The 57,671-nt window shown below is 71.9% G+C and carries 38 protein-coding genes and 3 pseudogenes (1 of these 41 only partly in view); 17 read left to right on the forward strand and 24 right to left on the reverse strand.

Annotation, left to right across the window (positions count from 1 at the left end):
* Positions 1-410 precede the first annotated feature (410 nt).
* A complete protein-coding gene (locus VKA29_RS06490) occupies positions 411-1,289 on the reverse strand; it encodes a sirohydrochlorin chelatase (RefSeq protein ID WP_324784233.1) in 879 nt (292 codons plus the stop codon).
* 246 nt (positions 1,290-1,535) lie between these two features.
* Between VKA29_RS06490 and VKA29_RS06495 the strand changes: the two genes are divergently transcribed.
* Entirely contained in the window at positions 1,536-2,222 is a 687-nt protein-coding gene (locus VKA29_RS06495) for a SanA/YdcF family protein (protein ID WP_324784234.1), read from the forward strand.
* Between the two features lie 123 nt (positions 2,223-2,345).
* Positions 2,346-4,481 (forward strand): molybdopterin oxidoreductase family protein, encoded by a 2,136-nt coding sequence (locus tag VKA29_RS06500; protein WP_324784235.1) that lies wholly within the window; start codon positions 2,346-2,348, stop codon positions 4,479-4,481.
* A gap of 9 nt (positions 4,482-4,490) precedes the next feature.
* Here the strand turns inward: VKA29_RS06500 and VKA29_RS06505 are convergent, their stop codons facing one another.
* On the reverse strand, positions 4,491-4,901 hold the full coding sequence (locus tag VKA29_RS06505; protein WP_324784236.1) for a gamma-glutamylcyclotransferase family protein: 411 nt from the start codon (positions 4,899-4,901) through the stop codon (positions 4,491-4,493).
* 190 nt (positions 4,902-5,091) lie between these two features.
* On the opposite strand from VKA29_RS06505, the gene VKA29_RS06510 reads away from it, so the two are divergent.
* Positions 5,092-6,741: a M4 family metallopeptidase gene (locus VKA29_RS06510; RefSeq protein ID WP_324784237.1), complete on the forward strand. Its 1,650-nt coding sequence runs from the start codon at positions 5,092-5,094 to the stop codon at positions 6,739-6,741.
* Between the two features lie 217 nt (positions 6,742-6,958).
* Here VKA29_RS06510 and VKA29_RS06515 read toward each other — a convergent pair whose 3' ends face one another.
* The 3 genes and pseudogenes from VKA29_RS06515 to VKA29_RS06525 all read right to left on the reverse strand — a co-directional run bounded on the left by VKA29_RS06515 (position 6,959) and on the right by VKA29_RS06525 (position 7,928).
* Positions 6,959-7,177, reverse strand: a complete 219-nt coding sequence (locus VKA29_RS06515) for a helix-turn-helix domain-containing protein (RefSeq protein ID WP_420718448.1) — start codon at positions 7,175-7,177, stop codon at positions 6,959-6,961.
* 32 nt (positions 7,178-7,209) lie between these two features.
* On the reverse strand, positions 7,210-7,548 hold the full coding sequence (locus tag VKA29_RS06520; RefSeq protein WP_324784239.1) for a helix-turn-helix transcriptional regulator: 339 nt from the start codon (positions 7,546-7,548) through the stop codon (positions 7,210-7,212).
* A pseudogene (locus tag VKA29_RS06525) lies at positions 7,545-7,928 on the reverse strand (type II toxin-antitoxin system RelE/ParE family toxin). Before VKA29_RS06525 ends, VKA29_RS06520 begins: the two are co-directional and overlap by 4 nt.
* A gap of 347 nt (positions 7,929-8,275) precedes the next feature.
* On the opposite strand from VKA29_RS06525, the gene VKA29_RS36925 reads away from it, so the two are divergent.
* On the forward strand, positions 8,276-9,184 hold the full coding sequence (locus VKA29_RS36925; protein ID WP_420718449.1) for a helix-turn-helix domain-containing protein: 909 nt from the start codon (positions 8,276-8,278) through the stop codon (positions 9,182-9,184).
* Positions 9,124-9,387 (forward strand): annotated as a pseudogene (locus VKA29_RS36930) (hypothetical protein); the annotation flags it as partial. The gene VKA29_RS36925 and the pseudogene VKA29_RS36930, both read left to right, overlap by 61 nt.
* Here the strand turns inward: VKA29_RS36930 and VKA29_RS06540 are convergent.
* Positions 9,384-9,806 carry a hypothetical protein gene (locus VKA29_RS06540; protein ID WP_324784240.1) on the reverse strand — a complete coding sequence of 141 codons (423 nt, stop codon included), beginning with the start codon at positions 9,804-9,806 and terminating at the stop codon, positions 9,384-9,386. The pseudogene VKA29_RS36930 and the gene VKA29_RS06540 overlap by 4 nt on opposite strands.
* A gap of 11 nt (positions 9,807-9,817) precedes the next feature.
* Positions 9,818-16,984, reverse strand: a complete 7,167-nt coding sequence (locus VKA29_RS06545; RefSeq protein WP_324784241.1) for a polymorphic toxin-type HINT domain-containing protein — start codon at positions 16,982-16,984, stop codon at positions 9,818-9,820.
* Positions 16,985-17,529: 545 nt separating this feature from the next.
* On the opposite strand from VKA29_RS06545, the gene VKA29_RS06550 reads away from it, so the two are divergent.
* Together VKA29_RS06550 and VKA29_RS06555 are read left to right on the forward strand one after the other, a co-directional pair.
* Positions 17,530-21,012: a DNRLRE domain-containing protein gene (locus VKA29_RS06550; protein WP_324784242.1), complete on the forward strand. Its 3,483-nt coding sequence runs from the start codon at positions 17,530-17,532 to the stop codon at positions 21,010-21,012.
* A gap of 309 nt (positions 21,013-21,321) precedes the next feature.
* Entirely contained in the window at positions 21,322-21,822 is a 501-nt protein-coding gene (locus VKA29_RS06555) for a hypothetical protein (protein ID WP_324784243.1), read from the forward strand.
* Here the strand turns inward: VKA29_RS06555 and VKA29_RS06560 are convergent.
* The 4 genes from VKA29_RS06560 to VKA29_RS06575 are packed head-to-tail and all read right to left on the reverse strand — an operon-like array spanning position 21,805 to position 24,591.
* On the reverse strand, positions 21,805-22,392 hold the full coding sequence (locus tag VKA29_RS06560; protein ID WP_324784244.1) for a hypothetical protein: 588 nt from the start codon (positions 22,390-22,392) through the stop codon (positions 21,805-21,807). The two genes, VKA29_RS06555 and VKA29_RS06560, sit on opposite strands and share 18 nt — an antisense overlap.
* An 8-nt stretch (positions 22,393-22,400) precedes the next feature.
* A complete protein-coding gene (locus VKA29_RS06565) occupies positions 22,401-23,792 on the reverse strand; it encodes a hypothetical protein (RefSeq protein ID WP_324784245.1) in 1,392 nt (463 codons plus the stop codon).
* Positions 23,789-24,088 carry a hypothetical protein gene (locus VKA29_RS06570; protein WP_324784246.1) on the reverse strand — a complete coding sequence of 100 codons (300 nt, stop codon included), beginning with the start codon at positions 24,086-24,088 and terminating at the stop codon, positions 23,789-23,791. Before VKA29_RS06570 ends, VKA29_RS06565 begins: the two co-directional genes overlap by 4 nt.
* Positions 24,085-24,591: a hypothetical protein gene (locus VKA29_RS06575; protein WP_324784247.1), complete on the reverse strand. Its 507-nt coding sequence runs from the start codon at positions 24,589-24,591 to the stop codon at positions 24,085-24,087. The genes VKA29_RS06570 and VKA29_RS06575 overlap by 4 nt, the downstream gene beginning before the upstream one ends.
* Positions 24,592-24,879: 288 nt before the next feature.
* Between VKA29_RS06575 and VKA29_RS06580 the strand changes: the two genes are divergently transcribed.
* The 4 genes and pseudogenes from VKA29_RS06580 to VKA29_RS06595 all read left to right on the forward strand — a co-directional run bounded on the left by VKA29_RS06580 (position 24,880) and on the right by VKA29_RS06595 (position 27,230).
* Entirely contained in the window at positions 24,880-25,071 is a 192-nt protein-coding gene (locus tag VKA29_RS06580; protein WP_324784248.1) for a hypothetical protein, read from the forward strand.
* A gap of 247 nt (positions 25,072-25,318) precedes the next feature.
* Positions 25,319-25,520: pseudogene (locus VKA29_RS06585) on the forward strand (MBL fold metallo-hydrolase); the annotation flags it as partial.
* Positions 25,521-25,836: 316 nt separating this feature from the next.
* Positions 25,837-26,361 (forward strand): hypothetical protein, encoded by a 525-nt coding sequence (locus VKA29_RS06590; RefSeq protein WP_324784250.1) that lies wholly within the window; start codon positions 25,837-25,839, stop codon positions 26,359-26,361.
* A gap of 116 nt (positions 26,362-26,477) precedes the next feature.
* Complete coding sequence (locus VKA29_RS06595; protein ID WP_324784252.1) at positions 26,478-27,230, forward strand: class F sortase; 753 nt, start codon at positions 26,478-26,480, stop codon at positions 27,228-27,230.
* A 105-nt stretch (positions 27,231-27,335) separates the two neighbouring features.
* Here VKA29_RS06595 and VKA29_RS06600 read toward each other — a convergent pair whose 3' ends face one another.
* Complete coding sequence (locus tag VKA29_RS06600; protein ID WP_324784253.1) at positions 27,336-28,076, reverse strand: hypothetical protein; 741 nt, start codon at positions 28,074-28,076, stop codon at positions 27,336-27,338.
* A gap of 225 nt (positions 28,077-28,301) precedes the next feature.
* Here VKA29_RS06600 and VKA29_RS06605 point away from each other — a divergent pair, with 225 nt between their 5' ends.
* From VKA29_RS06605 to nirD, 3 genes are read left to right on the forward strand one after another with little or no spacing between them, the layout of a single operon-like run.
* Positions 28,302-29,549 (forward strand): NAD(P)/FAD-dependent oxidoreductase, encoded by a 1,248-nt coding sequence (locus VKA29_RS06605; RefSeq protein ID WP_324784254.1) that lies wholly within the window; start codon positions 28,302-28,304, stop codon positions 29,547-29,549.
* Entirely contained in the window at positions 29,550-32,228 is a 2,679-nt protein-coding gene (gene nirB, locus VKA29_RS06610) for a nitrite reductase large subunit NirB (protein WP_324784255.1), read from the forward strand.
* Positions 32,225-32,575: a nitrite reductase small subunit NirD gene (gene nirD / locus VKA29_RS06615; RefSeq protein ID WP_324784256.1), complete on the forward strand. Its 351-nt coding sequence runs from the start codon at positions 32,225-32,227 to the stop codon at positions 32,573-32,575. The genes nirB and nirD overlap by 4 nt, the downstream gene beginning before the upstream one ends.
* A gap of 31 nt (positions 32,576-32,606) precedes the next feature.
* Here nirD and VKA29_RS06620 read toward each other — a convergent pair whose 3' ends face one another.
* The 12 genes from VKA29_RS06620 to VKA29_RS06675 all read right to left on the reverse strand — a co-directional run bounded on the left by VKA29_RS06620 (position 32,607) and on the right by VKA29_RS06675 (position 51,752).
* On the reverse strand, positions 32,607-33,569 hold the full coding sequence (locus VKA29_RS06620; protein WP_324784257.1) for a TauD/TfdA dioxygenase family protein: 963 nt from the start codon (positions 33,567-33,569) through the stop codon (positions 32,607-32,609).
* Positions 33,570-33,652: 83 nt separating this feature from the next.
* Positions 33,653-34,603, reverse strand: a complete 951-nt coding sequence (locus tag VKA29_RS06625; RefSeq protein ID WP_324784258.1) for an AEC family transporter — start codon at positions 34,601-34,603, stop codon at positions 33,653-33,655.
* Between the two features lie 20 nt (positions 34,604-34,623).
* Positions 34,624-35,523, reverse strand: a complete 900-nt coding sequence (locus VKA29_RS06630; RefSeq protein ID WP_324784259.1) for an aminotransferase class IV — start codon at positions 35,521-35,523, stop codon at positions 34,624-34,626.
* Between the two features lie 10 nt (positions 35,524-35,533).
* Positions 35,534-36,364 carry a hypothetical protein gene (locus VKA29_RS06635; protein WP_324784260.1) on the reverse strand — a complete coding sequence of 277 codons (831 nt, stop codon included), beginning with the start codon at positions 36,362-36,364 and terminating at the stop codon, positions 35,534-35,536.
* Complete coding sequence (gene asnB, locus VKA29_RS06640; RefSeq protein ID WP_324784261.1) at positions 36,361-38,187, reverse strand: asparagine synthase (glutamine-hydrolyzing); 1,827 nt, start codon at positions 38,185-38,187, stop codon at positions 36,361-36,363. Before asnB ends, VKA29_RS06635 begins: the two co-directional genes overlap by 4 nt.
* Positions 38,188-38,190: 3 nt before the next feature.
* Complete coding sequence (locus VKA29_RS06645) at positions 38,191-39,195, reverse strand: peptidase (RefSeq protein WP_324784262.1); 1,005 nt, start codon at positions 39,193-39,195, stop codon at positions 38,191-38,193.
* Entirely contained in the window at positions 39,192-40,484 is a 1,293-nt protein-coding gene (locus VKA29_RS06650) for an ATP-grasp domain-containing protein (RefSeq protein WP_324784263.1), read from the reverse strand. Before VKA29_RS06650 ends, VKA29_RS06645 begins: the two co-directional genes overlap by 4 nt.
* Positions 40,481-44,332 (reverse strand): amino acid adenylation domain-containing protein, encoded by a 3,852-nt coding sequence (locus VKA29_RS06655; RefSeq protein WP_324784264.1) that lies wholly within the window; start codon positions 44,330-44,332, stop codon positions 40,481-40,483. The genes VKA29_RS06650 and VKA29_RS06655 overlap by 4 nt, the downstream gene beginning before the upstream one ends.
* Before the next feature lie 228 nt (positions 44,333-44,560).
* On the reverse strand, positions 44,561-45,781 hold the full coding sequence (locus VKA29_RS06660; protein WP_324784265.1) for an MFS transporter: 1,221 nt from the start codon (positions 45,779-45,781) through the stop codon (positions 44,561-44,563).
* A 384-nt stretch (positions 45,782-46,165) separates the two neighbouring features.
* A complete protein-coding gene (locus VKA29_RS06665; RefSeq protein ID WP_324784266.1) occupies positions 46,166-47,080 on the reverse strand; it encodes an oxidoreductase in 915 nt (304 codons plus the stop codon).
* Positions 47,081-47,350: 270 nt separating this feature from the next.
* On the reverse strand, positions 47,351-50,098 hold the full coding sequence (gene ppdK, locus VKA29_RS06670) for a pyruvate, phosphate dikinase (RefSeq protein WP_324784267.1): 2,748 nt from the start codon (positions 50,096-50,098) through the stop codon (positions 47,351-47,353).
* A 448-nt stretch (positions 50,099-50,546) separates the two neighbouring features.
* Entirely contained in the window at positions 50,547-51,752 is a 1,206-nt protein-coding gene (locus VKA29_RS06675) for an ROK family protein (protein ID WP_324784268.1), read from the reverse strand.
* A gap of 120 nt (positions 51,753-51,872) precedes the next feature.
* On the opposite strand from VKA29_RS06675, the gene VKA29_RS06680 reads away from it, so the two are divergent.
* The 3 genes from VKA29_RS06680 to VKA29_RS06690 all read left to right on the forward strand — a co-directional run.
* Entirely contained in the window at positions 51,873-53,441 is a 1,569-nt protein-coding gene (locus VKA29_RS06680) for an MGH1-like glycoside hydrolase domain-containing protein (RefSeq protein WP_324784269.1), read from the forward strand.
* Complete coding sequence (locus VKA29_RS06685; protein ID WP_324784270.1) at positions 53,438-55,378, forward strand: glycogen debranching N-terminal domain-containing protein; 1,941 nt, start codon at positions 53,438-53,440, stop codon at positions 55,376-55,378. The genes VKA29_RS06680 and VKA29_RS06685 overlap by 4 nt, the downstream gene beginning before the upstream one ends.
* A gap of 1,246 nt (positions 55,379-56,624) precedes the next feature.
* A protein-coding gene (locus VKA29_RS06690) for a CDP-alcohol phosphatidyltransferase (protein WP_420718450.1) crosses the window boundary here: on the forward strand, positions 56,625-57,671 show its 5' portion. Its footprint extends 750 nt past the window's final position; the window shows 1,047 of its 1,797 coding nt (coding positions 1-1,047); it begins with the start codon at positions 56,625-56,627; its stop codon lies beyond the right edge, outside the window.

Raw genomic sequence — 57,671 nt, forward strand, 5'->3', positions numbered from 1 at the left:
CGCCGCCGCTTCAGGCCGGGGCGAGTTCCCGTTCCGCCGCCGCTTCAGGCCGGGGCGAGTTCCCGTTCCGCCGCCGCTTCGGGCCGGGGCGAGTTCCCGTTCCGCCGCCGCTTCAGGCCGGGGCGAGTACTGCTTCGCCGCCGCTTCAGGCCGGGGCGAGTACTGCTTCGCCGCCGCTTCAGGCCGGGGCGAGTATTGCTTCGCCACCGCTTCGGGCCGGGACGAGTTCCGTTCCGCCGCCGCTCCGGGCGGGGGCGAGTTCTGCTTCGTCGCCGCTCCGGGCGGGGGCGAGTTCTGCTTCGTCGCCGCTCCGGGCCGGGGCGAGTTCTGCTTCGTCGCCGCTTTCGGGCGGGGCGAGTTCTGCTTCGTCGCCGCTTTCGGGCGGGGCGACTTCCCATTTCGCCACCGCGTCAGGCCGGGGCGGGTTCCGGTGCCGTCTGCGTGTCCGGTGCGGTGAGTTCCGGTGCCGGCTGGGGGGCCGGCGTGGCGAGGGCCTGGTCGTAGCGGTGCAGGACGAGGCGGGCCATCGCCGGGTGCGTGCCCAGGGGCGCCGAGACGATCCACGGCGCCGCCCCGGCGCACTCCGTGGCGAAGCGGCCGGGAGCGGTGAAGTACGAGGCGACGGCGACGCGGTGGCGGCCCCGGGCGGCCAGGGCGCGCACGGCGTCGGCGACGGTGGGGGCGGCCGCGGAGGCGTAGGCGGGGACCACCGGCACGCCGAGGCGTGCGGCGAGGAGCCCCGCGGTGCGGGCCGTGTCGGCCGCGGACTCGGGGTCGCGCGAGCCGGCCGCGGCGAGCACGACCGCGCGGGAGCGGCGGTCCGCCGCGTCGGCGGGGGCGCGCCAGCCGGCCTCGGCCAGCCGGTCGTGCAGGACCTCCGCGAGGAGGGGGTGCGGCCCGAGCGGCGCGGCCACCCGCGTGGGTGCCGGTGCGGCGGCGGCCATCTCGGGGATGTCCCGCTTGACGTGGTGGCCGCGGCCGAGCAGCAGCGGCACGCAGACCGCCGCCGCGCCACCGCGCACGCCGAACGCGTCGAGCGCGGCCAGCGTGTCGGGCAGCAGGGGTTCGTTCAGTTCGATGTGGCCCAGGTGCACGGGCAGGCCGGGGCGCAGCTCGCGGACGCGGTCCAGGAGCGCGCGGACGGTGCGCAGCGCGCGCGGGTCGCGGCTGCCGTGCGCCACGACGACCAGGGCGGGGGCCGCGGAAGGCGGGCCGGGCCGCCGGCTGCCGTCGAGGTCGAGGGGGACGAGGCCGGGCCGGCTCGCGTGCGGGCTGCTGATCCGGTTCATGCGCCGATGGTGTCGGCGCGACATTGCCGAGCCGTTGCACGGGCATCACGGGTCTTTTCCGGGGGTTCACCATGGCTGCCCCGGGCGGGTGAGCTTGCCCGACCTGCGTTTTCCGGTCCCGGAAGTGAGGTCCGCAGTGAACTCGATCACGTGTCGCAGACCGAACCGTACGGCCCCGCGGGACGTCTTCGTCTGTCGGGAGCGACGTCCGGAAGGGATCGTCGGCATCCGGGAGAGGACCGCACGATGCGCCGACCGAAACCGCGCCTGCCGCGCCTGCCCCGCACGCGTGCCGGGCAGCGGCGGCTGGTGCAGGCCGTGATGGCCGCGTGCGTGCTGGCGCTGGCCCCGGCGGCGTGGCTGTACGTCTCGACGACCGACGGTCTGCGCACGACCGCCGACGTGCCGCGCACCGAGGTCGCCGTCGTCTTCGGGGCGGGCCTGTGGGACGGCGAGCCGTCCCCGTACCTCGCCCACCGGCTGGACGCGGCGGCGACCCTCTACCGCGCGGGCCGCGTCGAGGTCGTCCTGGTCACCGGCGACAACAGCCGCGAGGACTACGACGAGCCCGACGCGATGCGCGCCTACCTGACCGAGCACGGCGTGCCGGACCGCCGGATCGTCAGCGACTACGCCGGCTTCGACACCTGGGACTCCTGCGTCCGCGCCAGGAAGATCTTCGGCGTCGACCGGGCGGTGCTGATCAGCCAGGACTTCCACATCCGGCGCGCGGTCGCGCTGTGCCGGGCGGCGGGCGTGCGCTCGTACGGCATCGGCGTCGGCGCCAGGCACGACACCACCTGGTACTACGGCAACACCCGCGAGGTCTTCGCGGCGGGCAAGGCGGCCCTGGACGCGCTGTTCCGGCCGGACCCCCGCTTCCTCGGCCCGAAGGAACCGGGCGTGGCGAAGGCGCTGGCCGCGGCCCGGTGACGGGCGGCGTTTCCGCGCCTCCGCGCACCTCACGACGGCGGCGGAACGGCGGGGAGGTCACCGTGCCGCCCGCGTAACCGGGGCCCGCACGGCGCGTAACACGGCCCGCGCACGCTGAACGGCATGCAGAACTCCGCGACGCCCACCGCGACGCCCACCCACTGCCCGTACTGCGCCCTGCAGTGCGGGATGAACCTGACGCCCACGCTGGAGGGCACGGTCGAGGTGAGCGAGCGCGCGGACTTCCCGGTGAACCGGGGCGCGCTGTGCGGCAAGGGCCGTACCGCGCCGGCGGTGCTGGCCTCGAACGTCCGCCTGGCCTCCCCGCTGGTGCGCTCCGGCGGCGCGCTGGTGCCCGCCACCTGGGAGGAGGCGCTGGACCGGGTCGCCGGGGAGCTGCGCCGCACGCGTGCCGAGCACGGCCCGGACGCGGTCGGCGTGTTCGGCGGGGGCGGCCTGACGAACGAGAAGGCGTACGCGCTCGGCAAGTTCGCGCGGGTGGTGCTGGGCACCTCGCAGATCGACTACAACGGCCGCTTCTGCATGTCGTCGGCGGCGGCCGCGGGCACGAAGGCGTTCGGCCTGGACCGCGGGCTGCCGTTCCCGCTGGCGGACATCCCGAGGACCGGCTGCGTGATCCTGGTCGGCTCGAACCTCGCCGAGACGATGCCGCCGGCGCTGCGGTTCTTCACCGAACTGCGCGCAGGCGGCGGCACGTTGATCGTGGTGGACCCGCGCCGCACGAGGACCGCCGAGCAGGCCGACCTGCACCTCGCGCCCCGGCCCGGCACCGACCTCGCCCTCGCGCTCGGCCTGCTGCACCTGGTGGTGGCGGAGGGCCGGGTGGACGAGGCGTACGTGCGGGAGCGGACCGCCGGCTGGGAGGAGGCGCGGGCCGCGGCGATGGCGCACTGGCCGGAGTACGTGGAGCGGATCACCGGCGTGTCCGTGCCGCAACTGTGGGAGGCGGTACGGCTCTTCTGCGAACCGGAGGCCGCGATGGTGCTCACCGCGCGCGGGCCCGAGCAGCAGTCCAAGGGCACCGACACGGTGGGCGCGTGGATCAACCTGTGCCTGGCGACCGGCCGGCCGGGCCGCCCGCTGTCCGGGTACGGCTGCCTGACCGGTCAGGGCAACGGGCAGGGCGGACGCGAACACGGCCAGAAGGCCGACCAGTTGCCCGGCTACCGCACGCTGGACGACCCGGCGGCGCGGCGGCACGTGGCCGAGGTGTGGGGCGTGGACCCGGACAGCCTGCCGGGGCCGGGACGCAGCGCCTACGAGCTGCTGGACGCGCTGGGCACGGACATCCGGTCGCTGCTGCTGATGGGCTCCAACCCGGTGGTGTCGGCGCCGCGCGCGGCGCACGTCGAGGAGCGGATCAGGTCGCTGGACTTCCTCGCCGTCTGCGACGTCGTCCTGTCGGAGACGGCGGCGCTGGCGGACGTGGTCCTGCCCGTCACCCAGTGGGCCGAGGAGACCGGCACCACCACCAGCCTGGAGGGCAGGGTGCTGCTGCGGCGGCGCGCGATCAGCCCTCCCGGCGGCGTCCGCAGCGACCTGGAGGTCATGCACGAGCTGGCCGCCCGGCTCGGCGTGGAGAAGGGCTTCCCGGCCGACCCCGAGGAGGTCTTCGAGGAACTGCGCCGGGCGAGCGCGGGCGGCCTCGCGGACTACTCCGGGATCACCTACCGCAGGCTGGCCGAGGAGAACGGGGTGTTCTGGCCGTGCCCGGCCGGCCCGGACTCCGCCCCGGACCCGTTCGGGGAAGACGGTGCGGCGGACGCCCACCCCGGCACGCCCCGCCTGTTCCTGGACCGCTTCGCGCACGCCGACGGCCGGGCGAGGTTCGTGCCCGTGACGCACCGGCCGGCCGCCGAGGAGCCGGACGACGAGTACCCCGTGCTGCTGACCACCGGCCGGGTCGTCGCCCAGTACCAGTCGGGCGCCCAGACCCGCCGCGTGGAGGAGCTGAACGCCGCCGCGCCGGGCCCGTTCGTCGAGCTGCACCCGCGGCTGGCGGCGCGGCTCGGGGCGGCGGAGGGCGACCCGGTGGCGGTGGTGTCGCGGCGTGGCCGCGCGGTGGCGCCGGCCCGCATCACGACCGGGATCCGCCCGGACACCGTCTTCATGCCGTTCCACTGGCCGGGCGAGGGCCGCGCCAACACCCTCACCAACCCGGCGCTGGACCCGACGTCGCGGATGCCGGAGTTCAAGGTGTGCGCGGTGCGGGTGGAGGCGGTGCGGCCGGTCACCTGATCCGGCCGGTCACCGGGCCCGCCAGTCCCCGCCCTCGATCAGCTTGCCGCTGACCCGCAGGCGGGCGGCGACGGCGGGCGCGGCGACGTACACCCAGGCGCGCACGGGCGTGCCGTCGGCGTCGCGGACGATCTCGCGGGCGAGGCGCTCGTAGAGGTTGCTCGGGTCGCCGGGGGCGTACTCCTCCAGCTCGTCGAGGGCGCCGAGCAGGTCGCCGTACTCCTCCGGCAGCGCGGTCACCAGCTCGCCGTAGACCGTGGAACCGGGTTCCTCGACGGCGTAGGGATAGCCGGGGCCGTCGTAGAGGACGGCCCCGTTCAGACGGGCCGGTTCCTCGGAGCGGGTGCGGCCGCGCAGGAACAGGTCGTGGTTGGGCTCGCCGGGGCGGAGGGTGCCGTAGACGAAGAACGGGAGAGTCACGGAAACGATTCTCCACCCTCCCCCTCCCCCGCACACACGCCCCCGTACGCACTATGGACATGACATGTCATGGCCATTTAAATCTGAGGGACCATCAGCGCCGCCCCCACGCACGTGCACGCACTCGCACGGGCTTCCGCGTACGTGCCTGCGCCCGCACGCGCTCAGAGGCGCCTTCCCGAGGAGACAGATGAGTCGGACACGGCACCACATCCGAGGTTCCCGACGTCTCGCCGCCACCGGCGTGGCGGCCACCGCCGCCACCCTGCTGGCAGCCACGCTCTCCCCCGCCGCCCACGCGGCCGACAGACCGACCAGGGCCACCGCCCTCCAGCACGCGGCCTCGGCCCTGGCCGCGCACGCCACGAGTCTCGGCCTCACCTCCGCCCAGGACACCACCGTCCGGGACGTGATCGTCGACAAGGACGGCACACAGCACGTCCGCTACGACCGCACGTACCGCGACCTGCCCGTCCTGGGCGGCGACTTCGTCGTCCACCTGGCGTCCGACGGCGCCTACCGCGGCGCGAGCCGCGCGACGCGCAGCGGCGTCTCGCTCGCGTCGGTCACCCCGTCCGTCCCGGCCCCGAAGGCCGCCGACATCGCGGCGCACGCCCTGCGCGCCGCCAACCTGGGCGACACACTGCGCAAGCTGAAGGCGAAGCCCGAGCTGGTCGTCGACGCCCTGCACGGCACCCCGAAGCTGGCCTGGCGCACGAACGCGGTCGCGCTGGACCCGGCCGGCAACCCGGTCGCCCGCACGGTACTGACGAACGCCCGCACCGGCGCGCAGATCGACGCCTGGGACACGCTGGAGACGGCGACCGGCGACGGGCAGTCGCTGTACGGCGGGACGGTGCCGCTGGAGACGACCCTGTCGGGATCGACGTACCAGCTCACCGACCCCACCCGCGGCAACACGTACACCGGCGACGCGGCCAACAAGACCGACCTGTGCATCTTCGGCATCTGCTTCAGCCGCGCCCCCGCGACCGTCTTCACCGACGCCGACAACCACTGGGGCTCGGGGACCACCGCCGACCGCTCCTCCGCTGCCGTGGACGCCCAGTACGGCACGAACGAGACGTGGGACTACTACAAGAACGTCCACGGCCGCAACGGCATCGCGGGCGACGGCAAGGGCTCGTACAACCGCGTCCACTACGGCAGCAACTACAACAACGCCTTCTGGGACGACAGTTGCTTCTGCATGACGTACGGCGACGGTGACGGGACGACGTTCGGGCCGCTGGTGGCGCTGGACGTGGCTGGCCACGAGATGACGCACGGCGTCACGTCCAAGACGGCCGGTCTGACGTACTCCGGCGAGTCCGGCGGCCTGAACGAGGCGACGTCCGACATCTTCGGCTCGCTGGTGGAGTGGTACGCGGGCAACGCGTCGGACCCGGGCGACTACCTCATCGGCGAGGAGATCGTCCGCTCGGGCTTCGGCCGGGACGCCCTGCGCTACATGGACAAGCCGTCCAAGGACGGCAACTCGGCCGACTGCTGGAGCGGTTCGGTCGGCAACCTGGACGTCCACTACTCCTCGGGCGTCGCCAACCACTTCGCGTACCTCCTGGCGGAGGGCAGCGGCGCGAAGACCGTCAACGGCGTCAGCTACAACTCGCCCACCTGCAACGGCTCCGCCGTCACCGGAATCGGCCGGGACAAGCTGGGCAAGATCTGGTACCGCGCCCTGACGGTCTACATGACGTCCTCGACCAACTACGCGGGCGCGCGGACGGCCACCCTCAACGCGGCGAAGGACCTGTACGGGTCCGGAAGCGCGGAGTACAACGCGGTGGCGGCGGCCTGGAGCGCGGTGAGCGTGGGCTGACCCCTGCTCGGCTCCGAGGACCGGTCGGGCGCGGCGGAGGGACACCTGCCGAGCCCGGCCGGGCTCTGGCGCCCGCGACGACGGGCCGCCAACTGCGTGATCTTCGCAGGGCAAGAGGGTCAGAGCGGAAACGTGTTTCGGTTTGACAGCCCGGAAATGCCGGTGCCGCCAGTGGTGGTCTACACCGCCTGAGGAATTCCAGGAATCCGAATGCGCGTCAAGCGGCTTTGTCGTGCGGAGTGAGGCTGATGGTCAGGTCGGCGCCGAGAGCGTGGGCCAGGCGGCGCAGGAGGGGGAGCGTGGGCACGGTCCCGCCGCCTTCGAAGCGGGAGATCTGCGGCTGTTTCATCCCGCATCGCTCAGCCAGCTCGGCTTGGGACAGCCCGAGCTCGATGCGCCGGTCGTGGACGAGTTGCCCGAGCTCACGGGCAAGCACGGAAGGCGGGTCCTGCATGGTCCCTCCCCGCCTCAGGCCGCTGGGGCGACGATGGTGACGGTGGGCTCGCCTCCGCCGGCGAGGTGCACGTCCACCGTGAGGTCCAGTGCGCGGGCCAGGCGCATGATGACTGCGATGGGCGGCAGCTCGGTGGCCGTCTCGATGCCTTCGATGTCATCGACGTCGACGTGCATGCGCTCGGCGAGGTCGGCCTCGCTCAGACCCAGCTGCTTACGCCGGTCGTATACGGCCTTGCCCAACGTCATGGCGAGGCCGGCCTCCTCGTAGACCCGGTCGTACTCGGGGTCAGCGTCCAGGCGTTCGCCCAGCAGCCGACGGTGGCGACGGGTCCTCCATTCGCTGTGGTTCATCGGTTCTCCTTGAGGCTGCGGCTGTAGAGGTCGTGCTCGGCGGCGGCTTCATGCTCTGCCTCGCACAATCGCTGTGCGGCGTGGGCGCGGTCCACTTCGGCCTGCTCGCGCATCTTGGTCTAGCGGAACACGGTGAGCAGCACGACACGTCGGCCGGGCGCCAGCCAGTAGGTGATCCGCTGATGGGCATCGCCCAGGCGGAAGCGCAGCTCGCGGAGCTTGCCACCCAGGTGGCGGGAGTGCGGTTCGTCGAGCGTGGTGGGCTGCTCGGCGAGCAGGTCGGCGACGCGTTCGGCCTGCTTGTAGTGATGGGCGGGAATGTTCTCCAGCCACAGCCGCACCTCCGGCTCGATCTCGATCGAGTACCGCCCGCCGTCCATAGCGCCGATGATATATGGCACGGGGTGCGAGAGCGCGACTTCATAGTTCAGGTCGTGTGCCGTCGCCGCGACCGCAGCCACTCCAGCGTCGTACACCCCCGGCACTCCCCTTCGTCCTGATGCCACGGCGCCGCCGCAAACCAGCGGCAACCTGCCGAGGCGGCGCAGGGTCGGCTTCTTTCGGCACGACCGGGCCCGATCGGGAGAGGCAGCGTACGGCCGGGCTGGCGCGTCGCCCAGTCTGGCGGCGCGGGGCCGGGGCGGAGGAGTCGGCCCCCGACGGACGGCCGGGAGCTTCGCCCCCGCCGGCTGCAACGCCCATAAGCGCGGGTCCGTCGCTACCAACCATGCTCGCCGTGCCCGGCGACGGTGCGCTGGAGGGTACCGTCTGGGTGTTGCCGCTGAACGGAGTTCGCCGTGTCGCGGAGCATCGAGGAGCACGCCGGCGCTCGCGGATCGCCCGTATCCGGAAGCAGCGCGGTCTGACGCAGCAGGGGCTGGCGATACGGGCTCACGTGTCGAAGTCGCTGTTGTCGAAGGTGGAATGCGGGCAGAAGCCTGCCTCCCCGGCTCTGGTCGCGGCCTGTGCCCGCGCGTTGGGTGTTTCCGTGTCCGAGTTGCTGGGGCAGCCGTACGCCGAGGAACTGCGCCGCGATCGGATGGACGCGCTGATCCAGCCGATCCGCGAAGCGCTGGAGAACTGGGACATCCCGCTGGACTGGCAGACGGCTCCGCGTCCGGCCGCATTGATCTGGACGAATGTCCGGCGGGCTCGGGAGCAGCGTCGCCAGGCGCAGTACACGGACATGGTGCGCGACCTGCCCGTGCTGATCGACGAATCGGTGCAGGCCGTGCACACCAGCACCGGCGAAGATCAGCGGCTGGCCTACGAGTGCCTGGCGGAGACGTTCCGGTGCGTGTTCACCGTGGCGTGGAAGCTCGGTTTCCTGGATCTCGCGACCGTCGCGTTGGACCGGCTGGCGTGGACCGCGCCGCACGCCGACGAGCCCGGCCTGGCTGCCATGTACGCCTACCTTCGCACGCAGACCACCATGTCGTCCGGCCGGTACGACGTGGGGCTGCGGGTGGTCGACCGGGCTCTGCGGGACCTCGACGGCCAGGAGTCACGCCGCCCGGCAGGCATCGAGGCAATGCGCGGCATGCTCCACCTGCGCGCCGCGACCATCGCGGGCCGCATGACCCCCGACACACGGCCGCAACACTGCTCCTGGAGCAGGGCGTCGAACTCATTGTGATCAAGGAACTGCTCGGCCACGTCCACATTGACGTCACCGCCACCGTCTTCAGAACGTCCGCGGGCCCCACGAGGTGCTTCGTGGGGCCCGCGGACGTCCGACTGCGTTGCCGTCAGGGTTGCCGTCGAATGCCTCATGACCCCCACGGAATTTCAAACTCCATCAGACCACTCAATGTGACGAGATCCCTGCAATCCGGTTAACCGAGCGCCGCCTCCGTCACATCGAATCCAGACGCATCATCGTATGGGATCGCATTCCACAGCGAAGTCGCGAATTCCCATACAGCTCGTACCATCGACAAATCAATTGCACTCCCCGAAAGTGTAACGATCAACAAAGAGTCCGTTTCGTTGATACGCCCAGAAGTGTCCTCAGCGGCTACCTGGGAAATCGAATCCCGCACGATGGAGGGGCTGGAGTGAAACTCAATTCGCATATCCCCGGCGGCAGCCGCTGATTCGGTTGACCCCAGAGACATCGAAGCCCACCCCTTCCCAGAAGATCTCTCATTCGTGAACACAGGGCGGCTCTCGGCATTGAAGCTGTCCACCAGATGATCAAAAGCTTCATCAGGGCTAAGCCCGCCAGAGACGCAGTAGAAGTTAATGTTGTACGTCACGACACTCCTCGCTATCCCGCGCTGCGAATTACGGCGATGTTGAATCCATACTGCTGCCGCAGCCAGGCGTCCTTCGCTTGCTGAGCGGCATTGTACGGAGACCTTCCTGTCTTCGCCTCCACGTAGCCCAGGAGTTTGCCGTCCCTGTCCCAAACTCCTAGATCGAAGGTTCGCGGGCCGTCAGGAGTCGCAAAGGTGAGGGCACCCTTATCCTCTCCATCAGTAACGACCGCCCTCCCCCGCCCTCTCAGGAAAGCTGCCACGTCGTCTCGGAACCCATCACCTGCGGCCTTGTTTATGAGGATTTGAGCCTGCGGCCCCTCAAGGTCGTTAATCGAGCCCTTGGAATCGACCACAAATCTCGGACAAGACGAATTGTGGACGAGCACCGGCGTCTCGCCCGCCAGCACATAGTACGTGTGCAGGTCCTCGACGGTCAGGTTGTACGTTCGGGCGTGCCGCTTGTACGGGCGGTTTGCGGCGACGACGACCGTGTCGCCGTCCTCCGTCCGCAGGGTCATCCCCGGCTTGAGCTGTCCTGCTTGGATCCAGTCATGCTGTGACGGGGACCAGAACGGGTGCCCTTCCGTCGCAGTGAGCTTCTCGATTCCTTGCTCGGTCGCGATGGACAGTTCGTTGAAGTACTTGTCGCCTTCGGTCCGGAGGAGGCGGGTGACCTTCTTGGGAACCGTCCTGCCGGTTTCCGGGTCGGTTGCCAGGACCTTGTCGCCGAGTTTGACGTCCTCAATGTCCTTGGTGGAGCCGTCCGCCAAGAGCACGTCCGTGCCGGCCAGGAAGCACTTGCAGTCGAACCGCCTGGATACCTTGGCGGCGTCGTTTACCCCTCTCCGCAGCATCCCAAGCTTGGACAGCTTGCCCCCGGGCAGCTCCATGGCCAGTGGGACGCAATTCTCCACGTTCGGATTGCTCGCGCACGCACCCACCCGCTCGGTGTCGAAGACGAAGAAGTTGAACAGGTCCATGACCTGCCGCTTCCTCCGGTTCTCACCCAGAGGCGCAATACCGGGGTACTGCCCGTAACTGCCGACCGTGACATAGCTCTTGAACTTGAGCGCCCCGGCCGTATAGGTGTACGTGAACAGTGTGGAACCGTCGGACCGGGACGTGATCTCGGTCTGGAGCATGTGCTGGACCCAGTGGCCCTTGTTGTCCTGGGTGAAGTGCTCCTTGGTGCCCGGTGAGCAAGTGTCCCTCTCGCACACACCCATGGGCTTCAGGCCATCCGGGTCGGAGGTGGAGACGGGGCTGTTGCGGGAGTACGCGTATCCGTTGATTTGCAGCGGGTCTGCGATGTCGATGATCGGGTCGGCGGAGAGGAAGCGGCCGGAGGACTGGTCGTATTCGCGGGCGCCTATGTGGGTCAGGCCGGTTGCCGTGTCGTCGATGCCGGTGCCGAGGTAGCCGCGTTTGTTGGGCCAGGTCGTGGGCTTCGGGCCGCGGGATTCGCCGTAGGGCTTGAAGGCGCGGCGGGTGACCGGCTGGGTGGCGGAGAGTTCGACGGTGGTGTTGGCCGTGCCGAGGTGGTCGGCGATCAGGACGTTGAGCTTGTGGCCGGTCGTCGCGCCGTTGGTCGTGGTGCGGACCACCGTGGGGGCGCCGGCCTGGGCGTAGGAGCGTGCGGCGCGGGTGATCGTGCCCGTGGCGTCCGTGGTGAGTTCGGTCTCGCCCAGGTACAGCGTCGAGCCGGTAGCGGAGTTCTCCAGCAGGCGGTTGCCGTCGGCGTCGTAGACGTACGTCGTCTTCTTGCCGTCGTCGGTGATGGAGTCGAGCTTGTTCTCCGGTGACCAGACCAGGTTCTGCGTGGTGGTGGCCAGATCGCGGACCGTGGTGTTGCCGGTGGCGTCGTAGGTGTAGACGCTGCCCTTGCCCGAGGGGGTGGAGCTGATCCAGGTGACCGTGTGCGGCTGGGTCTTGTACGCCGGCGTCGTCGGGGTGGCAGCGATCGTCTTGCCGTAGCCGTGGGTGTACGTGACGTTCTTCGTCGCGTCGGCCGTGTCGTGCTCGGTCAGCGTGGCGCGGTTGCCGAGCCAGTCGAAGGTGAACGCCTGGCGGTAGGCGGTCGCGCCGGTGGAGACGGTCGCCGTGTCCGGGGCCGCCGCCGCGAGGGAGTCGGTCAGCGCGGTGCCCGGGGCGGCCGCGTTCGGGGCGTCGGCGACCGGGCCCGACGAGGGGCCGTAGTCGGTGCGGTAGCCCCACGTCTTGCCGTTCGCGGCCTTGCAGCCGGTGCCGTAGCGGTTAGGCGTGACGTTCGACGTCCAGGCGTGCACCAGCTCGCCCATCGCGTCGTACGTGAAGCACTGGGTGTCCCAGGTGTCACCCGTCGCCTCGCTGAGCTGGCGGGCGTTGGACGTGATCGTGCCGGAGACGTCGTAGCTGTAGAAGCTGTCCGTGATGCGGTGGGGGCCGTCCGTCTCGCGGTCGGCGACCGTGCGCGCGAGTCGGCCCGTGTGCGGGTCGACGAAGTTGGTCGTCCAGACGCGGTAGGGCTGGGAGCCGGAGACCGTGCGCAGTACCTCGCCGTACGGCGAGTACGTCGCGTCGGAGGTGTACCAGGTCAGGCCGGACGTGGACTCCGGCAGGCCGTCGGCGTTGTAGCGGGTGACTACCTTCTCCCGGGCCAGTCCGCCCACCTCGGGCAGCGTGACCGACTGGGGCTTGCCCGTCGGCGTGTAGGTGTAGGAGTAGGTGTACTTGCCCGCCAGTCCTGTCGTCATGGAGTTGGCCGGGATGACCGTCTCGCTGCCGGTGGGGTGGTAGTCGGCGTCATAGCCGGTGACACGGTTGGTGTAGTCGCCGTTGTCGGTGTGCCGCTTGCTGCCCGACGGCCGGCCGATGCCGCCCGGCGCGTCGTCGTAGGTGTACTCCTTGACGGGGGTGGCGGTGGCGGAGCCCTGGCGGACGTACTTGACGCGCCCGAGGAGGTCGTACTCGGTGTACGTCTCCTGCCCGCGCGCGTTCTTGACGTGGTCGGGGCGGTCCGCGGCGTCGTACCAGGTCTCGGTGGTGCCGGTGTCCGGGTCGGTGGCGGACGTCACCCGGCCGCGGGCGTCGTAGGTGTACGACCAGACGTTGCCGGCCGGGTCGGTGACGCTGCGGCGGTTGCCGCGGGCGTCGTACGCGTAGGCGGTCGTGCGCCCGGTTTCCGAGTTCCCGGCTTCCTGGGTGTAGTGCTTGACCGACGTCACGCGTCCGAGGGCGTCGTAGTACGTCCGCGTTCTCGGGGTCGTCGAACCCGCCGGGTTCACATGCGTGCTGCTCAGGCTGTACCAGGTGGAGGTCGCGTACTGGTAGTCGCCGTCGTGGTAGGTGGACGCGCGGACCTCGCGTTCCAGGCCGTCGTAGCGGTGCTTGACCGAACTCGGGATCAGGGACTTGGACCTCGGGGCAAAGAGCTTCGGCTCCGGGGCGCCCTTCGCCAGGTAGGCGCCGGTCTGCTCGAAGACCAGGCCGTGGTCGTCGTAGGTGGTGTCCGCGATGATCCGTCCGGGGCCGTGGGCCTCGGTCTGCTTCTGGACCTCGCGCATCAGGCCGTCGTAGAGGGTGATCCCGGTGGCGTAGGAGCCGTCGTCCTTGAGGGTCTTCACGATCACGGCGGCGGGACGGTTCTCACTGCTCGTGGCGATCGCGGGCTGGTAGTCGACGACGACGTCCGGCGACTTGCCGCCGGAGGAACGCGACGCGGACCAGCCCTTGACGAGCCGGCCGAGAGCGTCGTACTCGTTGCGCGTCACGCGGCCGTTGGGGTCGGTGACCGTCAGCGGGAGGCTGCGCCCCGGGTCGAACGTGGTCGTGGTGGTGTGCTCCAAGGCGTCGATCGTCTTGGTCGCGGTCACCGGACCGCCCTCGTCCCCCGGGGTGTACTCGGTCCTCGTGGTGCCCGCACCCGGCGCCTTGACGGTGCGCACCCGGCCCAGCGGGTCGTATGTCGTGTCGGTGACGACCGAGTACGCGGTGCCCGTGCCGTTGATCTCGGCCATCGAGGTGACCAGGCCCTTGGTGGGCGTCGCCTCGTAGGCCAGGTTGTCGTAGCTCGTCTGGACGGCCGCCTTGAGTTCGGTGGCCGGGTCGGCGCTGTCGTAGCCGGCGCAGGAGGTGGCGGTGGTGCGCTGTTCCTCGGGCAGGCCGATCAGCCATGCGGTGGTGTTGTGCACGTAGAACGTCTTGGTGCACGTCTGGTTGGAGAGGGTCTCGCCGGTGCCGTTGGGCTTGACCACGGCTGTCTCGACCTGCTTGGGCAGCCCGTAGGTGTCGTCGACGGTGGTGAGGGTGCGGACGGCCCGCCAGCCGCCGTCGCCCTCGTCGTCCACCGTCTGTATCTCGTCCGTCCGCTTTACACCGATGCGGTGGGCGAGCAGCGGGTCCGCCGCGGTGCCGTCCTCGTTCTCGCGTGCGCGGGACGCGGTCTGCTTGGACCACGGGAAGTTCAGCGTGCGCTTGAGCACCTGGCCGTCGGAGTCGCGGTAGGTGATGCTCTCCGCGGTCATGCCGGCGTACTGGGGAGCGTCGTCCGCCAGCAGGGTGTACGTGCCCGTGGAGTCCTTCACCTCGCCGCCCGCGCCCTGGAAGTAGCGGGTCGTGGTGAGCGACTGGGCGTTCACGTCGCCCAGCTCGGAAACGGACTTGCGGCCCTTGACGGCCTTGACCTGGCGGTATCCGCGCCAGTCACTGTAGGTGCGCAGCGCGGGCCGGGTGAACTCGTCGTCGCTCCTGGCCCAGGCCGGACCCGAGTAGGTGTACTTCGTGACGACCGGCGGGCCGTGTGAGGTGACCTTGTCCGTCTCGGTGACGGAGTGGACGACGTACTTGTTGAACCACGCCTTCGCCGGGGTCTTCTCGTCCCCGTCCGGCGACCAGCGCACCGGGTAGCAGGTGCCGTTCGCCTTGCCCTTGTCCTCGGCCGGTTCGGCGGCACAGCCGCCCTTGTACTCCACCTCGATGTCGCCGCCGTACTCGGTGGACACGGTGCCGATGCGGGGCCGGGTGAAGCCGGGCCGCTGGTCGCTCTTTCCGGTGAGCACCAGGTTGGGCAGCTGGTGGTCCCTGAGCCGGGCCTGCAGGGGCGAGGTGGAGCCGACGGTGTACGCGGCGAAACTGACCCCGTCCTTGGACTGCGCCGTGCCGGTGGTGTCGCCGGGCGCGTAGCCGGTGCGGGTGATGGAGTTCAGCCACAGGCCGGGGGCGGAGTCGTACCAGTCCGCGGGGAAGGACTGGTGGAGCGTGTACTTGTCGACCGGGCCCAGGCCGGTCTGCCCCGCGCGCGCGGCCTCCGTCGTCACCGTGTCCAGGCGCATTTGCGTCCAGAAGGACGGGAAAGGCGGGCAGAGCTTGGATGTCGACTTGCAGTTGAGGTTGCCGGGAGTGTCCCACCAGGGACGGTAGGCGCCGGGGTCGTCGGTCTTGTCGAAGTTGGCCGCCGTGCAGACCGTTTCGGACTTCAGGCAGCGCTGCTTGACGCCGAACGAGACCGTCGCGGACGGCTTGGTGAGGCTGTCCGGGCGCATGCCGTACTCGATGACGGTCGGGTAGGCGTAACGGTCGTACTGCTCGGGCGATTTGAACTTCTTGCGGACGGCGTAGTAGTTCGTCTCCTGCGTCCAGTCGACGATCATCGTGTTGCCGTGGACGTCGACGACCTTGTCCAGGCCCCAGCGCCACGCCTGCTGCTTGCCGGAGCCGCAGCGCGAGTCGGCGAAGGCGTCGGCGTGGCAGGGCTCACCCGGATGGTTGCCGAAGACCGGGACGGTGGAGACGGAGTCGGTGCCGGCGTGGCCGCCGCCGACGCTGTTGAGGCCGTAGAAGTACTGGGTGCCGTCGGTCGTCGTGACGACCCAGTATTCGCCGTTGTTGTCGTCGTTGCTGCCGCCGACCCTGTGCTCGATGCGGGTGCCGTCGTCCTGCTGCGGCCGGTAGCGCTCGGTGTCCTTCTCGGGGTCGCTTCCCGGGGCGGCGTCCCGGATCAGTTCGGTGGTCTTGCCGTTCAGCGACATCACCGCGTTGTAGGACACCCAGCACTGGTCGGACGTCTTGTCCTTCTTGGCGGTGTTGTTGGGCGTGCCGGCGTCGAGTGTCTTGCGGTCGTCCTTGCAGGAACGGTAGCGGCGTTCGATGTAGCCGGCGTCGTAGGACCAGCCCTCGCCGATCCAGGACCCCTGCGGCGAGGAGACCGCGGTGCGGCCGTCCACCGTCTGGGAGCTGTATTCGAAGGAGATCTGGGGAGTCGGTCCGGCGGGCGGACTGGGGATGTTCAGCGGGTACGACCAGGTGAACGCGCCCGACGATCCCCCCGCCTCCCATTTTCCGTCGGAGGCGAGCGGCGTCGCCTTGAAGGTGCCCCCGCCACTGGTTCCGGAGTCGACGGCGCCGACCACGGCCGTACTGCCGCCGGTTGCCGTCTGCGTCGCCCCGGTGGACGTGCGGTAGGACGCCTGGACGGCGCCCGATCCGGTCGTGGGAGGGGTCGTCGCCGAGGCGGGCGTGACCGTGTCGTCGGCGGCCGGGTCGACGGTGGCGGTGAGGGACTCGGACGCCGTGTCGTTGGTCGTCTCCAGCTCTTCGTACGTCTGGCACGCCTCGTCGTCCGGCGTCGTCAGGTAGCAGTCGGGGAACTGCACGAAGCGCAGGCGAGAGGCCCAGTCCGCGCCGTAGAGCCGCTTGAACCTGGCGTAGTCGAGCTTGACGGAGACCGGGACGGCACCGGTGTCCGGGGCCTGCACGACCAGCACCGCGCCGTCCACCCCTTTACTGACCGCGAGCGCGCGGTCCGGGATGCTGACCTGCCACGTTCCGGTCGGCGTCGGCTGGTCGGGGGCCTGGCCGAGGCTCACCGGGAGGGTGCCCACCGGTCTCATGGCAGCCTGCTGGGCCGAATGGACGGAGGCTGTCGTCGCGGTCGCGACCGAGTCGAAGTCCACCGAATCGGTGAGGTTGGAGGGTGGCGTCGTGGTGTTGGCCGGGGCGGCGAGGAGGTCCGGAGGGACGTCCGCCTTCAGGCTGTCCAGGTTCCTGCTGAAGTTCTTGCCGGGGACGGGGGTCTCGGTCTTGAGGTGCTCCAGGACGAGCGATTCCCGGCCCGTTTCCTCCGCCGCCGGGTCAGGAGGTATCGCCAACGATGTCGCGGGCAGCAGCCCCACCAGCAACGCGGCTGCCGTGATCGGCACGACGGTCCGTGCGAGACGGCGCTTGCGGGCACGTGAATGACGATCGAGCACGACGGGGTCCCCCCGGACCACTTGGAAGCGGGACCGGTGACGGACCACGCGTGACGATGTATCAGGCAGTGGAGATTCTGTGATCACCCTGTGGGGAAAGCCAGAGAAGGCGCCCCGCTGTGATCATCATCACGGTACGTAACGCATCGCCACGCAGCGAACAGGGGCGAGATGCGGATAGCCCCCCACTCGACTCCTACTGCCACCCAGCCGTCCTTCGGTACGCACATACACACAGCCCACTAAAACGGAGGTCAACTCCCTTGGTTTGATGAGGATTTACTCCGTTATCGGAGAGGTGATCCGCGCACACCGCCGACGATCGGCCCGTCCGGTCGGTACAACTGGGTGGTGACACATCACCGTTAGCTCCTCGCGTGTCAAATCCCCACAGGGTGACGACAGTTCCTTCATAGGTCATCATCGGCTGGCCCGGCCACGTAGCGTCGCGCGCCGGCTTCAAGGGGGAACCAGGGGGAAGGGGAATCCGCCCGATGACGCGCAACTGGCGCCGCATGCCCGGCCGTCGGACCGTCGCGGCACTGCTCTCGGCCGCGGTGGCGACCACCGGGATCGTCTACGCCGGCTTCCGGCTGGACGGTGACGGCACGGACGGTGCGGACGGCCCCGGCCGTCACCCGAAGACGGTCACCGAGTCCGCCGCACTGGCACAAGCCGCCAGGACGGGAAGGAACGTCGAGGTGACGACCGCTCGGACGGCGCGGTCGACCACCTGGGCCCGCCCCGACGGGCTCATGGAGAAGCGGCTGTACTCCTCCCCCGTCCGGGCCAAGGCCGGCGGCGAATGGAAGAAGATCGACCCCGGCCTGCACCGCACCAGCACCGGCTGGGAGCCGAAGGCCACCAACACCCGGATGGTGTTCTCGGCCGGCTCTCACGGCGACGACGGGAAACGCGCCTCCCGCTCGACCGTGCGCCGCGTCTCCCTGCTGAGGGCCGCCGCCGCGGCCGACACCGGGACCCCGCTGGTCACGCTGTACGTGGGCGCAGGTGGCGACCACGCCATTCAGCTCACCTGGCCGGGTGCCGTGCCCACACCTATCATCGACGGGAACCGCGCCCTTTATCCGGACATCTTCCCGGGCGGCGACCTGGTCCTCACCGCAGACGACGACGGCTTCGCGCAGCTCGTCGTTCTGAAGACCCGTGAGGCCGCGTCCGACCCGCACGTCCAGCAGCTCGCCTACGGCCTGCACTCCGCCGATCTCACCTTCCGCCTCGACCCGGCGTCCGGCATGGTCAGCGCCCTGAACGCGTACGGCGACGAGGTCGCCGTCTCCCCCACCCCCCTGATGTGGGACAGCAGCGGCCAGCCCGCCGTCACCGACGGCGCCGTCGGTGCCACCGCCCAGCCCACCGAGCCTGAGTCTCCGGACCCGACGGACTCCGCGAGCGAGTCGCCCTCGGACACACCCAGCCCTTCGGAGGAAGAGGTGGAGTCCGACGAGCAGAGCGATGCCGAGGTCGAGGTCCTGCCGTCGGCCTCCGACGGAGCCGAGCCCACCGTCTCGGAGTCCCCGCTGCCGTCCGTGCCGGCGGAGCCGACACCGGCACCCTCACAGACCGGTTCGGCCGCGACCCTCAGCCTGCCCTCCCTGGACGGCCCCTCCCCCGACTCGCAGGGCAACATCGTCGAGGCCGACCTGTCCGCCGGGCAGTGGACACTCACCCCCGACCAGGTTTTCCTGGCCGACCCGAGCACGACCTACCCGGTCTTCATCGACCCCTCGGTCAAGAAGCCCGTCCAGGACTGGACCACCGCCTACGACCGCCACCCCAACGCCACCTTCTACAACGGCAAGGGCTTCAACAAGGGCGGCACTCACGAGGCCCGTGTCGGCTTCGAGTCCGACACCTGGGGGACCTCGCGCTCGTACTTCAACATCGTGTTCGACAAGGACCTCAAGGGCACGAAGATCACCAAAGCGAAGCTGTACATGCTGGAGACGTACTCCTGGTCCTGTCAGGACCGCTCGATGAGCGTGCACCTCACCGGTGAGATCGACTCGCACACCAACTGGAAGAACGCCCCCAAGCTGCACGACGGCAACCGACTCACCACCAAGAGCTTCGCCCACGGCTACAAGTCCGGCTGCCATGACGCGTTCGAGACCTTCGACGTGAAGAAGGGCGCCCAGAAGGCCGCCGACAACGGTCAGGACGTGATCACCTTCGGGATGCGCGCCCGCGACGAGCACGCACAGTACGCCTGGAAGAAGTTCCAGGCCGACGGCGACTTCCCTCCATACCTCGATCTCGTCTACAACCGCAAGCCCTCGATCGTCTCCAACTCGCTCGGCCTGGGGCCCGACGGCAAGTGCACCACCACCGAACCGTACGTCCGCATGGGATCCGGTGACCTGACCTTCATCGCCAAGGCCACGGACAAGGACAAGAACCTCGACTTCTTCAACTTCGACCTGTGGCAGGTCGGGCAGTGGGACAACACCGGCGACCTGCTGAAGTCGACGGGCAAGGTCTCCGTGGGCGCCGACAAGGGCACGGCCCTGGGGGAAACGGACGGTTTCTCCACCAGCGGCCTCAAGAGCGGGGCCACCTACTCCTGGCGGGTGCAGGCGGTGGACGACGCCGACAGCCGCTCGAGCTGGTACCCGAAGAAGCCGTGCCGGTTCGTGCTCGACACCACCGCGCCCCGCCCGCCCAAGGTCAGCTCCACCGACTTCCCCGACGCCGACGGCAGCGAGAACGGCTTCGGCAGCGGCGCCGAGGACGCCACCTGGAGCGTCAAGAAGTTCGGCACGCCGGGATCCTTCACCGTGCGAGCCGTGAACACCGACGTGGTGCGCTACGAGTACGGCTTCAACTCGCCCACCTACACGGGCAGTGTCAGCCGCGTCGCGGGTACGCCCACGAGCGTCAGCGGGACCATCTCGAACGCCAAGCCTCCGGCCGCCGGGCCCAACGTCCTCTTCGTGAGGACGGTCGACGGCTCGGGCAACGTCTCGCAGCCCGCCAAGTACTTCTTCTACGTCACCCCACGCGACCAGGTCGACAAGGCCGGCGACTTCACCGGCGACGCGCTGCCCGACCTGTTCACGGTCACCGAGGCGGGCAACCTGGCCCTCTACCCGTCCCAGGCGGACAAGGACGATCTGACCAAGGGAACCGGGGACCTGGACTACTCCATGCCCGGCGCGTACCGGGCCAACCCCGACAAGGATCCCAACGGGGACGACCTCCCGCCGTACGTCGCCGCGCCTTCAGGGCACTTCAAGGGCGCCCTGATCACCCACAACGGCGACATCTACGGCGGCGACGGCCTCCAGGACCTCGTGGTCCGCGTCGGGGGCAGGCTCTGGGTCTATCCGGGCGACGGCTACGGCGCCGTGGACATCGACCGGCGGAAGGAGATTCTGCTGCCCGCGGGTGCGCCGGCCCCGGCCGACTTCACCCAGATCCTGGCGGCGGGCGACGTCACCGGTGACGGACGCGCCGACTTCTTCGCCACGGTGAAGAACGGCGCCGGGACGGACGACGAGTTGTGGGCCTTCACCGGGTACCACGGCGCCACCGTCGACCAGGCCGTCCGTCTGTCCGCCTCCGCCTGGAAGGACCGCGACCTCGTCGTCGCCCAGGACGTCTCGGGCGACGGTGTCGGCGACCTCGTCTACCGCAGCGACGTCTCCGGCAGGCTACTGCTCCGCAAGGGCATCGCCGCGAGCGGCGGCGGCGTGGACCTGAACTCGCTGGCCTCCGCCGCGAACTCCTCGGGCGGCGTCGACATCGAGTACGCCGCCTCCGGCTGGTCGAGCGGCAGCGTCCCGCGCCTGATGGGCACGCCCAGCGTCAACGGCGACGCCGTACCCGACATCTGGGCCGTCATGGCCGACGGATCCGTCCGCTTCTACACCGGCGGCAAGACCGCCCTCACCGCCTCCGGAACGGAGGTCTACGGCCCCCACGCCTACTGGAAGACGCGCATCGCCATCGGCTGACGCCGACGACGTGTCCCGGCCCGCGGGGCCGGTGCCCATCCAGGCACCGGCCCCGAGACGGCGTGCGCGGCTACGCGTCTACGCCCACCCGTGCAGCGAAGGGGCCGTCGGGATCGGAGGGTGAGCGCCGGGGCGTGCTGGGGTGTACGACACAGGAGCGGCGGCGGTCAGGGGCCGCGGTGCGTTCCATACCGAAGCGTTCGGCCACGGCGATCACTGAAGCGCCGACTGGGGTGGTGCCGTGGAGCCCAGCCCGTGTCCCGGGTCCCGCTATCCTCTACCGGACCCCACAGAGGAATGGGAGAGTCCATGTCCGCCGAGTCGAGGCCCGAGCGTTCGAAGACGCGGCGTTCCCCTGCCGGGAACATCGCCTTCGCCCTGGGACTGATCGTCGTGCTGGCGACCACGGTGCTCGGCGCCTTCGCGGCGGTGGCACTGCTCCTCCACGCGGCCGACGCGGCACCGCTGTCCTCGGTGGTCCCCGATGACGGGCGAAACGCCCTGGTGATCGGGGGAATCGCAAGCGGCGGGGCCACCGGACTGGTGCTGCCGGTGGTGTTGTTCGGCATGGTGAAGGGCACACCGGAGACACCGAGGGTCGGCGCCGGTCCGGCCGGGCGAAAGCTGCTCGCCCTGCTGGTCTTCGATGTGTACGTACTGGTCGTCGCGACGGTCATGGCCCAGCTCGGTCGGATCCTCCCGGAAGGGATCACGACGTTCGTCGCCGTGTTCGTCGTCGGGTTCAGTTGGATGCCGCTCGCCATGATCCCGCGCGAGAGGCTCGGGCTGGGTTCACGTCAGTCTGAGTGACTCCGCCAGTGCGTCCGCGACCTTCTCCAGTTCCTCGCCGAAGCCGAGGGTCGACCACAGGAGCCGGCATTCAAGCACTGTGGCGTAGCGGCTCGGCAGGACGTAGTGAGCCACCCCCTCCAGGATGCCGCCGCTGTCGGACTCGGGGGCCGTGGGTTCCAGACGGTGGATGCGCAGCGCAGGGCCGAGGGGGAGGTCGACCTCGTCGAGGTCCTGCTCCGCGAAGAACGGTCCTTCTGCCCGCGCCGCCTCAGCCCGCAGCGCCGCCATGCTCAGGGACGCCGTCGGAACGTTCAGCTCCCGCACCGTGTAACTCGCCATGACCGCGCCGTCGGCGGGCGCCAGCAGGGCCGCACACAGGGCACCCTGCCGCCGCGCCACGCCCCAGTACCAGAGCAGATCCACGGCGAGCGCCTCACGCCACTCCGCCCTGGCCCCGCTCTCGAGATGCTCGGCGGCGAGGGCGCGGGCCCAGACCTCGGGATTCTCCGCCCCCAGATCGAGAACCAGCCAGTTCTGCAGGGCGGGCAGCGCCACGCGGCATTCGGTCCAGTCCGCGGTGGATTCCACGATGCCGCTCACCGCCCGGCCAAGGACGCGTCGGAGCCGGTGACGTCGATCTCCGGTTCGCTGCCGAACAGCCCGATGAAGCTGTTGGTGTCGGACGCCGCGCCCGTCCCGGTACCACCGAGGGCGAGGGAGTTGTACGTCATGGCCTGCTTGAAGGCGTCCGGCGTACCGATGAAGCCCAGATCGGCCGGGTCGATGTTCTTGATCCGGCCGAGTTCGTCGACCATGCCCGGCCCGACGTACATGCTGGCCAGGCCGCGCGGACCGGCCGCGGTGTACGCGCCCCGGGCCGCGGACAGGTTGTCCCCGAACTCGAAGAGGTCCCGCCAGTTGCCGCGGATGGTTCCCAGGTCGTCCGCGAAGGCACGGGGCAGCCCACGGAAAGCTGCCGCCACCGACACGTCGGGAAGGGCCGCGGCGGGCGTGGCTCCGGACCGCGCCCCGACCATCGTCTCGACGAGCGCGCGCCGGGCGGCGGAGGACATTCCAGGATTCCAGCCGCGGACGTACTGCGTCGCCGCCGTCCAGACCCTGCCGCGCCCGACCGTGGCGGCGAGCTTGGCCCCCGAGGAGAAGACGCGTCCGATGCCGAAGGTCGCGAGACCGAGAACGTCCATCGCGACATCGCCCCAGGAACCGTCGCCGTTGAGGGCGAGCAGGAGGTGGCAGATCAGTGAGACGGCCGTCGCCACCAGGGCGATGGTGCCGAGCACCCCGGCCAGGGCCTGTCCGATCACGGGGATCCAGCCGACCAGCAGCGAGAGCACTCCGCAGACCGCGGCGACGGCTCCCGCGATGTCCGCGACGGCGTTCAGGGTGTCGCGCAGGTCGTCGAGCCAGGAGTCGTTGAGGCCGTCGCTCTCCGTCGTGTCGTGGATGGCCCTGGCCGCCTTGTCACCCGCGTCCTTGTGACGGGACTTCAGCGAGGAGAGCTGTCCCCGCAGTCCGTCCAGCGCGTCTTGGAGATCGGTGACCTTTCCATCGAGCTTCTTCTGCCCGGCGTCGTCGGTGTCCTTGGGCGGATTGTCCGCCTTGGACCTGGCCGTGGTCAGCTCGCCGGCCTTCGTCTCCGCCTCGTGCAGAAGCTTGTCGGCCTCGCCCTGGATGGTTTCGAGGTCGGTGTAGTACGTCTTCAGGGCGGATCCCGCGTCGGCGTAGCGGCCGTGCGCCTTGCTCACCGTCTTCGCCGTGTCGGTCGCCTTCTCGGCGAAGGCGCGGCCCGCCTTCGAGTCCCAGCTCTCCAGATTTCCGAGTCGGCGCAGCGCCGCGGCCGTGTCGGAGATGGTCTTCGCCGTGAGTTCGAACCGGCGGGACAGCGCCTTCATGTCGTCGACGTCGCCGGGCACCGGATCGCCGTCCTCGCCCAGCACCTCCCACCGGTGATCCGCGGGCCTGGTCACTTCTTCTCCTTGCCCACGAGAGCGTTGTACAGCTCGGTGTCGATCTGCTTGTACGCTTTGCCCGCCTCGTGGGCGAGGGTCCCGAGCCCTTGGATCTCCTCAATCATCTTCTTGCGGTTGTCGTCCCAGCCGTCCGAGAAGTCCTGCAGTCGCTCGTGCAGTTTCTGGTGCCCGACGGTACGGAGGTCGTAGGCGTCCATGAGCTTGTCGAGCCCTTCGAGCTCAGTCGCGACCGTCCGCAGACCGGTTCCGGCCGAGTGCAGATCGTCCGTGGAGACCTTGAGCTTCTCGCTCACTCCTGCTCCTCCTTCGTCTCCTCTCGGTGCCGCCAGCGCAGGGTTCCGGCCACGGCGTCGAACAGTCCGACCATGGCGTCCGCGATCGGTTCCAGCGGTGTGCTGAACGTCAGCATCAGCACCTCGTCGCGGTCCGGCACTGGTACGAAGTACTCGACGACGGTGTCCGCGAACTCCGAGCCCAGCTTGCGTGACTGTTTGGTGCGCTGCCGCCGGAGCAGTCGTGCCGCCCGCCCCGCCGCGGGCAACGTGACCATGCCCACCTCACCGGAGCCGGCGAGCGCGCCGACGGCGTCGAGGCTGTCGAACTTCTGGCGCAGGTGGGAGACGAGCAGCGAGGCGGACAGCGGGATACCGCCCACTTCGAGGAACGACAGGTACAGCACCACTCCGCCCTGCTCGACGCCTGCCTGTGCGGTGCCGCGCAGGTGCTCCTCGGCCTTCCGGCGCAGGACGGGCTGGTCGTCGACGCCGGCGAACTGCCGTTTGATCAGCGCGTTCACGGACGCCTCACGGCGGTCCTGCGGCTGCAGCGGAATGCGGTACCAGTCCTCGGGAGTGATCAGCCCAAAGGCTGCTGTCCCGCCGCAGGATGCCGGTTCGGTCTCTGGGATCGGCGCGTGCCTCAATGTGCTCTCCTGCCCCCGTCATACCTCGCGCATCTTAGCGACAGCAGCCATGAGGCCGCGGTCAGTTCGGACGACGGCAAACCGCCACCGTAGCGCCGACGTCGGCGGACAGGACCTCAACTCGCTGGGTGTTTCGGGGTCCGCCGCGAAGCCGAGGCGGCCATGGACCACGCCGAGTCACGCGGAAAGGCGTTCGGCTCGTACGACCCCTCCTCGCTCAAGTACCACGTCAGCCAGGTCCGTTACGAGCCCGAACGACCAGGCCGGAGCGTAGAGGCCATGCAACAGGCGGACCCGCTCCGCCCCAGCGCCTACCAGCGCACCCGCGCACACGTGCCGCAGACCGCCGGCTGAACGGCCACTGGAACTCAGCCGCCTGGAAGCGGCCTGCACCACCTGGCACCCGGCCCTCGACGACCACCCCAAGGTGCAGTCCGGCCGCGCCGACGAGCACGTGAAGGCGATGCTCGGTCTGTTGCGCCCCCATCCGAAGAACGCGACGGCCCGCGGCCTCCACGACCGGGCACGGAGGATCAGGCCACCGTCACTGATCACGTGCTCCGATGCCGCCTTGTCCGGTTCTTCGGCGGTCCGACCGCGTGGCGTGATCAACGTGACCGGTGTCCCCGCCGTCCACGGCCCCGGTCCCCGTGAGGAGGCCGAGCCGGTCACCGGCGAGGCCGTCGGCTCCGTACTGAGCGGCGAGGGCCTGCCCACCGTCTACGTCAGCGGCGACAACGCTCCCTCGACGCGGTCCGGGAGATCGCCGACCGCTTCGCCCCGTCGACACCGCCGTCCTCTTCTGAAGCTGACCCCCGGCGCCTGAAACGCCGACGGGCAACGGCGGGACCCCGTGCCGTTACAGCCCGGGGTCGGGGGGCCGGGCGCGTGCGCCGGGTCACCCGTTCACCCTCCGGCCCGCGCGCTTCCTCACGGCCCTCCCTGGTGAGCCCGAACAGCACCGCTGACCTGGCCAAAGGCTGGGGCGGCGGGTGTCGGGGCGGGCCGGGGGCGACACCCGTTCAACCCCTTTCTGACGCTTCTTCAGCAAGCGCGTCCGGCGCGCTGCCTCTTACCTCGGTAGGGCAGGGGACACCCGAGAAGGCTCGAAGGAGCACCATGCGACGTACCGCCCGTCTGCTCACCGGCAGCGCGCTCGCCCTCGCGGCCGCCGGCCTCGCCGCCGCGCCTGCCGCGCACGCGGCCGGGCAGGACGACGTCGAGGTGTACCCGGCGTCCGTCGCACCGGGCGGGCAGGTCACCGTGCACACGGCGGCGTGCGGCGGCCGCGGTACGGCCACGGTCGACGCCGACGCGGTGGGCGGCGGTTCCTTCCCGCTGACGTCCGACGGGCCCGGGGGCGACGCGACCGGCCGGTTCGAGGTGCCGCCGAGCGCGCAGCCGGGGACGTACGAGATCGTCGCGAAGTGCGAGGGGGACGGGCGGGAGGTCTCCGGCGACCTGGTCGTCTCGATGGACCCGGCCGGTGAGCGGGCGCACCCCAGAGGAAGTGTCAAGACGGGGGTCGGCGGCGCGTTGGGCCCCGATCCCGTGCAGACCGCGGCCGGCGTGACGGCTCTCGCCGTCGCCGCCGCGGGCGGTACCTGGCTCCTGCATCGCCGGGCGAGAGGCGACGGGATCTGACGGGCACCCTCCGCTGCCCGTCGCCGGTACCGCATCTCCCCTCCCCCTCCGAGTCCGACGCCCCTCGCGGCCCGGAGGGGGTACGGGGTCCGTCCCAGTTCAGGAGGAGGTCCGCCATGCGCAGGTTCGGCGCGTCCGGGATCGGCGCACGCGGGTTCGGCGGCTCCCGGTTCGGCGGCTCCCGGTTCGGCGCACGCGCAGCCGGCGCGCCCGGGACCGGCAGCCCCGCGTTCCGCGGGGGCGGCGGCCGGCGCCGGTTCGGCAACGTCGTCATAGCGGCCGTCACCGCGGCGGCCCTCTGTTCGGGCGCGTGGCTGCTGCGCAACGGCACCGAGGCGCACCCGCCGCCGCAGCCGTCCGCCGCCCAGGCGCACTCGGCGCGGGACGGCGACCGGCCCGGCGCCCCCGCGCTGCCGCCCTCGTCACCCGAGCGCATCCGCATTCCCGCGATCCGGGTCGACGCCCCCCTGACGGGACTCGGCCTCACCCCGGCGGGCAGCCTCGACGTGCCGCCCGCCGCGGAACGCAACCTGGCCGGCTGGTACCGGGCCGGCACCGCGCCGGGCGAGACGGGTACGGCGATCGTCGCCGGCCACGTCGACAACGCCGACGGGCCGGCCGTCTTCTACCGTCTCGGCGCCCTGAAGAAGGGCGCCGCGGTGGACGTGGACCGGCGGGACGGCAGCGTCGCCGTCTTCACCGTGGACGCCGTGGAGGTCTACGACGCCGGGCACTTCCCCGACGAGAAGGTGTACGGCGCGGCGAAGCGGCCCGAGCTGCGGGTGATCACCTGCGGCGGGGGCTACTCACGGGCGACCGGCTACCGGGGCAACGTGGTCGTCTTCGCGCACCTGACCGGCAGCCGCTGACCCGACCGGAGCGGGCGGGCATTGCCGCTGAGGGCGTCGGGCCGCCCGTCCGCGCTGTCCGTACGCCGGCCGGCCCCCGCGGAACCCGGCCGCTCGCGACCCGTCTCACGTGGTGGCGGGCCGACCGCCACCGGGCGCCTGCGCCACCCCGCCGGCGTCCGCGCCGGCGTCCGCGCCGGCGTCCGCGCCGGCGTCCGCGCCGGCGTCCGCGTCGGCGTCCCCGCCGGCGTCCGCGTCGGCGTCCGCGTCGGCGTCCGCGTCGGCGTCCGTGTCGGCGTGCGTGTCGGCGTGCGCATGCGCGTGAGCGTCAGCCGTGAGGTGGGCCGTGCGGGTGGGCCGGGCCAGGAGCCTCCGGGCGAGGCCGGTCTGCAGCCGGGTGAGGCCGCGCCCGAGCCACGGCATCAGCAGCAGGAATCCGAGCCCGCCCACGACGGCGTGGAACGCCCAGGCGCCGGCGAAGGTGGGCCCGCCCCACGCGTCGGAGTGGTCGGAACCGGCCCGCAGGGGCCAGCCCAGGTTCATCGGGACCAGTGACCAGCCGTACAGCGTCACCGCGGCCGTGACCAGGTTGAGCGGCGTGGCGAGCAGCGCGTGGGCCAGTCCGGCGCGCGGTCCGCCCGCGAGATCGGTGCCCAGCAGCCGCCGTATCAGGGCGCGCTGCCACCGGCCCGTCGGCGCCCCGCACAGGGCCAGGGGGACACACGCCAGGCCCACCGGGAAGGCGATCACCTGGTAGGCGGCACGGCGCCAGGTGCCGACGGTGAACGGCTCGCGCGCGACGCCCCGGACGTGTGGGGCGGCCTCGCGTACCGGGACGTGCCGGGTGTTGTGCGTCGTGGTGGCCATCGTGGTTCCCCCTGTGTGAGCCGGTGCGACTGTGATGGCACCAGACTCGCGCGGCCACCGGTCGTGGACGATGGTGCCCGCACGAGACCCCGAGGTCGGGTTGACCCCACCCCGGCACCCCCCTTCCCGCCTCACACCCCCCGCCCTCCCGCACTGAGGGCAGCGTTCCGCACGGGAAACAGAGGTGATGCCACCGGGTAACACCGGCCCCGCAGGCTCCTGGACATGACCTCGAATACGCGTGTGGTGGTGATCGGCGCCGGCCTCGCGGGCGTCCGTCTCGCCCGGCGGCTCGGCGAACTCGGCACGCCGGTCACGCTGATCGGCGAGGAGGAACACCGCCCGTACAACCGGGTGCTGCTCGCCGAGGTGCTCGCGGGCCGCTACAGCCCGGACGTGATCGCGCTGCCGGGGGTCGCGCCCGCGGAGCTGGTGCGCGCCCGGGTCACCGGCATCGACCGGGCCGCGCGGACCGTCAGCTGCGCGGACGGGTCCGCGATCGGGTACGGCACTCTGGTGCTCGCCACCGGATCCAACCCGGTGCTGCCGCCGCTGCGCGGCCTGTTCACCCGCGAGCGGCACGAACTGCCGGAGGGCGTGCACGCGTTCCGCACGATGGACGACTGCCTGGGTCTTTCCGAGGCCGTGCGGCCGGGCGTGCGGGTGGTGGTCATCGGCGGCGGGCTGCTCGGCGTCTCCGCCGCGCGGGCGCTGGCCCGGCGCGGGGCGCAGGTCGTCCTGGCGCAGCAGTCCGAACGCCTGATGGAACGTCAGCTCGATCCGAGCGCGTCCCGGCTCGTGCGCCGGCACCTCGTGGACCTGGGCGTCGAGGTGCACACCGAGTGCCGGGTGCGGGACGTGCGCTGCGCCGGCGGCGCGGTCCGCTCGGTCGAACTGCACGACGGCTACGCGCTCGACGCCGACCTGGTGGTACTGGCCTGCGGGGTGCGTCCGCGGGTGGGTCTCGCCCGGGCCGCCGGGCTTGAGGTCCGCAGGGGCGTGGTCGTCGACGACGAGCTGCGCACCTCCGACCCGCACATCCGGGCGATCGGCGACTGCGTGCAGTACGACGGCACGGTCTACGGGCTGGCCGCCCCGGCGCTCGAACAGGCCGACGTACTGGCCGAGTCGCTGGCCGGGGACGCGAACGCCCGCTACAACGGCACCCGTTCACTGACCCGACTCACCCTCGCCGGGCACACCGGCTCCGACCCCGCCGGGCACACCGACTTCGACCTCGCCGTGTTCGGTGAGACGGAGGCCCGTCCCGGCGACGACGTCGTGCAGCTCGCCGACGCCACCCGCGGCACCTACCGCAAGGTCGTCGTCCGCGACGACCGCCTGGTCGGCGGGGTCCTCGTCGGCGAACTCGGCACCGTCGGCGCGCTCGCCCGCGCCTGGGAGGGAGCGGAGCCGCTGCCCTCCGGCGGCGGCCCCCTGCTCCACCTGCTCACCAACGATGGAGGCTCCTGAATGTCCGCCACCCCGGAGGCCACCCCCACGATCGTGCTCGTCGGCCACGGCATGGTCGGCCAGCGCTTCCTCGAGGCGCTCGCCGAGCGCGGCCTGACCGCCACGCACCGCGTGGTCGTGCTGTGCGAGGAACCGCGTCCCGCGTACGACCGCGTGCAGCTCACCTCCTACTTCTCGGGCCGTACGCCCGAGGAACTGTCGCTGACGGACGAGGAGTTCATCGACGCGCACGGCATCGAGCTGTACGTCGGCGACCCGGCGGAGACGATCGACCGCGCGGCGCGGAAGGTGACCGCCCGGTCCGGCCTCGTCGTGGACTACGACATCCTCGTCCTGGCCACCGGCTCCTACCCGTTCGTCCCGCCGGTGCCCGGCAAGGACGCCGAGGGCTGCTTCGTCTACCGCACCATCGAGGACCTGCTCGCCATCGAGGAGTACGCGAAGCGGCGCGCGACGAGCGGCGCGGTGGTCGGCGGCGGACTGCTCGGCCTGGAGGCCGCGGGCGCGCTGAAGGGGCTCGGACTCGACGCGCACATCGTGGAGTTCGCGCCGCGCCTGATGCCGGTCCAGGTCGACGAGGGCGGCGGCGCGGCGCTGCTGCGCACCATCGAGGAGATGGGGCTGAGCGTCCACACCGGCGTAGCCACGCAGGAGATCCTGACCGACGCGGCCGGCGCGGTCACCGGCATGAGGCTGTCCGACGGCTCCGAACTGGCCACCGACATGGTGGTGTTCAGCGCCGGGGTGCGCCCCCGCGACCAGCTGGCCCGCGACTGCGGTCTGACCGTCGGCGAGCGGGGCGGCATCGCGGTCGACGAGCGGTGCCGGACCGTCGCCGACCCGCGCGTGTTCGCGATCGGCGAGTGCGCGCTGGCCGTGGACGGCCGGGTGTACGGCCTGGTCGCCCCCGGCTACGAACAGGCCGAGACGGCCGCCGCGACGATCGCCGAGGACGAGGCCGGGCAGCCGGGGTTCACCGGCGCCGACCTGTCGACCAAGCTGAAGCTGCTCGGTGTGGACGTGGCGTCCTTCGGCGACGCGCACGGCACGGCCGAGGACTGCCTGGACGTCGTCTACTCCGACTCCCGCGCGGGCCTGTACAAGAAGCTGGTCATCGGCCGCGACGGCAGGCTGCTCGGCGGCGTCCTGGTCGGCGACGCGGAGGCGTACGGCATGCTGCGCGCGCTGACCGGGTCGGTGCCGCCGGTCTCCCCCGAGTCGCTGGTGCTGCCCGCCGGTTCGGGGGGCGGCGACCGGCTCGGGCCGTCCGCCCTCCCGGACGAGGCGGTGATCTGCTCCTGCCACAACGTCTCCAAGGGCACCATCCGCGGCGCGGTCACCGAGCACCGGTGCACGACCGTGCCCGAGGTGAAGAAATGCACCAAGGCGGGTACCGGGTGCGGCAGTTGCGTGCAGGTGCTGGGCCGGTTGGTCACCGCCGAGCTGGAGGTGAGCGGCGTCGAGGTCGACAAGGGCCTGTGCGGCTGCTTCGCGCAGACCCGCGAGGAGCTGTACGAGATCGTCCTCGCCCTGCGCGTCGACACCTACCAGGACCTGCTCGACCGCTACGGCCGGGACGGCGCCCGGGGCGGCGAGGGCTGCGAGGTCTGCAAGCCGGCCGTCGCCTCGATCATCGCCTCCCTCGCCCCCACGATCGGCGCGAGCGGCTACGTCCTGGACGGCGAGCAGGCGGCCCTGCAGGACAGCAACGACCACTTCCTGGCCAACCTCCAGAAGAACGGCTCGTACTCCGTCGTGCCGCGCGTCCCCGGCGGTGAGATCACCCCGGAAGGGCTGATCGTGATCGGGGAGATCGCCCGCGACTTCGGCCTCTACACGAAGATCACCGGCGGCCAGCGGATCGACATGTTCGGCGCCCGCGTCGAACAACTGCCGCTGATATGGGCACGATTGGTGGACGCCGGCTTTGAGTCGGGCCACGCCTACGGCAAGGCGCTGCGCACCGTGAAGTCCTGCGTGGGCCGGACCTGGTGCCGCTACGGCGTCCAGGACTCGGTGCGCATGGCGATCGACCTGGAGCTGCGCTACCGGGGCCTGCGCTCCCCGCACAAGCTGAAGTCGGCGGTGTCGGGCTGCGCCCGCGAGTGCGCGGAGGCCCGGTCCAAGGACTTCGGCGTCATCGCCACCGCGGGCGGCTGGAACCTGTACGTCGGCGGCAACGGCGGCGCCACCCCGCGCCACGCGGACCTGCTCGCCCAGGACCTGTCGGACGAGAAGCTGATCCGCCTGACCGACCGGTTCCTGATGTTCTACATCCGCACCGCCGACCGCCTGGAGCGCACCTCGGCCTGGCTGGAGCGGATCCCCGGCGGGCTGGACCACGTGCGGGAGGTGGTCGTGGAGGACTCCCTCGGCATCTGCGAGGAGCTGGAGTCGCTGATGGCCGCGCACGTCGCGAACTACCGCGACGAGTGGGCGGAGACCATCGGCGACCCCGAGAAGCTCGCCCGGTTCGTGTCCTTCGTCAACGCGCCCGGCACCCCCGACCCGGTCGTCGGCTTCGTGCCCGAACGCGGCCAGATCAAGCCCGACCTGCCCCTGCTGTCCATCGGCATGCGTCCCACCGAGGACCTCGCCGAAGCCCTCGCCGAAGACATCACCGAAGACCTCAGCGAAAACCTCAGCGAAGACCTCCTGGAAGGAAGCGCCCGGCGATGACCCCGGCACCCGAGACGACCGGCCCGAAGGTGCAGCTCCGGCTGGACGACGACTGGTTCACGGTCTGCGAGCTCGACCGGCTGCTCCCCGGCCGGGGCGTGGCGGCCCTGCTCCCGGACGGCCGCCAGGTCGCCCTGTTCCGCGACCGCGGCGGCCGGCTGTACGGCATCGACAACCGTGACCCGTTCTGCGGCGCGGCGGTGCTCTCCCGCGGCCTGACCGGCACCCACCGGGGCCGCCCGTTCGTCGCCTCCCCGCTGCTGAAGCAGCGGTTCGACCTGGTGTCGGGGCAGTGCCTGGACGACGAGTCGGTGCGCGTGGCCACCTACGGGGTACGGACCGCCTGAGAACGGGCCCCGGATCCGCGGGCCGCGGCGCCTACCAGGCGCGCATCGGTTCTCCCGCCACGAGCTGCGAGACGAACCCCCGGGGTCCCCGTGCCGGTTCGCCGAGGACGGTGACGCGGTGCATGACGCGTTCGACGTCGAGGTGACCGAAGTCGGTGGGGGCGAGGTGGCAGGTGGTGCGGTTGTCCCAGAAGGCGATGGAGCCGGGCTCCCAGCGGAAGCGGACGGTGTACTCGGCGCTGGTCAGGTGCTGGAAGAGCATCTCCAGCAGGTGGCGGCTCTCCAGTTCGGTGAACCCGGTGACCCGGGTGGTCGAGCCCGGGCTGACGAAGAGCGCCTTCTCGCCGGTCTCGGGGTGGACGCGCACCACCGGGTGGACGGCGACCTGCGGGTCCGCACAGTAGATCTTGAGGATCTCGCGGTCCCGCTCGTCGGAGTGGCGCAGATGGACGGCGGTGAAGAAGGCGTGCTCCGCCGTCAGCCCGTCCACGAACTCCCGCACCGGCGCCGAGAGGCCCTCGTACGCGGCGACGGTGTTGGTCCACTGGGTGTCGCCGCCGAAGACCGGGGTCTTCTCGGCGCGCAGGATGGACAGGCTGGGCGGGTTGACGGCCTGTGTCAGGTCGCTGTGCCAGCCGGCGAGCGGGGAGAGCCACTTGCGGCGGTAGTGCTCCTCGAAGTCGGGGCCGTAGCGCTCGGTGTCGCGCCTGGGGTCGACGGTGAGGATCTCCGGGTGGCCCTCGGGGTGGACGCCGTGCTTGTCGCCGGGGCGCCGGGTCAGCGCGCCGAAGCGGCGGCCGAAGGCGATGTGCTGGGCGTGGGTGAGGTCCTGGCCGCGGAAGAACACGACGCGGTGGGTCAGCACGGCCTGGCGGATCTCCCGCACCGTGGCCTCGTCGAGTTCGTCACGGAGGTCGACGCCCGAGATCTCGGCGCCGATACGGCCGGCGGCCTGCCGGACGGTGATTCTGGTGAGCTGCGCGCTGTGCGGCACGGTGATGCCTTTCCGGAGGTTCGGCGGGGATGGGTTCGTGCGCGCGTCCCGGCACAGCGCGGCCGTCGGTGATCCGGCGCTGTTCAGGCCGCGTGCGCCGCCCACTGCGCCCACAGCGGGAGCAGCAGCAGTGCGACGACCGAGCTCTTGACGACGAGGGCGGCGGACATGTCGACCCCGACGTCGTAGCGCTGGGCGAAGATGAACAGGTTCTGCGGCGCGGGCATGGCCGCGATCAGGACGAGGTAGCCGAGCCACTGGCCGTCGACGCCGAAGAGGTCGTGGCACACCAGGTAGGTGATCAGCGGGAACGCGACACACTTGAAGGCGATGATCCACATCTCCTCCGGGGTGGTGCCGCGTACCTTCAGGCCGCTGCCGCCGAGGTGCAGTCCCAGGGCGAACAGCGCCACGGGCGAGGCACTGTCGCCGACGAAGGCGAAGCTGTCGAGCACCACCTTCGGCACGGTGACGGGCATCAGGTTGAGCACGATGCCGGCGTTGCAGGCGACGACGACGGGGGTCATCAGTGAGGCGGTGACGGCGGATCCGAGCCGCCGTGCGGGGCTGCCGACGCGGTCCGGGCGCCCCAGCTCCATGATCGAGATGACGACGAGGGACAGGACGCAGACCTGGAACAGCAGCACGGGGAAGATCGGTGCCGCGTTCCCGAACAGCATGATGAACACCGGCACGGCGAAGTAGGCCGTGTTCACCTGGACGGCCGCCATGATGCGCAGCGCCACACCGCGGGGGTCGCGTACTCCCGTGGCCCCGGCCACCGCACCGGTGAGGACGGCCGCGACGGCGGCCGCGGCCGCGTAGCCGGTGATGGCCCGCCAGTCGAACAGCGTCCCCAGGTCGCTGCGGTAGATGTTCCCGAACAGGAAGCAGGGCACGGCGAAGAGGAAGGCGTAGTCCGCGAAGGCCTTGGAGCTCTCGGCCGGCACCACCTTCCGCCTCGCGAGGACGACCCCGCAGCCGAAGGCCAGCACCACCGGCGCCAGCTTCTCCACAGCATCCACCGCTCCCATGCACGTGCCCCCGCTCCTGGTTACCGCGTGCTCATGTCGACGCGTCCCTCGACCAGCTCCCGGTATCCGGCGACGATCCCGCGCAGTACGTCATTGCCACCGAGGTCGTAGTAATGATCACCGATGCGGCCGACCGGAAGGATCTCGCAGGCGGTCCCGCACAGGAACGCGCCGTCCGCCTCGCCCGCGAACGCCGGCGGCAGGTCGCCGACCACGCAGTCGATGCCGGCGCGCCCGGCGATCGCCAGCACGCACGCCCGGGTGATGCCCTCGATGGTGCAGCGGGTCGTCGGGGTGTGCAGCACGCCGTTCCGGGTGAAGAACAGGTGCGCTCCGGTCGCCTCGACGAAGTTGCCGCGGTCGTCGAGGAGGAGCGCGTCGTCGAAGCCGGCGCGCAGTGCCTCGTTCTTGCTGACCGTGCCGATCATGTAGTTGCCGGCCGCCTTGCTCTTGACCGGCGCGTACTCGGGCGAGGGGCGGCGGTAGCGGCCGATCACCAGGGAGATGCCCTTCTCCAGGACGTCCGTGGCGGCGTAGTAGCCCTCCGGGAGCTCCCAGGCGGCCACCGAGGTGTGCACGCTCGTCCGGAGCGCGGCGGTCTGGATGATCTCCGAGCCGCGCCAGGCGTTCATCCGGACGTAGCCCTCGGTGATGCCCGCCTCGGCGACGACCGCGAGGGTCGCCTCGTGGAGTTCGTCGGCGCCGTACTCGAGGTCGAAGTCGAGGATGCGGGCCGAGGCGCCCAGCCGGGCGATGTGCTCCGCCGGCAGGAACGGTCTGCCGCGGTAGACGCGGATGCCCTCGAAGATGCTGGAGGCGTAGTGCAGTCCGTGGGTGAGCACGTGCAGTTTCGCGTCGGCCCAGTCCACGAGGGCGCCGTCGTACCAGATCTTGCCGGTGCGCTGGTCGAAGGGGATCACGGTGTGCCTCTCAGAGCGCCAGGTCGAACAGCGGGTGCTGGAGGTCGCCGACGAGGGCGACGAAGCGGCGCTGGTGGTGGGTGAGGGCCCGCACCGACACCCCGTGCAGGGCGAGCGGGTTGATGGGGTACATCACCAGCGTGTTGCTCCGGTAGGGGACGGTGGTGACCTCCTCGACGTAGCTCGGGTCGATGTCGAAGCGGTTGTCGCCGTACTCGGAGGCGCTGGTGCGGAACTTGTGCGCGCCGGGCCGGTACTTGTAGAGGACGAGGTCGCCGCCTTCGGTGTCGTCCTCGGGCAGGCGCATGTAGAACAGGCCGCCGAAGAGTTTGTACGGCTTGTCGACGTGCGGCCCGCGGTAGGAGGACGGCCTGCCGGTGACGGCGGAGTTGATGACGGCCGTGCAGTCCATGAGGATGTCGTGGGTCTCGAAGCTGTCCCGGTTGCGCCGGCCCACGCGCAGCTCGCGCAGCGGGCCGGTCTGTTCCTCGGCGGTGGGGAGACGGTCGAGCAGGTCCTCCTGGAACAGGTCGAGGAACTGCCGGTAGAAGGCGGGCGAGGAGTGGTGGGTCACGAAGTCCTTCCACACCTGTGCCATCGCCGGATCGGCCAGGATCGGCTCCGACATGTAGTTGTAGCGCTCGTTGGAGGTGATCGGCTTGCCGATCCGCTGCCCGATGTACTCGGCGGTCGGCATCGACCCGGACAGGGCGTCGTAGAGGTCCCGCGGCAGCGCGTCGCGGACGACGACGTGCGGGAACGGGTCACGGCGTATGTCGTCGCGGGTGACGCCGTCCAGTACGGAGGTGATGGCGGGCGTGGTCTCGGTCGCGTCGGTCATCGGCTCGCTCTTTCCGGGAGGGGGGCGGGTGTGAGGCCGCGGGCGCGCAGCCAGGTCTCCAGGACCAGGAGGGACCACAGGAGTTCGGCGGCGTGCGCCGCGGGGTTCTCGGTCTGGGTGCGGAAGACGTCCTGGACGGTGTCCTGCCGGACGTAGTCGCGGCAGCGGGCGTCGCGGCCGAGGAGGAGGTCGCCGATCATGTCGTACAGCGCCTCCCCCGGCCTGATCATCGCGGTGACGGGCAGGGTGAACGGCTGCTTGGGCCGCTCGACGACGCTCCGCGGGACCCAGCGCCGCGCGGCTTCGGCCACCGGCGCCTTCACGGTGTCGCCGGCCACCTTGACGTGGGCGGGGGTCGCGCGGGCCAGGCGCATCACGGACGGCTGGAGGAAGGGGATGCGGGCCTCCACCGAGTGGGCCATGCTCAGGTGGTCGACGCGGCGCAGGATGTAGTAGGGGAACCGCTCCTGCTGGTCGTAGCGCAGCAGCGTCTCCAGCTTGCCGTGCTCGCCCGAGCGGACCCGGCGGTCGAGTTCGTCGCCGCTGCGGTCGCCGAAGCAGCCTCCCGCGTCCCTGACGTGGGCCAGGTAGTCGGGGGTGTAGAGCCGGCCGAGGGCCGCCGTGTCGGCCGCCGCCATGGTGCCCTGGTAGGTGCGGTGCCAGGTGGCGGCGCCGTCCCGGTCCGCCTTGACGAACCGGGCGTACCCGGCGAAGAGTTCGTCGGCCCCGTCGCCGGTCAGGGCCACCTTGAAACCGGCCTGGTGGACGGCCTCGAAGAGGGCGAACGTGCTGAGGCCGTGCGGGGCGTTGTTGGGCTGGTCGAGGTGGCGGACGTACCGCTCGACGAGCTCGGGGAAGCCGGCCGGGTCGAGGAGCACCTGGTGATGTTCGGTGCCGCAGTGGCGGGCGACCTCCGCGGCGTGGTGGCGTTCGTCGGCCGGCCAGTCCCCGCGGTAGGCGATGTTGAAGGAGGCCACCTCGGGAACCAGGTGGGCGGCGAGGGCCGTGGTGTAGCTGGAGTCCAGCCCCCCGCTGGTGACGACGCAGACGGGGACGTCGGCGTCGAGCATCCGGCCCACCTCGGTGCGCAGCAGTTCGTCGAGGAGTCCGGCCGCGGCCGCGACGGTCGGCTCGCCGCCGGGCCAGTCGGGCTCCGCGGGCGCCAGGGGCGTGCGGGTGAGCGTCGTCCGCCCGTCGGCGAAGCGCAGCGTGGAGCCGGGCTCCAGGGTGCGGACCCGGGGGTGGACGGTGCCCGGTCCCCAGACGGCCTTGCCGCCGAGGTAGCGGTCGACGGCGAGCGGGTCGAGTTCGCCGGGGAAGTCGGGGAACCGGCCGAGGGCCCGCAGTTCGGAGGCGAAGCGCAGGCGGCGGCCGTCGGCGGACAGGTAGTAGTAGAGCGACTTCATGCCGGCGTGGTCGGTGAAGAGCTTGAGGACGGGTTCCTCGCGCTCGTCGACGAGCGCGAGGGCGAACATGCCTTCCAGGCGGGAGGTGAACGCGTCGCCGTGCAGCTCGTACAGCGGCAGCAGGACGTCGCCGTCGCAGTCGCCGTCGAAGCTGTACCCGTGGGCGGCGAGTTCGGCGCGCAGTTGCCGGTGGTTGTAGATCTCGCCGTTGAAGACGCAGGTCAGCGGGCCGAGCCGGAAGGGCTGTCGGCCGGAGTCGATGCCCTGGATCGCCAGCCGGTCGGTGCCGAGCGCCCATCCGTCGCTTCGTAGCACGGTCTGTTCGTCGGGTCCGCCCGGGAGCATCGCCGCGGCCACCGCCTCCAGTACGTGGGGGTCGGCGCGTTCGCCGCCGAAGCAGCCGTAGATGCGGCACATGGGTCAGGCCTCCTTGCCCGGGACGGCGCCCGCGGGTTCGAGGGCGAGGCCGGCGGACCGGGTGCCGCTCTGCCGGGCCCGCGGATGGTGCCGGGCGAGGAACTCGGTCACGATCTCCACCTGCCGCAGGATGTCGTCGAGCTGCTCGGGGGTGGGGCTGACGCCGTGGCCTTCGAGGGCGCTGTTGCCCGTCTTGAGGTGGACGGGCGCGGCGGCGCGGACGATGTCGGGGGCCTCGTAGGTGCGGATGAACCCGCCGGACGTCCTGGGGTTGTCCACGTGGCAGTCCAGCGGGATCGCGACCGCCTGCCGGAGGGCCGCGATCATGGGCAGGGTCAGGTCGCGTACGGGGTTGAAGCTGTCCGCGCCGAGCATCTCCAGCATCTGCGCCGAGGCCGGGTTGCCCTGCCCGCAGTGCGCGGAGACCTTCAGGTGGATGCCGGCGGGCAGTTCACCGGCGGTGCGCAGGCGTCCGAGCACCCACAGCAGGCCCTCGTCGTAGACGACGAAGCCGCGGACGCCCAGGCCGATGCCGCGTTTGACGTCCTCGACGGCCCGGACGATCTGTTCCTGGCCGCGCAGCCGGTAGGCGATGCGGGAGCCTTCCGGGGTCTGGACGCTGCCGCCGATGTCGTAGGCGGCGCGGGGTCCGACCGACATGAGGATCTCGGCCCCGTACTCCTCGCCCAGGGCGACGTACTCGCCGATCTCGCTCGCCGTGTGCCGGCACATGCCGCGGGTCTCGGTGATCCGGTTGATGGTGAAGCCGCGGCGGCGGCTCTCGGCGAGCAGCGTCTCGGCGGCCCGGACGGAGTTCACGGTGGGCACCTCGATGCGGAAGTGCCCGCCGTCGGGGAACGTCCCGCCGGAGTCGGGGACGCGCTGCGGATCCCCGTCGGGCAGGCCCAGCCGGGCCAGCTGCCTGCGGGTCTGGTCGTAGAACGCGGTGGTGGCCGTCGTCCGGTCGCCGGTGGTGGCCGTCGTCCGGTCACCGGTCGTGGCCGTCATCCGGTCACCTCGAAGCCGAGCCGGTCGGCCATGCCGCGGACGACGTCCTCGGCGATGCGGATCGACGTCGCGCGGTCGGCGTGCACGACCTGGACCTCGCCGAAGTTGCCGAGGTTGCCCCGGCAGGGAGTGAGCGTGTCGCCGTCGGGGAAGCGGACGGTGAGCGCGTGCAGACTGTCGCCGTGCTCGGCGGCGGCCCAGTCGAGGTCGGGTACCCGGTCGGGCTTCGGCACGGTGTCGGCGGCGCCGAACCAGCGGACGGTCGCGTAGTGGGTGAAGCCGCTCGGGCCGTGCTCGACCGGCTCGTCCAGGTGGATGCGGACGAGCAGTTCGAAGATGTCCCCGCCGCCGGCGAGCCGGAACAGGTTCGGCAGGCAGGAGCCCATGAGGCGCGGGTTGACCTCGATCAGCCGGGGCGTGCCGTCCGCGCCGAGCATGATCTCGACGTGGAAGATGCCGAGCCGCAGGCCGAGCGCGCCGACGACGGCCTCGGCGAACTCCATCACGCGGTCGTGCTCGTCGGCGGTGATGCCCGCGGGGATCGTCGTGCCGGTCTCCAGGGCCTCGTGGCGGCGCCAGGTGGAGCGCTCGCTGACGGCCAGCCGCAGGAACCGGCCGCGGGCGAGGCCGATCTCGGCGGACAGGAAACGTCCGGTGAGGTACTCCTCGACGAGGATGCCCGCCGCGTAGACGCCCTGGCCGGCCCGCCCGAGGACGTCGGCCAGGTGCCGCTCGTCGGCGATGACGTGCGCGCCCTCGCTGCCGGAGCCCCGGGCCGGTTTGACCACGACCGGGTAGCCGGTGTCGGCCGCGAACGCGGCGGCCTCCGCGACGCCGCCGACGACGGCGTGCCGGGTGCGGTCGACGCCGGCTTCCGCGAGGGTCCGCCGGCAGCGGTCCTTCTGCTTGGCGGCAGCCGCGGCGTCGGCGTCGGTGAACGGCACCCCGAGCTGCTCGGCGATCCGCGCGACGGGGACCACCAGCGCGTCGACGGTGGCGACGAACCCGTCGACCGGCCGCTCCCGGTGGACGGCCCGGACGCAGGCGAGCAGGGCGTCGGGGTCGGTGGCGTCCTTGAGCACGTGGACCCGGTCGACGAAGCGGGCGTAGGGGGAGGCGTCGAAGTCGATGTTCTGGGCCTGCTCCATGAGCAGGGAGCGGACGAGCGTCACGTGGTGGCCGAGCCGCTTGGCCGCCTCGAACGCCGGGGCGTTGCCGGCCTTCCAGGTCACGAAGACCACGTGCCGTCCGCTGCCGTGCCGGTCCGTCGGGTGGTGTGGGTCAGTCATGGGGTTCTCCTCGCGAACCGCTGGCCGATGCGGACGAAGCCCGGCGTGGCGGTGCCGGGCAGGGGAATGAAGGAGATGGAACCGGCGAGGACGTTCTTCTCCGAGATGGAGCTGAACCCGCCCGCGCCGGACAGCACGAGGTCCCCTTCGTCGAGGCACTGCCACGCCCCGTCCGGCCGGCGTTCGGAGTAGGCGTAGCGCAGGTGCTCGGCGCCGCGCTCGACGTGGAGCCGGTAGCCGTCGGAGGCGTAGAGCCCGGGGCAGTCGTCGAGGTCCATCTCGAACGGGCGCCCGGTGCGGATGAGTCCCTCGCCGGTGAAGGCCCGCAGCACGTCCTCGTAGAGGCCGAACACCGGGTAGGCGTTGGCGAGGAGGAGCAGGAAGGAGCGCTCCTCGGGGAAGATCTGGACGAAGTTGTGGTGGCCGCTGCCGTTGGAGTTGAAGCCGAAGGCGGCCGGGCCGAACATCAGCCAGCCCAGGCCCCAGGCGTGCATGAAGTGGTGGCCGGGGACGGGGATCTGAGGGGTGCGCATCTGCCGGGCGAGGTCGGCGGACAGCAGGCGCTCGCCGTCGGGGGTGACACCGTCGTGCACGGCGAGCAGGGCGATCTTCGCCAGTTCCGCCAGGGTGAGGCAGACGGAGAAGGAGCCGGCGGCATCGTCGGCGACGGTCTGCCGCGGCGGGTCGTGGCGTACGTACCGCTTGACCTGTTCGGTCCATACGTAGCCGGTGGAGACGGTGCGCCCGTAGTGGCCGTCCTCGGTGCGGGCGGGCGGGATCTCCTTGATGCCGAGCGGGGTGAGCAGGAGTTCGTTGACCGCGCGGCGCCAGGGGATCCCGAGGAGCTTCTCGATCAGCGCGGCGACGATCGAGGTGCCGACCGCCGAGTACGCGAAGACCTCGCCGGGCTCGAAGAGCTGGCCGTAGCCGGCCAGGCTGTCCAGGTAGGTGTCGAGGTCGGGCAGGTCGGTGTCGTGCCAGACCTCGTAGGAGTCGTCGACGCCGCTGGTGTGCGACAGCAGGTGCCGCAGGGTGACCTCGACGGTGCGGCCGTCGCGGCGGCGGAACGCCCGCGGCAGCATTTCGTGGAGCGGCTCGTCGAGGCCGATCAGGCCGCGGTCGACGAGGCGGAGCGCGACGAAGGCCAGCATGGGCTTGGTGATGCAGGTGACGCGCTGCCGGGTCCGGGGGCCGTACGGGGTGCGCGAGGCGGTGTCGGTGACGCCGTGGTAGGTCAGCTCCAGCGTGCCGTCGAGGTACACCGCGGTGCCCGCCCCGGGGACGCCGTGTCCGCGGGCGGACTGGCGGAGGGTGTCGGCAACGGCGCGCAGCCGCTCGGGGGTGCCGACGGGCACCCGGGGGCCGGCCGCCCGCTCGCGGGTGCGGCGCAGCAGCTCCGCCTGCTCGGCCAGGGTGGGGTGGCCGTGGATCTCCGCCACCCGGACGGGACGGCCGGCGGCGTCGGACAGGCGGGCCGCGAGCAGGGTGGCCAGCAGGGAGTGGCCGCCGACGGAGAAGAAGTCCAGGTCGGGCGAGATGCCGCCGAGGCCCAGGAGTTCGGCCCACACCTGGGCGACGCGGGCTTCGTCTGGGTCGTCGCCGGTGAACGCGGCGGCGGTGCCGGTGCCCCGGTCGGCGGCACGGGCGGCGAGGGCGGTGCGGTCCACCTTGCCGTTGGGCAGGCGGGGCAGCCGGTCCTCGATCACGATCTCGGCGGGCTGCATGTAGTGCGGCAGCCTGGCCCGCAGCCGGGCGGCCACCGCCCCGGCCGTCACCTCGGCGCCGTCGCCGCCCACGTAGCAGACCAGCCGGGTGTCCGTGCCGGTGCGCACGGCCAGGGCCGCGACGTCGCGCGGGCCCACGGCCTCGCGGGCCACCGATTCGATCTCGCCGAGTTCGATGCGGAAGCCGCGCACCTTGACCTGGTTGTCCCTGCGGCCGAGGAAGCGGAGTTCGCCGTCCTCGGTCCAGCGTGCCAGGTCGCCGGTGCGGTACAGCCGTCCGCCGGGTACCGGGCCGAGGTGCGGCGGAGCGGTGGTGAACACGGCCGCGGTGCGCTCGGGGTCGTTGATGTAGCCGTCGGCCAGGCCGTCGCCGCCGAGGTGGAGCTCGCCCGTGGCGCCGTACGGAACGGGCCTGCCGTCCGCGTCGAGCAGGTAGGCGACGGTGTTGTGGACCGGGACGCCGATCGTGGGGGTCTCGGCGGTCGGGCCGGTGAAGCACTTCCACGTCGAGTAGGTGGTGTCCTCGGACGGCCCGTACAGGTTGTAGAGCCGCCGCACGCCCGTCGTGGCGAACGCGGCGTTCACCAGTTCCTTCGCCAGCGGCTCCCCCGCGACGTTGAGCACCCGCGCCGACGCGGGCACGGCCGCGCGCTGGAGCAGGACGTTCAGGGCGCTCGGCACGGTGTTGACCAGGGTCGGGCGCAGCCCCTCGTCCTCGGTGAGCGCGAGGACGTTGTCCACGACGACCACGCAGCCGCCGCGGGTGAGCGGGGCCCACAGTTCGAACACCGACAGGTCGAAGTTGAGGGAGGTGGAGAACAGCACCCGGGCCAGGTCCTCGGGTGTGTACGTGGCCTCGGACCAGGCCAGCAGCGCCACGGCGTTGCGGTGGCCGATCAGCACGCCCTTGGGCAGGCCGGTCGAGCCGGAGGTGTAGATGAGGTGGGTGGCGGACTCCGGGCCGACGGTGACGTCCGGCGGGGTGTCGTCCTCGGCGAACGACTTCTCCCACAGCTCCGCCCACGGCAGCGGGGTCGCGGACACGCCGGCGAGCCAGCCGGGGGTGTCGTCCCCGTCGTGGACGACGGCGGCCATGTCGGCCGTCGCGGCGATGGCGGTCAGCCGGTCGGCGGGATAGGCCGGGTCGAGGGGGACGTAGGCGCAGCCCGCCTTGTGGACGGCGAGCAGCAGGACGACGGCGCGGTGGGTGCGGGGCAGCGAGAGGCCGATCCGGGAGCCGGGGGTGATCCCGAGAGCGCCGAGTGCGCGCGCCAGCCGGTTCGCCTGCCGGTCGAGTCGGCGGTACGTCAGCACCGAGCCGCGCCACTCGACGGCCGGGGCGTCGGGGGTGCGGGCGGCCTGGGCCTCGACGAGGGCGTGCAGGGTGGTGCCGCGGTCGTAGGGGCGGGCGGTGTCGTTGAGGTCCCGCAGGAGGCGGCGGGTCTCGCGCTCGGAGAGCAGGGGCAGGTCGGCGACGGGCGTCCGCGGGTGCTGTTCGGCGTGGCGCAGCAGGGTGTCGAGGTTGGCGGCCATGCGCCTGATCAGTTCCGGGGTGAAGAGCGCGCGGTCGTAGTGCAGGGTGAACCGGGCCGGGTGGCCGGCGGTCCCGGAGGTGTCGAGGAGGAGCGCGAAGCCCTCGGGGAGGCCGGGCGTGGTGCCGTCGGTGTGGACGGTGCCGGCCCGCAGGCCGCCGCCGAGGTCGGCGGGTGCGCCGGGCACGGCGGCGGGTGCCGCTTCGCGGTAGCGGGCGCCGAGGTCGGCCGCCAGTGCGGTGAGGGTCAGCTCCCGGGTGTCGCGGGAGCGCACGGCCGCGGGCCGGTCGAGCGGTGCGCCGCCGGGGCCTCCCGCGCGGGCCAGGGCGATGTCGTCCTGGCCGCTGTAGCGGTGCAGGAGCACCGTGAAGGCGGCGTGTCCCAGGTCCGCGAGACCGGTCCCGGAGGCCGCGGCCTGCGGCGCGGCGGCGCCGACGCCGGCGGCGGTCCAGGAGTGGCTCCCGGTGCCCGCGGGCGGCACGGCCCCGTCGGCGATGTCACGGACGGGCAGTTGCAGTGCCGGTGCCGGTGCCGCAGTGGACAAGGCGGCGGTCTTTTCGTCCACTGTCACGTTCTCCTCGTCGTCGTTCATTCGCTTTCCGCACGGAATATGCGCATCCCCTTTTTTTGCGGGCATGCCGAACACGCTCAGGCCGTTCCATGGGCGCGCCGCAATTCGATGACGGCGGCGATGAAATCGAAACGTTCCGTACGGCGCCTCGTGCCGAATTCCGGCCGCGACGGAAAGAGCGTCAGAACAATGGTGGAACCGTGCGGAACCACCCGGGTCGCCGGGACATTCCGCGGACGTTTTTCCGGGTCAGGCCGCGACCGGGTCGGAGGCGGCCCCGCCGCCCCGCACGGCCCAGCCGGCGACGGCCGGCATGGCGGCCCCGACGATCGCGAAGCCGACGGCCATGACGATCCAGCCGAGGGTGCCGTGCTGGATGACGAGCCAGGTCAGCAGGGCGGGAGCGATCATCTTGCCGAGGTCCGCCCCCATGGCGTAGGTGCCCTGGTACTGGCCTTGGGCGTGCTCGGGCGCCAGCCCGAACGACATGCCCCAGCTGCCGGCGGACTGCCGGATCTCGCCCAGGACGTGGGCGAGGGCGCCGACCAGGAGCAGCGCGCCGGCGACCGCGGCGGAGGCGCCGCCGGTCAGCGCGAACACGATGCAGGCGACCGCGAGACACAGCGATCCGGAGCGCGAGGCCCTGGCGGCCGCGGGCGGCTCGTCCGTCCCGCGCGCCGCCCTGACCTGGAGCAGCACCACCGCGACGGTGTTGGTGAACAGGATGGCCGCGATGATCCACCGCGGGGCGCGGGTGTGGTGCAGCACCCACAGCGGCAGGACCACGTCGAGCAGCAGGTTGTGCATCGACAGCAGCCCGTCCAGCACGATGAAGGTCAGGTACGGCCGGTCCCTGAGCACGACCAGCGCGGGCCCCGGCCGGGCCGGCTGTGCGGGGACCGGGGGCAGCAGCAGGGTGAGCAGCCCGGTGGACAGGTACGTGGCGGCGTTGAAGGCCACGGCCAGCTTGTACGCGCCGACCGAGTCGACGGCCAGCAGCATGCCGGCCAGCGCCGCGCCGACGGAGACACTGACGTTGCTGGTGGCCCGCAGATAGGCGCGTACGGAGACCCGCTGCTCAGCGGGGACGAGGCCCGCGACCATGGCCATCCTGGCGCTGCGGCTGGCGCTGTAGGCGACGCCCTGAACGCTGACCACCGCGACGTACTGGGCGAAGCCGTCCACCACCAGGAGGGCCGCGGTGAGCGGCCCGAGGGCGATGAACGACCAGATCTGGACGGAGCGCGGGCCGACCCGGTCGGCCAGGTGGCCCGTCGGGGTGCTGACCGCGAGGGCGGCGCCGGCGGCCACGCCGACGCCGATGCCGAACTGGCCGGGCGACAGGTGCAGGACGGTGGTCGCGTAGATGGCGTTCAGCGCCATCCAGAGCCCCTGGCCGAGCGTGTGGACCAGGGTGATGCCGGTGAGGACGCGAGCGGGACCCGGTGCCGGGAGGAGGCGGCTCAGCATGCGCCGGCCGTTCCGCCCGCTGCGCACCTGCGGTCCAGCGGCACGGACGGCCCATCGGATTCCGGAAGGTGTAACCGGACAGCTCTTTTCGCACACGTCAGGATCACTGACACGCCCCTGCTCTCGTTCAGCGCCATTGCCAACGACAAGATTCGGGTAATTCCCCCGCAGTTGCGCGACCGAGGTTTTCGGCCTCGCTGGCTCTATCGAATCGGGGTATCCGCTCGACTGTCCAGGAAATTACATGTGACGCCGGTCACACGCCGCCGAATCCGTGGGTATGGCAAAGCCTGGAGAAAAAATGGGCTTCCCCGGTTGCCGCGGTGAAAATCCGGTCCTCCCGGCCGGCCCGGACCCGCCGCTCCCGTCGACCGGCGCGGACCGTCACGCGTACGACACCCCGGTCAGCCGCTCGGAGGCGGCCCACAGCCGCTCGCCCGTCGCGTCGTCGACGGTCCAGGGCGCCCGCCAGGACGGCGCGGGCGCGCCGCGCCACATCGCGAAGGACGGGCCGGTGAAGGAGTCGGGGCGCACGCCGGGGGCGGTGGCGGCGTACAGGACGGGCAGGGCGCCCGCCTCGGCCGACTGCGCGAAGAGCCGGTTGCCGAGCGTGACGATCCGCTCGGCGGTCCGTCGTCCCGCCATCCGCGGACCGGCGGTCTGGAGGCCGGTGGCCGCGTATCCGGGGTGGGCGGCGGCCGCCACCACGTCCGCGTGGTGCGCCGCGAACCGGCGCGCGAGTTCGTGCGTGAAGAGCAGGTTGGCGGTCTTGGAGCGGGCGTAGGCGAGCCAGCGGTGGTAACGGCGCTCGCTGTTGAGGTCGCGGATGTCGATGTTGGCGAGCGCGTGCATCAGGCTGGAGACGGTCACCACGCGGGCGCCGGGAGTGGCGAGCAGGACGGGCGCGAGCAGTCCGGTCAGCGCGAAGTGCCCCAGGTGGTTGACGCCGAACTGGGTCTCGAACCCGTCGGCGGTCGTCCCGTACGGCAGCGCCATCAGCCCGGCGTTGTTGACCAGCAGGTCGAGCCGGTCGTGGCGGAAGCCGTCCGCGAACTCCCGGACGGAGCGCAGGTCGGCCAGGTCCAGCCGGGCGCACTCGACCGCCGCGCCCGGCACCTCGACGGCGATCCGGCCGGCCGCCGCCCGGCCGCGTGCCTCGCTGCGGCAGGCCAGCACCACGCGGGCGCCCCGGCGGGCCAGTTCCCGTGCGGTGACGTAGCCGAGCCCGCCGTTGGCGCCGGTGACGACGGCGGTCCGGCCGCTCTGGTCGGGGACGGCGCTCGCGCTCCAGCCGGTCATCGGCGGTCTCCCTCGGACGGACTCGGGTGCGGACCTCCAACGTACGGAAGGGGCGGCACCCCCGCACAAGGGTGCCGCCCCTTCCGGTGAGGTCCGGAGCCGCCCCCGATCGGTCTGGTCGGGGACCGGAGACGGCTCCGGAGCCGTTGGGGGCCGGTGAGGGAGGCCGGCCCTTCCGGTGGGACCCGGAGCCGCCCCCGATCGGTCTGGTCGGGGACCGGAGACGGCTCCGGAGCCGTTGGGGGGCCGGTGAGGGGGCCGGCCCCCGGGTCAGCGGTGGTCGCTGCCCTCCGACTGGGTGGCCGCGCGACCGGCCTCCAGTCGGGCCACGGGGATGCGGAACGGCGAGCAGGAGACGTAGTCCAGACCCACCTCGTGGAAGAAGTGGACCGACTCCGGGTCCCCGCCGTGCTCGCCGCACACGCCGAGCTTCAGGTCCGGGCGGGTCTCCCGGCCGGCCTTCGCGGCGGCCCGCACCAGGGAGCCGACGCCGTCCTTGTCGATCGTCTCGAACGGCGACACCCCGAAGATGCCCTTCTCCAGGTAGGCCGTGAAGAACGAGGCCTCCACGTCGTCCCGGGAGAAGCCCCACACCGTCTGGGTGAGGTCGTTGGTGCCGAAGGAGAAGAACTCGGCGGCCTCGGCGATCTGGCCGGCGGTCAGCGCGGCGCGCGGCAGCTCGATCATCGTGCCGATCGCCAGCTTCAGCTCGGTGCCGGTGGCCTCCTGGACCTCGGCGATGACCTGGTCGGCCTCCTCGCGGACGATCTCCAGTTCCTGGACCGTGCCGACGAGCGGGATCATGATCTCCGCGCGCGGGTCGCCCTTGGCGTTCTTGCGCTCGGCCGCGGCCTCGGCGATGGCGCGGACCTGCATCGTGAACAGGCCCGGGATGACCAGGCCGAGGCGCACGCCGCGCAGGCCCAGCATCGGGTTCTGCTCGTGCAGCCGGTGCACCGCCTGGAGCAGGCGCAGGTCGTTCTCGTGCGGGTCCTTGCGGGCCTCGGCGAGGGCGACGCGCACCGACAGCTCGGTGATGTCGGGCAGGAACTCGTGCAGCGGCGGGTCGAGCAGGCGGATGGTGACGGGCAGGCCGTCCATCGCCTCGAACAGCTCGACGAAGTCCTGCTTCTGCAGCGGCAGCAGCTGCTTCAGCGACTCCTCGCGCTCGGCGTCCGTGTCGGCCAGGATCAGCCGCTCCACCAGCTCGCGCCGGTCGCCGAGGAACATGTGTTCGGTGCGGCACAGGCCGATGCCCTGGGCGCCGAACCGCCGCGCGCGCAGCGCGTCCTCGGCGTTGTCGGCGTTGGCGCGCACCCGCAGGCGGCGCTTGCGGTCGGCGAACGCCATGATCCGGTGCACGGCCTCGACCAGTTCGTCGGCGTCGTCGGCGCCGGCGTGCATGCGGCCCTCGAAGTACTCCACGACCGGCGACGGCACGACCGGGACCTCGCCGAGGTAGACCTTGCCGGTGGAGCCGTCGATGGAGATGAGGTCGCCCTCCTCCACCACGTGCCCCCCGGGCACGGTCATCCGGCGCCGCTTGGTGTCGACCTCGAGCTCCTCGGCGCCGCACACACAGGTCTTGCCCATGCCGCGGGCGACCACGGCCGCGTGGGAGGTCTTGCCGCCGCGGGAGGTCAGGATGCCCTCGGCCGCGATCATGCCGTCGAGGTCGTCGGGGTTGGTCTCCCGGCGGACCAGGATGACCTTCTCACCCGAGCGCGACCACTTCACGGCGGTGTACGAGTCGAAGACCGCCTTGCCGACCGCGGCGCCCGGCGAGGCCGCGATGCCCCGGCCGACCTGCTCGGTCCTGGCGTGCTCGTCGAAGCGCGGGAACATCAGCTGCGCGAGCTGGGCGCCGTTGACGCGCTGCAGCGCCTCGGTCTCGTCGATCAGGCCCTGGTCGACGAGCTGGGTGGCGATGCGGAAGGCGGCGCCGGCGGTGCGCTTGCCGACGCGGGTCTGCAGCATCCACAGCTGGCCGCGCTCGATGGTGAACTCGATGTCGCAGAGATCCTTGTAGTGGTTCTCCAGGGTCTCCATGATCCGCATGAGCTGGTCGTACGACTTCTTGTCGATCCGCTCCAGCTCCGCGAGCGGGACGGTGTTGCGGATGCCCGCGACCACGTCCTCGCCCTGCGCGTTCTGCAGGTAGTCGCCGTAGACGCCCTGGTGGCCGGAGGCGGGGTCGCGGGTGAAGGCGACGCCGGTGCCGGAGTCGGGGCCGAGGTTGCCGAAGACCATCGAGCAGACGTTGACCGCGGTGCCCAGGTCGTGCGGGATGCGCTCCTGACGGCGGTAGAGCTTGGCGCGGTCGCCGTTCCAGGAGTCGAAGACCGCCTTGATGGCGAGGTCCATCTGCTCGCGCGGGTCCTGCGGGAAGTCCCGGCCGGCCTCCTTCTTGACGATCTTCTTGAAGGTGGTGACCAGCTTCTTGAGGTCGGCGGCCTCCAGCTCGGTGTCGACCGTGACCTGCTTGGCCGCCTTGGCCTTGTCGAGCGCGTCCTCGAAGAGGTCGCCGTCGACGCCGAGGACGGTCTTGCCGAACATCTGGATCAGTCGCCGGTAGGAGTCCCAGGCGAACCGCTCGTCACCGGCCTGCTTGGCCAGGCCCTGGACCGACTTGTCGGACAGGCCGATGTTCAGGACGGTGTCCATCATGCCCGGCATGGAGAACTTCGCCCCGGAGCGGACCGACACGAGGAGGGGGTTGTCGGCCTGCCCCAGCTTCTTGCCCATCTTCTCCTCGAGGGCGGAGAGGTGCGCACTCACCTCGTCACGCAGTGCCGCCGGTTCCTCGCCGCTGTCGAGGTAGACCTTGCAGGCCTCGGTGGTGATGGTGAAGCCGGGCGGGACCGGGAGGCCGAGGTTGGTCATCTCGGCGAGGTTGGCGCCCTTGCCGCCGAGGAGGTCCTTGAGGTCCTTGTTGCCCTCGGTGAAGTCGTAAACGAACTTCACGCCCTCAACGCTGTTGGCCTGCGCGGCTACGTGGGGTTCTTTGTTTTCCGACACGGGTCTCGACTCCTCGAGGACGCGGTGGCTGCCCTGACGGCGAGGAACATACCCAGATCGAAGGCCCATGGGTACGTCCACTTGCGCGTCATGCGCCCGTAACCAGTCCGCTGCCAGCGGATCGAAAGTCAAAGCTTGGCAAGCGACAACGGGCGAGTGTTTTCACTTCTTGAACACATCCACCCCCACGAAGGGCTCCTGGGTGCTCATCTGAGCGGCTTGTGGCACGCCTGATTTCGATCGATGAACGATCAAGCGATGGCACTGAGTGCCACCCTTTGGAAAAGTGCAGTCGTGCAAGATCCGCTCATCTGAGCGCAACCCTTATCAAGGGTGGCGAGAATCACGCTCCCGCCGAGGCTCCGGTTTCACCATGCGGACGCGTCCTGGAACGGAAACACGCGCGTCACGCGCCCGTACGTCACACGGTCACACATCTCGCGGAAGATCACACCCCGAGCGCGCGCAGGCGCTCCTCCACCGCCTCCGGCGCGTACAGGTGCTCCACGACCAGCGCACCGGCCCCCACCAGCGCCGCCCGCTCGCCCAGCCGCGAGGTGACGACGTCCAGATGAGCGGTGGAGCGCGGCAGCGCCCGCTGGTAGAGCAGTTCGCGCACGCCGGTGAGGAAGGGGGTTCCGGCCAGATCCCCGGCGATCATCAGCACTCCGGGATTGAGCAGCGTCACCACGGTCGCCAGCACGTCCCCGACCCGCCGTCCGGCCTCCCGCGCGAAGCCGACCGCGTCCGGGTGCCCGGCCGCCAGCAGGTCGCGCACGTCCGAGCCGGACTCGGCCGGCACACCGGCCTCCGCCAGCCGCCGCGCCACCGCCCAGCCGCTGGCGACGGCGGCGAGGCAGCCGTAGGAACCGCAGCGGCACAGCGCCTCCGTGCCCACCCGGATGTGCCCGATGTCGCCGGCGCCCCCGTCGACGCCGCGGTAGACGGAGCCGCCGACGACGACCCCGGCGCCGATCCCGGTCGACACCTTGACCAGTACGAACGCCGAGCAGTCGGGGTATCCGGCGCGCTGTTCGCCGTACGCCATGAGGTTGGCGTCGTTGTCGACCAGGACGGGGACCGCGGGGGCGCCGGTGCGTTCGGTGAAGGCCCTGGCCAGGCGGCCGGTTATGTCGTAGCCGTCCCAGCCCGGCATCATCGGCGGCTGCACCACCCGGCCGGTCTCGCTGTCGACGGGCCCGGGCACCGCGAGCCCGATGCCGCAGACGTCCCCGGCGCGCCGGCCGGCCTTCTCCAGCAGCCCGGCGAACCAGCCGCCGAGTTCGCCCAGCACGGCGTCGGGGCCGTCCTCGACGGACCGCGCGCCCGCCTGCTCGGCGAGGATCTCGCCGGCCAGCGACAGGACGGCGGCGCGGGCGTGGCGGGTGTCGAGGTCGGCGGCGAGGACGACGGCGTGCTCGTCGTCGAACTCCAGGGTGATGGAGGGGCGGCCGCCCAGCGGCGAGTCGACCGGGCCGCCGGCGCCCTCGCGCAGCCAGCCCGCGCGGAAGAGGCGGTCCAGGCGCTGGCCGACGGTGGCCCGGGACAGCCCGGTGGCCTGCTGGAGCGCGCCGCGCGTGGTGGCCCGTCCACTGCGCACCAGTTCGAGCAGATCACCGGCGCGAGCCTGTCCTCCCTGCCCTCGTCTCGTCATGCGCACCCCCTTGTGTTTCTCAAGCCTGCATTACATATTGAGTTTTGCGTGTTAAATAGACGTAACCCTACGGTACCTACGACCGAACCGGTCGCCCGTGAGTCTTTCGGGGAGCCCCGAGTGGATCGCACCGCCCAACTCACCGCCCGCGTCACCGAGCGAGCCTTCGCATACGATCCGCCCCCGACGGCAGCCCCGACGGCAGCCCCGGCGGCCTCTCCGGCCACGGAAGCGCTGCACCGCAGGGCGGCGCGCGTCCTGGAGGACAACTGGAGGGGCAGCTCGACGGTGCCCTCCCACAGCCTGTACCCGCACCAGTGGTCGTGGGACTCCGCGTTCATCGCCATCGGACTCAGGCACCTGTCGCCGTTACGGGCCCAGACGGAGCTGGAGACGCTGCTGGACGCCCAGTGGGGCGACGGACGGATCCCGCACATCGTCTTCAACCCTTCCGTCCCGCTCGACGCGTACTTCCCGAGCCCCGACTTCTGGCGCTCCTCGACCGCGGGGCGCGCTGCGGGCGCCCCGCGCACCGTACAGACCTCAGGCATCGTGCAGCCACCGGTGCACGCGCTGGCGGCCTGGCTGGTGCACCGCGCCGATCCGGGCCTGTCCCGGGCCCGCTCCTTCCTGACCCGGGTGTACCCGCGGCTGGCCGCCTGGCACCGCTACCTGATGCACCGGCGGGACCTGGGCGGGGGCGGGCTGGCGTCCGTGGTGCACCCCTGGGAACAGGGGATGGACAACAGCCCCTGCTGGGACGCGCCGCTCAGCCGGGTCACGCCCGCCCCGGCCCGCTCCTTCCGCCGCGCCGACCTCGCCCACGGCTCGCCCGAGGACCGGCCGACGGACCTGGACTACGGGCGCTACGTGCGGCTGGCGGCCGACTACCGGGACCGGGGGTACGCCGACCTGCCGGTCACCCGGGCCGCCGGAATCAAGGGGCGCACCGGGGGCACGGCGCTCGCCGGGGTCACGGGGGCGGAGCGCCTCGGAGGCGGCGGGGCAGGGGTGGGCTTCGCCGTCGAGGACCCGTGCTTCAACGCCCTGCTCATCGCCTCCGAGCACGCGCTGGCCCGGATCGCGCGGGAGCTGGGGGCCACCGGCACCGCCCGGCACGCGCGCGCACAGCGGCTGACGTCGGTGCTCGTGGACCGGCTGTGGGACCCGGCGGAGGGCATGTTCTTCTGCCGGGACGTGGTGGGCGGCGAGCGGATCCCCGGGCGGAGCGTGTCCGGACTGATCCCGCTGCTGCTGCCCACCCTGCCCCGCGAGGTCGCCGCCGCCCTGGTGCGCACGGCCGGCGGCGAGCACTTCGGGCTCGGCACCGCCACCCGCCTGGTCCCCAGCTACGACCTGCTCGGCGAGGCGTTCGACCCGCACCGCTACTGGCGGGGGCCGGCCTGGTTCAACACCGGCTGGCTGCTGGAGCGCGGGCTGCGCACGCACGGCGAACGGGAGCGGGCCGACGCGCTGCGTGCCGCGGTGCTCGACCTGGCCGGCACCACCGGCTTCGCGGAGTACGTCGACCCGTACACCGGCGAGGCGTGCGGGGCGAGCGGCTTCAGCTGGACCGCCGCCCTCACGCTGGATCTGCTCCACTCGCGCCCCGGGCACGCCGTGTCCGCCACGGGCGCCCGCACGTTCGAGACGAGTGATCAGGGAGTAAGGGGAGGCGACCGGGGATGACGGACCGGCACCATCTGCTCGTGCACGGCGGGACCTTCGCGGCCGTGGGCGACGGCGGGGACATCAGCGGTGTCGTCCGGGGAGCCGGCTCCCCGGACGGGTTGTTCGTGCGCGACGCCCGGCACCTCAGCCGTTGGCAGCTGACGGTCGACGGCGCGGTGCCGGAGGCGCTCACGCCGGTCGCGGACGGGGACACGGCGCGCTGTGTCCTCGTCCCGCGCGGCGGCCGCCAGGAGCCGCCCGCGTACACGATCTTCCGGGAGCAGGCCGTCGGCGACGGCGCGTTCGTCGAGTCGGTGCGGGTGACCGGCAACCGCCCGGTGGCGACGACCGTCCGCCTCGCGGTCACCGCGGACGCCGACTTCACCGACCAGTTCGAGCTGCGCTCGGACCACCGCACCTACGCCAAGACCGGCGCCGTGCGCCACCGCCGGATCCTCGACGACGGGGTGGAGTTCGGCTACCGGCGCGGCGAGTGGCGGTCGGGTACGACCGTGACGGCCGAGCCCGCCCCGGACGGCGTGGAGGAGACGGGCACCGGCGCCCGCCGCCTGGTGTGGACGCTGGAGCTCCCGCCGCACGGCACGGTGGAGCTGGCGCTGCGGGTGGCGGCGCGCCCGCACGGGGCGACGAGCGAGCCGTGGGTGCCGGTCTCCCCCGCCGCCGCCACCGAGCGGCAGCTGGAGCTGGAGGGCGAGTTCGTGGAGGGCGTCGCCTTCCCGACCGGATGGCCCGAACTGGCCGCGGCCTGCGCGCGGGGCCTGGCCGACCTCGCCTCGCTGCGGGTCCCGGCGACCGGACCGGACGGCGAGGAGCTGCGCGTCCCGGCGGCCGGCGCCCCCTGGTTCCTGACCCTGCTGGGCCGGGACGCCCTGCTCACCTCCCTCTTCGCCCTGCCGTACCGCCCGCAGCCGGCCGCCGCCACGCTGCTCGCGCTGGCCGCCACCCAGGCGAGGGAGACCGGCGCGGTCTCGTTGGCCCAGCCCGGCAAGATCGTGCACGAGGTGCGCCACGGCGAGCTGGCGCACTTCGGGCAGGTGCCCTACGGGCGGTACTACGGCTCCGTGGACGCGACGCCGCTGTTCCTGGTGCTGCTGGGCGCGTACGTCGAGCAGACCGGCGACACGGCCCTGGCCCGCCGGCTGGAGCCGCACGCCCGCGCGGCGGTGGGCTGGATGCTCGACCACGGCGGGCTCACCTCGCGCGGCTACCTGGTCTACCGCGCCGACCGGGGCGGCCTCGCCAACCAGAACTGGAAGGACTCCCCCGGCGCCATCTGCTCGGCCGACGGCACCCGCGCCACCGGCCCGGTGACGGCGGCGGGGGCCCAGGGGTACGCCTACGACGCGCTGCGCCGCACCGCGCAGGTGGCGCGGACGGTGTGGGACGACGAGGTGTACGCGGCCCTGCTGGAGCAGGCGGCGGCCGATCTGCGCGACCGCTTCCAGCGGGACTTCTGGATGCGGGAGCACTCCTTCCCCGCGCTGGCCCTGGACGGTGAGGGCCGCCAGGTGGACGCGCTGGCCTCGGACGCCGGGCATCTGCTGTGGTCGGGCCTGCTGGACAAGGAGTACGGCGAGTCGGTGGGCCGGCGGCTGCTGGAGCCGGACTTCTTCTCCGGCTGGGGGGTGCGCACGCTGGCGGCCGGGCAGCCGGCGTACCACCCGCTGTCGTACCACCGGGGTTCGGTGTGGCCGCACGACAACGCGCTGCTCACGCTGGGGCTGGCCCGCTACGGCCTGCACGACGAGGCCCGCACGGTGGCGCACGCCCTGGTGGACGCGGCGACGGCGACCGGGCACCGGCTGCCGGAGGTGCTCGCCGGATACGGACGGGACACCCACCCGGAGCCGGTGCCCTACCCGCACGCCTGCGTGCGCGAGTCCCGGTCGGCGGCGGCACCGCTCGCCCTGCTGACGGCGGTCGGCGGCGCGTAGGCGCTCCGCGCGGGGCGAGGACGACGGCGAGCGGGCACCCCGCACCCGGCAGCGGCTGCCCGGCGCCCTCGCCGGGTACGGGCGCCGCCCCCCGCGGATCGGTGCCCGTACCCGCACGCGTGCGTATCCGGATCCCGCTCGGCCGCCACGCCACTCACCCCGCCGGCGACAGCCGGCGGCACGCAGGCGCTCCGGGCGGGACGACGGCCATGGCGAGGGGCACCCGCGGCCCGGCCCTCGCCGGGCACCGAGCCCGCCACCGGAACGCCCGCGCGCACGCGTCCGGTCCACGGCGGCACCACGCACCCCACGGACAACGGCCCGCGACGCGTGAGCGCTCCGCGCGGGGCGACGGCGACCGGCCATCGGCCATCGGCCATCGGCCATCGGCCATCGGCCATCGGCCATCGGCCGCCCGACGTGCCGGCCGGGTCCGGGGGTCCCGCACACCGGGAGCCGGTGCCCTGCCGGCATGGGTAGCCACGCGAATCGCGGTCGGCGTCGTACACGCGCCCGCACCGGACCACGCGGCGACGGCGACCGGGCACCGGCCGCCGGAGGTACTCGCCGGACGCGGACGGGACACCCGCGCGGAGTTGGTGCCCCGCACGCGCGCGCGTACGAGGTTCGCGGTCGGCGGCGTCCGGGCGCTCCACGTGGAACGAGGACTACGGCGAGCGGGCGGCACCCGCGGCCCGGCCCTCGCCGGGCACCGAGCCCGCCACCGGAACGCCCGCGCGCACGCGTCCGGTCCACGGCGGCACCACCCACCCCACGGACAACGGCCCGCGACGCGTAAGCGCTCCGCGCGGGCCCGCCCGCGAGCGGCAGCTGGGCGGGCCCGTTCAGGGACGGCGCACGCGGACCCGCTCAGCGGCGACGCACACGGACCCGCTCAGCGGCAGCGCACGACGGCCCGCTCAGGGACGGCGCACACGGACCCGCTCAGCGGCAGCGCACGACGGACCGCTCAGCGGCGGCGCACGCGGACCGCTCAGGGCGCGCGCGGGGGCCCGGCGGGAGCGCGCGGGGCCCGTCGGGGTGGTGTGCAGGTGTGTCCGCCGGGGTGTGTGCAGGTGTTTCCGTCGGGGGGCGGCCGTGGCTGTGTTGACCAGCCGTTTGCCGGGTGTTTGCCCGGGACCGTGAACAGGAGTCCGCGGACGGCCGTACGGGAGGACGGCGGGCCCCGAGCCTCCCCGGTGCGGCCCCGCCCTCCGCCACGGGCCTCGCACGGAAGGACCTTCGGGTGCCTGTCTTCACGCGCCTTCGTCAACTGCCGGACCCGACCGACCCCGTGAGCGGGGATCCGTCGCCAGAGGCCGGGCCCGCGAGCGCGCCGGAACCGGCGGCGCCAGGCGCGCGGAACGCCCCGCGCGCCTGGCCGGCCGCCCTGCGCGACCGTCACCCGGGGACCGTGCGCGCCGCCCGCTGGACCGTCACGGCCCTGGCCGCGGCACTGGTGCTCGGGGCGCTGCTGCTGCCGAACACGTCGGCCGCGCTGCGGCCGAACCGGTTCACCCGCGTCCCGGTGGAGGCGATCATCGGAGCGGCGGTGCTGCTGGCGCTGCCGCGCCGCCGGCCGCGGCAGGCGGTGGCGGCGCTGGCCGGGCTGGCGCTCGGCGCGATGACGATCCTGAACCTGCTCGACATGGGGTTCACCGACTATCTCGGCCGTGCCTTCAACCCGGTCCTGGACTGGGAGCTGCTGGACGACGCGCAGTCGTACGTCCGGGACTCGATGGGCGGCGCGGTGGCGGCCGGGGCGGCCGTCGGCGTCGTCGTCCTGGTCCTGCTCGTGCTCGGCCTCATGGCCCTGGCGACCGTCCGGCTCGGCAACCTGCTGGACCGCAACCGGCGGACGGCGACCAGGGCGACGCTGGTGGCGGCCGTCGTGTGGGTGCTGTGTTCCGGACTGGGGCTGGAGCTCATGGGCATGCCGGTCGCCTCGGACCGCACCGCCACGGCCCTGCGGATCGAGGTGCGCCGGGTGCGGGACACCCTGCGGGACGAGGCCGCGTTCGGCAAGGAAGCCAGGAGCGACGCCTTCGGCAACACGCCGGGCAGCCAGCTGGTGCCCGACCTGCGCGGCAAGGACATGATCTTCACGTTCGTCGAGAGCTACGGCCGCAGCGCGATCGAGGACCCGATCACGGCACCCGGTGTCGACCGGACGCTCGACGCGCGCACCACGGCCCTGGCGAAGGCCGGCTTCCACGCCAGGAGCGGCTGGCTGACGTCGGCGACGTACGGCGGCAGCAGCTGGCTGGGGCACTCGACGACCCTGTCGGGCCTG

This window comes from Streptomyces sp. H51, assembly GCF_035656535.1.
In the GTDB taxonomy this organism is placed as follows: domain Bacteria; phylum Actinomycetota; class Actinomycetes; order Streptomycetales; family Streptomycetaceae; genus Streptomyces.

Coding starts and splice junctions, on each gene's coding strand:
- VKA29_RS06520 (WP_324784239.1), bottom strand. CDS start 7,548: ATGAACCACAGCGAATGGAGGACCCGTCGCCACCGTCGGCTGCTGGGC.
- nirD (WP_324784256.1), top strand. CDS start 32,225: ATGACCCCGGCACCCGAGACGACCGGCCCGAAGGTGCAGCTCCGGCTG.
- VKA29_RS06490 (WP_324784233.1), bottom strand. CDS start 1,289: ATGAACCGGATCAGCAGCCCGCACGCGAGCCGGCCCGGCCTCGTCCCC.
- VKA29_RS06590 (WP_324784250.1), top strand. CDS start 25,837: ATGCGACGTACCGCCCGTCTGCTCACCGGCAGCGCGCTCGCCCTCGCG.
- VKA29_RS06495 (WP_324784234.1), top strand. CDS start 1,536: ATGCGCCGACCGAAACCGCGCCTGCCGCGCCTGCCCCGCACGCGTGCC.
- VKA29_RS06685 (WP_324784270.1), top strand. CDS start 53,438: ATGACGGACCGGCACCATCTGCTCGTGCACGGCGGGACCTTCGCGGCC.
- asnB (WP_324784261.1), bottom strand. CDS start 38,187: ATGTGCCGCATCTACGGCTGCTTCGGCGGCGAACGCGCCGACCCCCAC.
- VKA29_RS36925 (WP_420718449.1), top strand. CDS start 8,276: ATGCTCGCCGTGCCCGGCGACGGTGCGCTGGAGGGTACCGTCTGGGTG.
- VKA29_RS06675 (WP_324784268.1), bottom strand. CDS start 51,752: ATGACGAGACGAGGGCAGGGAGGACAGGCTCGCGCCGGTGATCTGCTC.
- nirB (WP_324784255.1), top strand. CDS start 29,550: ATGTCCGCCACCCCGGAGGCCACCCCCACGATCGTGCTCGTCGGCCAC.
- VKA29_RS06580 (WP_324784248.1), top strand. CDS start 24,880: ATGGACCACGCCGAGTCACGCGGAAAGGCGTTCGGCTCGTACGACCCC.
- VKA29_RS06595 (WP_324784252.1), top strand. CDS start 26,478: ATGCGCAGGTTCGGCGCGTCCGGGATCGGCGCACGCGGGTTCGGCGGC.
- VKA29_RS06605 (WP_324784254.1), top strand. CDS start 28,302: ATGACCTCGAATACGCGTGTGGTGGTGATCGGCGCCGGCCTCGCGGGC.
- VKA29_RS06500 (WP_324784235.1), top strand. CDS start 2,346: ATGCAGAACTCCGCGACGCCCACCGCGACGCCCACCCACTGCCCGTAC.
- VKA29_RS06550 (WP_324784242.1), top strand. CDS start 17,530: ATGACGCGCAACTGGCGCCGCATGCCCGGCCGTCGGACCGTCGCGGCA.
- VKA29_RS06510 (WP_324784237.1), top strand. CDS start 5,092: ATGAGTCGGACACGGCACCACATCCGAGGTTCCCGACGTCTCGCCGCC.
- VKA29_RS06665 (WP_324784266.1), bottom strand. CDS start 47,080: ATGACCGGCTGGAGCGCGAGCGCCGTCCCCGACCAGAGCGGCCGGACC.
- VKA29_RS06645 (WP_324784262.1), bottom strand. CDS start 39,195: ATGACGGCCACGACCGGTGACCGGACGACGGCCACCACCGGCGACCGG.
- VKA29_RS06625 (WP_324784258.1), bottom strand. CDS start 34,603: ATGGGAGCGGTGGATGCTGTGGAGAAGCTGGCGCCGGTGGTGCTGGCC.
- VKA29_RS06555 (WP_324784243.1), top strand. CDS start 21,322: ATGTCCGCCGAGTCGAGGCCCGAGCGTTCGAAGACGCGGCGTTCCCCT.
- VKA29_RS06635 (WP_324784260.1), bottom strand. CDS start 36,364: ATGACCGACGCGACCGAGACCACGCCCGCCATCACCTCCGTACTGGAC.
- VKA29_RS06650 (WP_324784263.1), bottom strand. CDS start 40,484: ATGACTGACCCACACCACCCGACGGACCGGCACGGCAGCGGACGGCAC.
- VKA29_RS06600 (WP_324784253.1), bottom strand. CDS start 28,076: ATGGCCACCACGACGCACAACACCCGGCACGTCCCGGTACGCGAGGCC.
- VKA29_RS06660 (WP_324784265.1), bottom strand. CDS start 45,781: ATGCTGAGCCGCCTCCTCCCGGCACCGGGTCCCGCTCGCGTCCTCACC.
- VKA29_RS06655 (WP_324784264.1), bottom strand. CDS start 44,332: ATGAACGACGACGAGGAGAACGTGACAGTGGACGAAAAGACCGCCGCC.